The organism is Mesorhizobium sp. YC-39, assembly GCF_025753795.1.
Taxonomy (GTDB): domain Bacteria; phylum Pseudomonadota; class Alphaproteobacteria; order Rhizobiales; family Rhizobiaceae; genus Mesorhizobium.
The window spans coordinates 1-56117 of the sequence record NZ_JAOWPS010000013.1 but is presented as its reverse complement, the minus strand read 5'-3'; the positions used below and the strand labels follow the sequence as shown (position 1 = coordinate 56117).

Below are 56117 nucleotides of genomic sequence, written 5' to 3'. Positions count from 1 at the left end.
CGCGGTATTCACGACCGAATCCGATGAAGCATTGATTGACGGTGTCGCGCATGCTCTCGTTGACGGTAAGGCGGTCGGCTGGATGCAGGGCCGGATGGAGTTCGGCCCGCGAGCGCTAGGGGGGCGCTCCATCATTGCTGACCCCCGCTCACCGATTGTCCAGAAGCAGCTAAATCTCAAGGTCAAGTATCGCGAATCTTTCCGTCCGTTTGCGCCCAGTATTCTGCGAGAGGACGTGTCTCAATGGTTTCACCTAGATTCCGATAGCCCATACATGCTCCTTGTGGCCGACGTGACGAGCACGAAGCAGTTGCCAATGTCAGAAGAGCAAAAGCAGCTCTTCGGCATCGATAAATTGAATGTCATGCGCTCCGAAATTCCAGCCGTCACACACGTGGACTATTCCGCGCGGGTGCAAACTGTGCACAAAACAACCAATCCTCGATTTCATAGATTGATATCGAGGTTCAAGGAGCTAACCGGGTGCCCCGTTGTCGTGAATACCTCGTTTAATGTGCGGGGGGAACCGATCGTTTGCAATCCAGAGGATGCGTTCCGGTGTTTCATGGGAACAGAGATCGAGCTACTTGCCGTCGGCAATTCGCTCTTACGAAAGGAAGACCAGAGCAGAGCCTTAATGAAAGACTATTGCGCTTTTTATGAACTCGATTAAAGGTGGTTGACTAACCATTGCTTGCGGCTGGCGCCGTTATCTCTATCTCGCGAATGCAAAATCCCGACAGGCACGTTGATGAAGATAACCCAAATGACTACAAGAATCAAAAGCGCACTCTTTTTTATCCTTTCTACATCCATTAGCCTGATTGTCGCGGCCAGCCTACTAGAACTCTACGTGCGTTTGATGGAGACAGACGGCACCAATTTTGACATCGAAATGTGGCGTTACGCCAAAGATCTGAAAAGGATTAGCGACATACCTGATGTTGGCCACGAACATATCCCCGGGAAAAGCGGGGTTTACATGGGAGTGCCAGTAACGATCAACTCAGCAGGCTGGCGCGATCGCGAGCATTCTGTGGTGAAAGAGAACGGCACCGTTCGAATCATGATGCTAGGTGACTCGCTGACGTTTGGATGGGGCGCAAAGCCCGAGGACGTCACATCGTACCGCCTGGAAAGGCTTCTGAATACGGGGAAAAGCAAGATCGAGATTATAAACACCGGGATTGGAAACGCCAATACATCCATGGAAGCAAATTACTTCATAAAAAAGGCCCATGTTTACAATCCAGATATAGTCATACTCAACTACTTTATCAATGATGCAGAGCAAACGCCACGAAGAGCAGATAACTTTTTTATGGAACACTTCTACTCAGCTGTATTCATTTCCGGTCGTTTCGACGTCATTATGCGCAGATTTTTTCGGAGATCCGACTGGAAACATTATTACAGAAATCTTTATCAGGAACATCAGTCTGGCTGGCTAGCTACCCAGAACGCCCTGAGGGAACTTGTGAGATATTGTAATGATCGAAATATACGACTTATTGTTGTAAATTATCCGGAATTGCATGCGCTGTCGCCATATCCGTTCGAAGACATAACGAACCTCGTTGCCTCTAAAGTGAAAGTGCTCGGTGTTCCATTTCTAGACCTGCTTCCGTCTCTGGAAAAACAGGCTCCACATTCGCTTTGGGTCACTAAAACGGATGCCCACCCGAATGGTAAGGCGGCCGGGCTCTATGCGGACGCAATTATGAAGTTTTTAGTGAAACAATACCCGGCGACGTTCGAAGAACCCACTCGGGCGGAGAGCATCAATGACATCAAATGATTTACAGCCAAGACGATCTACGGCGATAAAGCGCGTTATTTACGTAATCACCTTAACGGCTAAGATGTGGTTGAACTTCTCTTTCGCTCTTCTCCTTATCGCGCTGATGGAGGTGTCTTTGACGTCCTACTATAAGGTTTCGGATGAAGCAAAAAGCGAACATGCCGTAAAGGCCGCAGCCTATTCTGGCGTATACGAAGATCCGGTACTGGCGGAAGAGTACTTGAAAGAACGCGTGGATGCGGTGGATTGGCCATTGCCGCTGGCTCCTTATACGCAGTCACTCGAGCCAGACTATACTGGAAAATTTCTTAATGTACACGATGGGATAAGAAGGACGTGGAACGGTGGGCCATCAAACGACGACGAGAGTACCCAGATCAATATTTTTTTCTTTGGTGGGTCCACCTTGTGGGGCTGGGGTTCTAGGGACGACTTCACCATTCCTTCTCTCGTTGCCAAGAACCTCGTCAAAAGTGGAATTAGCGCTAAAGTCACAAATTATGCAGTCAATGGGGATGCAACTACCCAAAGCCTAATTCGCTTCATTTTCGAATTAAAAAAGCGAAACGTTCCCGATTTGGTGATCTTTTACGGAGGACTGATTGACGCGGAATCCACGTGCAGTGAGGACAGACCGGGACTTCCTCTTGACGGCCCCGACTTCGAAAGAATGTCTCGTGAAAACGAGGCGCGTGTGAGTATAAAACCGGAGAACATTGCTATAATGAGGTTCCTCGCTGGCAGGAAACGGCACGGAGGGTGCCAGAAGAACCTAGACACGCTGTCCGATGGGGCTGCAGATGTCTATTTCGAAAATATTCGGTTTATAGAGACGATTTCAGGAAGCCTATTATTTAAGACATTGTTCTACCTAGAGCCACAGTTAAATGACAAAGAAAAGATAACTATCTATGAACAGAAGGCGATCGAGAGACATGATGGATGGTTACCAGGAGCGAGCAGTCTTTACTCTCTGATGAGAAACAAGGTGGTCGCGAGGGATCATGATCGTGCGGATCAAAACGTGCTCCACGACTTACGCTCTATATTCTCCGGCGTTTCCAGCCCAATTTACATGGACAGCGAGCATTATGGCGAGGACGGAAATAACCGTATAGCTCACAAAATTTCTGCCGACATATTGGCACTATATGCTTCCGGGAAGTGAATGACACCATCTCGGGAGTGACCTAATAGGAGGAAGTCGATGCATCAAATTACCTGTCTTGACCTGCTGCTCTGAAATGTCCTCGGTTTGAGGTTAGGCTGTTCCTCGGATGAGGAGACAGGGCTTTCGGATCCTGTGCGTCATTGACGACTTCAGCCGGGAGTGCCCGGCAACGGTCGTTGATACTCGATCTCGGGTGAGCGTGTCGGCCAGGAACTCGACATCATCGCCGAGCATCGCGTCTACTCTCTGATCTGGAAGGCTACCAGGTGGCACCTTTCCTCCACTGAACGTCATCCGCAACGACCTAGTAGCACGGCTATCCACTCGACGGCTTCCCGCAAGCCGGGTTGCTGGAGTTGATACGTGACCTGATCAACTATGCCTATCGATCAGATGGCATTCAGACGCGTTAGGTTCTGACCTCGTAGAAAAGTGCTCGGCCATTGCAGAAATTCCGTCGCGCCGAAAGGAAGAGTTGACTAGTTCACCACCAAGCTGGACAGTTCCCGCCTCTGTCGCCGGGCCACGCAGCGGCCCACAGCGTAACCGCGCCCACAGTCGCTTTCCAAGTTCGTGCCAAAGGAGAAATCGTTCTCAAGGCGTGACGATCCTAGGCGACGGAATTGCAATAAACTGGTCGGAGCTGCCAGGATTGATCTTGCCCGCAGGACCAGCAAGGCGAATGGCCTCGCCGAGCTTGTCCCGGCGAATTTCTATCGCCGCATGGTCCGCCAAGCGAGGCGAGGTCGACTGGGCAAGCACATCCTTAACATTCCTTTTGAGACCGTCATCGCCCTGACAACACATTCTGCAATGGTCGGACGGTGGCGCGGTTGGTGCGCAAGGCAGATTGGGAGGGAACGAATGAACCTTGAGGCTTTCAGCAGCCCAGTTTTCGTGAAGCGTGCAGCGTACGTAGTGCAAGAGATTGCCAGCCTTGCTGACGCCATCGATTTCCTCAGCGAATGGCCAGAAGATCGCAGGAACCTGATCCATGAGGCGCCCTCAGGGCGTGCTTTGATGCATACGATGGGCGAAAACCTGTGACGCGCAACCTTTTTCGGCTTTGCGAAACGGGCCGCCATATTGGAAGATGCAACCTCCGCCATACAGTGGCTCGCTGCCTGCAAGTCGGGCACGGGAAAAGTGCAAGCGTAGGCATCGGCGACCCGCTCGATAAGAGCGGGCGAGAGCATGTCTGGACCGGAGGTCCGGTGCGGCAGATTGCTCCAAGCCGTCGCCAATTCCTTGTGAAGCAAGGATGTCTTCAAGGAAGGGGCTGGCGATCCCCCGCCCTTTTCATGTTCCGCCAGACAATGCCGGTGGTGCCGCGCTTCAAAAAGACTCTCGATTGCAGAAATCAAGCTGCGACCTTTTTGCGGGTCCGCTTCGCCGGGACCGGCTCTTTCGGTTTGCGGCCGAGGCCCATCGTCTTGGCCATTGCCGAGCGCGTCGCAGCTGCCCTAGCTGCGGTGGATGCGGTTCACGCTCTGGTGTCCCTAGTTCGCGACATCGAATACGACCATGTCGATATTGTGTGCAGGCCTTCTTTGTTGTCACGCATAGCGACGGCCGTATAGAGTCAATGAGCCGACACTTTGCAGCTGATCCGACTCGCAGGGAAATAACTTCTGAACTGTACAACTCAAAAGAGGATCTGATTGCTGCAATCAATCACTCACGAACTTCAGCGCTCTAAAGCCAACTTGCTTAGGTAAGCACGCAGGCGATGGTCAGGGTTGTCAGTCAGACGGCGGTTCACCCTCTTGTAAACTGGATGGTTGGTATTCATGAGGCTGTTCTCCCCATGAATTCGCTCATGCTCCCCGGCTTTCTCAAGCCAAGCCGTCGCTTCCTCGAACTTTGAAACCGTCTCCGCCGAGCAAATTTCTCGCACCCGCGTTGAATAGTGGTCGAGCAGACGAGCGACTGGTTTCGTCCAGCCGATCTCCATATGCAGTTTCGTGCCGGAACGATCGCCGACTCGATATTTGTTTTTTCATCCACATACATCCCTACGATCTCCCTCGGCTCGCTCACAGAAACGGTCATGCGACCGACAGCAAGCGTCAATGAAGCTGGCTGCCCGTTTGCCTTGATTGCCAAGGCATCGCCTGAAACGCTCTTTCAGGATGAATACCGGCGCTTCACCGTCAAACCGAAAAATTCGACTGGCCCTAAAGTCAGCGAAAGTGGCTCTCGCATCCACGATCAGCCGGAACCTGCGGTCGGATTTCTGAGCAGCCTTCATGCGAGTAAGCGGTGAGAAGCGATGAAGTGTTGCCATAAAAGATATAATAATTTCAGATACGTAAATACTATAGTGAGCGAGATTCAGTGACGCGTCAGGGAAGAAGCTCTGGTCGCCTTTCGGCAGCGCGGGCATGCCCCCTGCGCGGCCGGGGCCCTCGGAGGAGTGCGGCGGCCATTTACCGTTTGTTGAGCATATTAGCTCACTGTCAATGCGGCCATGCTAGGTATCTCGTACATGGCCAAGGCCCCGACAACCGACCCAGTTCCGGGGCCTTTGATTTCTAAAGCCGCTTGAAGTCGGCGAGCCCGAGACGAAGCGCTCACTTTTCGCAAAGGCTCGGGCGAAGGATTTCCAGTTGGAACACTCCGGTTGGTTCCGGCTCCGTCGCAAACTCCAGCTGAGTCGCAAAGGCCGGTTGAACGTCACGCGGCGCTCATGCGGCGAGGATTTTCGGCATCGCCGGCGGCCACGGAACGGTACTCGTCATCGTTGGTGCACGTTTGCTTTCGTGTGGGCAGGGGCTCGGAACAGCCGGGTCGTCGGAAGATATGCCGATGCAGCGCCTGCGCAGGCTGAGACCTCCGTCCGTTCAGGCTCAGATCAAGTTCATCGGTTCGTGCTTTGAATAGACCTGCTTGCTCCACGAACCATGGCCAGCGATCGGCAGCAGAGCGGATGCGTTCGATCACGTTCAACGATTCTTGTTGGGAAATGGAAGCGCCTTTGGCGACGGCGAGCAGATATTGTCGTCGCAGATATTGTCGTCCTGGACTGTCGGGGGTCTTATCGATTGTTCCCTGTGTGGACGCCCTTGTCGCCTGGTGGAAACAGAGGAGTATGCCCGCGGTTAACCTTTCGTTAGTAATGGCGGGGTAGCCAAGAAGCGTCACTGCCCACCAATGGAATGTGACCTTAAAGACCCGGCCCAATCCCTCCAGATTGGGCCGGGTCTTTTTGTTAGCGAGAGCCGGGGCCGAGAGGTAGCTCTGTGCATGACGATCGTATCGCTTTGCCCGGTGTATCGCCTTGATGATCGAGGGCGTGCCCTGCCATTCTACTGACATGAAAATCCAGCGTCAGCATGTCGAGAGCCACGGCCAAAGTGCGGTTAGCTTTGCGTTCTGCCGACCTTCTCGGCTTCGAGCGTGCTCCGCGCCTGAATGCAATTGCCCGTCAAAAACTGGTGTCTCCCCGGCTGGCATGCGCACAAGCGCCATCAGGTGCTTTCGAGTGCGCGATTGCGCGGATGCGATGAATATGAGTGACGGGAGCGGAGGTCTGCGATGTGGGGTGACGAAGGATCGTTGACGAAAAAGCGCTGCAGCTCCTGCCGCATGGCGCGCAGCGGCAAGCCGCTTTCCCTCGCGAATTTTCATCCCGTCCACTGCCAATGGGAATCCTTGAATGATCTGCTCCTGATGCACGACGACCTCCGCGCGGTGCTCTTCGCCGAAAAGTCACTGGGCGAACTACCATTCAGGCCCTTCCTCTTAGGCGACACCAGGCCGGAACCTCTGGCGGAGCTATTTTGAGCCGGAGGGGACGAGCGACTGCCAGCAAAGATGCAGAAAGAGCTCATGTACAGGGACCCGGTGCTTCCGCGCCGATTGCAGAATTTTTTGCTCCTCGGCCGTCCCTATTTCGTCTTGACGAGTACGAACCTACTACCTATCTCACGGTCGCGTTAGCACTCGGCATAGGCGAGTGCTAACCACGCTCCGGCAACGGAGAACCGTTCAACAGCACCAGGGACATCCAAAAATGGCAAAGTCGAATTTCCGACCGCTGCATGACCGCGTGGTCGTTCGCCGCGTCGAGTCCGAAGCGAAGACCGCCGGCGGGATCATCATCCCAGATACCGCCAAGGAAAAGCCGCAGGAAGGCGAGATCATCGCCATCGGCTCGGGCGCTCGTGACGAAGCTGGCAAGCTCGTCCCGCTGGACGTCAAGGCTGGCGACCGCATCCTGTTCGGCAAGTGGTCGGGCACCGAAGTCAAGCTCAATGGCGAAGACCTTCTGATCATGAAGGAATCCGACATTATGGGCATCATCGGCTGATTATCGGCCTCACCGTCAACTGAATTCGGGCTTACCCCAAGCCCCTGCCAGGAGCTTAAAAATGGCTGCTAAAGACGTAAAATTCTCCCGTGATGCCCGCGAGCGCATGCTGCGCGGCGTCAACATCCTCGCCGACGCGGTGAAGGTCACGCTCGGCCCCAAGGGCCGCAACGTCGTCATCGACAAGTCGTTCGGCGCCCCGCGCATCACCAAGGACGGCGTCACCGTCGCCAAGGAAATCGAGCTTGAAGACAAGTTCGAAAACATGGGCGCGCAGATGGTCCGCGAAGTTGCTTCGAAGACCAACGACATCGCCGGCGACGGCACCACGACCGCGACCGTTCTGGCGCAGTCGATCGTCCAGGAAGGCCACAAGGCGGTTGCCGCCGGCATGAACCCGATGGACCTGAAGCGCGGTATCGATCTGGCCGTCACCGAAGTCGTCGCGGCTCTCGGCAAGGCTGCCAAGAAGATCAAGACCTCCGAGGAAGTTGCCCAGGTCGGCACGATCTCGGCCAATGGCGACGAGTCGGTCGGCAAGATGATCGCGGAAGCGATGCAGAAGGTCGGCAACGAAGGCGTCATCACGGTTGAGGAAGCCAAGACCGCCGAGACCGAACTCGAAGTCGTCGAAGGCATGCAGTTCGACCGCGGCTACCTCTCGCCCTACTTCGTCACCAACGCCGACAAGATGGTTGTCGATCTTGAGGATGCCTACATCCTGCTGCACGAGAAGAAGCTCTCCAACCTGCAGGCCATGCTGCCGGTCCTCGAAGCCGTCGTGCAGACCTCGAAGCCGCTGCTCATCATCTCGGAAGACGTCGAAGGCGAGGCCTTGGCCACGCTGGTCGTCAACAAGCTGCGTGGTGGCCTGAAGATCGCCGCCGTCAAGGCGCCGGGCTTCGGTGACCGCCGCAAGGCCATGCTGGAAGACCTCGCCATCCTGACCGGTGGCCAGGTCATCTCCGAAGACCTCGGCATCAAGCTCGAGAATGTCGGCCTCGACATGCTCGGCCGCGCCAAGAAGGTGTCGATCTCCAAGGAGAACACCACCATCGTCGACGGCGCCGGCAAGAAGGCCGAGATCCAGGGCCGCGTTGCCCAGATCAAGCAGCAGATTGAGGAGACCACCTCGGACTACGACAAGGAGAAGCTGCAGGAACGTCTCGCCAAGCTGGCCGGCGGCGTTGCGGTGATCCGCGTCGGCGGTGCGACGGAAGTCGAAGTCAAGGAAAAGAAGGACCGCGTCGATGACGCCCTCAACGCGACCCGCGCGGCCGTGGAAGAAGGCATCGTTGCAGGCGGCGGCGTTGCCCTGCTGCGCGCTTCGCAAGCCATCACCGTCACCGGCGCCAATGCCGACCAGACGGCCGGCATCGCCATCGTTCGTCGTGCGCTGCAGGCTCCGGCCCGCCAGATCGCCTCGAACGCCGGTGCGGAAGCATCGATCGTTGCCGGCAAGATCCTTGAGAACAAGGGCGCGACCTTCGGCTACAATGCCCAGACCGGCGAATATGGCGACATGATCGCCATGGGTATCGTCGATCCGGTCAAGGTTGTCCGTACGGCTCTCCAGGACGCGGCTTCGGTCGCCGGCCTGCTGGTCACCACCGAAGCCATGATCGCGGAAGCTCCGAAGAAGGAGTCGGCTGGCGGCGGCATGCCGGGTGGGATGCCCGGCGGTGGCATGGGCGGCATGGGTGGCATGGATTTTTAAGGCTCACGCCTCTCAACAATCTCGGAAAGGGCGGCAGCAATGCCGCCCTTCCTTTGGCGCGGATCCGGTCGGAATAAGTTCGGCGCTCGCGAAATTTTGGAACGACGCTCGGGCCGCCATCGGCCTTGACGCGATGTCATGATCGAGCCGTCAAGCGGCTTCAGCCACGTGTGTTGATCGTCGAGGCATATGGCGAACCACCAGGTCGACCTTATAGTCGAGCCGATCGAGGCAGCGCACCAGGCGATCTATCGAGAACTTGCCAGTTCGCCCGGTGACGATCGCGGAGACGTCGGGCTGTTTCATCCCGAGCAATTCAGCTGATTTGGCCTGAGTTAGGCGCCGACGCTTAATGATGGCGCGGATCTCACGGGCCAGCTTCGCCTTGAGCAATTCCTCTTCGGGATTGTCAAGGCCGAGGTCCGCAAACACGTTGCCGCCGCTCACTTCGGCGGTGATGTCTTCTGTCATGACTTTGTTCCTTTCCCATAGTTTTCGCGATAGTGCGCCTCAGCGGCCTTCGATCGCACTGTCACGAGCTCGATTTCGTGCTTGGGCGTCTCTCTGCCCTTTTTCGACTTCTTCTGGAAGCAATGAAGGATGTAGATCACGCCAGCGAAGCGGACGGTGTAGACGGCGCGATAAGATCTCACCGTCAAACTCATCGACCATCTCCAGGGTGCTGCGGCCGCCAAATCCCTTAAGGGCTTTGACCGCCGGATGCTCCTCGCCATTCTGGGCGTCGTTGATTGCAACACCCATGACACGGCCAACATCGACGGGAAACTCACGCAGGTCGTCCTTCGACGATCCCATCCATACTGCGGGCTTTTGGTTTTTCATTCGCACTTACTTTATAGCATACAGACTATAATTTTTCAACGAGTATCCTGACACTTCTTAGCCGTTGAAAAATTAGAGACTCGGGGTCAAACAGGCATTTTTGCCAAGGGATCGTATTTTCGTATGAACGCATTTTGGAGCACACCGGCCGTTTCCAGACCGGCACAATACCGCGTCAGATAGCCGTTGATCGCGCCTTGCAAGTCCGACCAGCCTGGGCGGCCCGATATCGGTGATAGCGCCGGTTTTGCTCTTCTTTTTGATGAGCCATCGCCCTTGCTTTACCCTTCGTGAAGACCCAACTCGCGCAAATTCATGTCAGCTTCATAAATCCGTTGCGACTATTCCGTACATAGACGATGGCGGCTTTGTTTAGCTGTCGCCCGTGGAAAAGGATCGAAAAAATGTCCAAGATCACTGGAAATACCGAAACGATCGAAAACGCCGGCTCCCCTGCCTTCGACCCATCCAAGCCTGTCGAGCAAGTCCGCGCTGTCGCCGAGCAGGGCCTTGAGCGGTCGACGGAGGCATTTTCCAAATCGAGTTCGGGCGCCGAAACGACTCAAAAGGCTTTTGAGTCGACCTTTGAAACGGCCAAGACCACCAGCAACGAGGTGTCCCAGCAGATGATTGCCACTCTGCGGGCCAATGCCGAAGCTGGCTTCACGCACCTCGAAGCACTGGTTGCCGTGAAGTCGCCCTTCGAGTTCATCGAGGTGCAGATCGCTTTCCTGCACAAACAGATCGAAAAATCCGCCGAGCAGGCCAAGGTCGTACAAGCCTTGATGCTGAGAGCTACCGAGGATGTATCCAAGCCGATCAAGAATGCTTTTGAGATGGCTTTGAAGGAACTCAAGGCCGCCTGATTGGCTCAGGCAATCGGGACCGAAAGTCAGCACCTCGCCCACTGGGCACCCCGTCCGCGGGTGTCGATGAGGCTGCCTGTTTTAGGGAAACCAGTGGGTCAGCAATTGGGAGAAACGAATGAACCCGGAGGCTTTCAGCAGTCCACTTTTCGTGAAACGTGCAGCGTATGTCGTGCAAGAGATTGCCGGCCTTGCGGACGCTATCGATTTTCTCAACGACTGGCCAGAAGATCGCAGAGACATGATCCACGAAGCCGCCCTCAGGGCGTGCTATGATGCATACGACGGGCGAAAACCTGTAAGCGTAGCGCGTAACGCCTTTTTCGGCTTTGCGAAACGTGTCGCCATATTGGAGGATGCAACCTCCGCAATGCAGTGGCTCGCTGCCTGCAAGTCGGGCAGTGGAAAAGTCCAACTGTAGGCGTCGGCGAAGGGGGCCTCGGGAAGAAGGGCCGGCGCCGCACGGGAGGCAGCACTAGGAAACCCTGGACTTGACGATGCGTCAGTCGATGAGCGGCAGCGCCCGAGCGCAGTGACGGCGCCGTCAAGCGCCTGGCAGCGCGCCCTTCGTCGACATCTCGAAAACATCGAGCAGAATGGCCAGCCCCACGCCGCACGCGGTGAAGATGAGGCCCGCCATGAAGATGCGGTTGGCGCGTTCGTAGATGGGTCGGCGCAGCGAACTCATGTCGAGCAGCATGGACAGCGCCCGCATCTGCAACGCGATGCCGAACAGGATCGGCACAACGGCGAACAGATCGTAGAATCGCCATGGCATGGGGTTAGCAGCCCAATGCGTGACGAAGCCGAGCGAAAAGGCAAGCAAGATCCCCACGACGGTGATTGTGCCGTTGCGGAAAATCGTCTCGATCAGCTCTTCCTTCGGATCGTTCTCGTCCAAGCGCCCTCCTCTCCATCAGCCGTAGCAGGTCTTTGCGCGGTTAAGATTAAGCTCTCGGGGAATCCCTGTACATCGCCGCCAATTAGTCAAGGGCCGAGGCCTGAGGCCGCAAGGCAACCGCTTCAGGTTTGCGCTGCCCGTTGTATCGCTTAGCGGGGAGCCATAGGGCTTTGCCGTGAAGTGAACGAGGAGGTATTGCCTGCCACTGATGCTGCGCTCAGAGCAGGGTGAGCGCAGGGTCAAGCGCGTCAGGATTGAAGCTTCTATTGTCGAACTGCCCATAACAGCCGGACGTGCGTACAATGAAATAACGAAGGGCACGGTGGTGTCGGGTCGCCCATCAGACGCCCTCGAATCCAGGGGCGAGAATGAAATCGAAAACCGGGTCGGGCTGGCCACGCATCGGCTCTCGCAAAACAGCTGGGGAAGTTACGGCCGCTTCGGCGTGTACCGCGAGCGCGGCAGGTGTCATTCCGAGTGCGGCCTCAAAGGGCCGGCTAGGCAGAGACGTCACTTGGCGGAAAAGGGCTGCAGCTCTCGCCGCATGGCGCTCGGCGGCGCCCCGCTTTCCCTCGCGGATCTTCACCCCGGCCGCCGCCAACAGGATCAATCCCTTGAAGAAAAGGCGATGCTGAGTGCTTCGTTTCGCAGCGTGCCAAAGAGGCTCCCAAGCCTCATGAGCTTCCCAGTAATAGCCGTGATTGAAAGGTCCACACCCCATCGAAACCCCTTCGAGTTGAGGGATTCCTCGACGGCAACAACGGCCACCGGGTCGCTTTGGTAACTGTGGCCTAACGGATCGCGAACCGGATGAGGATGCTTGCCAGGCAGGTAAGCATAGCCCGGAAAGTTCTTTTCGGGCAGCAAGCGAGGACGTGTCATAGGCCCTAGCAATCATGAAAGCACGTCAAAGACAATTCATGTCACATGGAATCTGATGGGACACGGCCCTGCATTGGTTTCTGGGTCCCTCCATCACTGAGATTTCAGCTTACGCCTTACACGCACGAAGCCGGATGTTTCCGGCGGCAAAACGCCATTCGGTAGCAACCGCCACCACCTAACCCGAACTGCCGTTCATGTGTCATGGCGGCGTTGTCGTGCCGTCACGATTCTGTCGATCATTTTTCCGAGCGTCAGTTCGCGATAGCGCTCGTCAAGGCGGCTGTCGGAAGCGAACGTCTCCAAGATTTTTAGGGGATCGGCACCCAATTCATCTACGACTCTTCGGCCGTAACGATCGCTCCTTAGGTAGTTAAAAATCTCTCGGAAGCAGCGATTAACTTCCTTGATATCGCCGTCGTCCAATGCATCTCTTATGTAGACTTCCAGGATGGCAATCGTTGCATACAGCTGTTTCCACGCGAATTTATCTCGCCGCATGGTGGCCGGCGACAGCATATTCGCGACTCGACTCTTGAGGCAGAGGACTGGATGCATGACAGCAACATCTGCCCGCAGCAGCTTTCCGTCCGAATCTGCCTCAAGCCGGATGACCGAAACGCCGTTTTCCAACTCGCGTTTTGTGAGACCCAGAACGCCGTGCATGAAGTCGATCTGCAACTTCTTTCCGTTGACCTCGGCCACGACAACTGCCGTGTTCGGCGTGTTCATATCATCTGCATTCGGAAGATAGACTTTCCCACCAAGCGCCTGCGCCAGGCTCTCTGCCGCCTTCTTCGTGCCGAAATAGTCGATGTCCTTACTCGTCAGTTCGGAGCTGGACGACAACTCAGGAGTTCGGTCTTGGTAGAACCATGCCCACAGGTTGGTAGCCTGGCCGCCGATGACAAATGTGGCATCATCGATCGTAAGTTTTGATGCTATCTGGAGAACGTCTACCGGGCCGAAACGCGCAGGCTCGTCACTCATCTCAACGCGACTGAGGCCCTGCGAACAAGAAGCCGGGCCTTCGACCGATCCAGGGACGAGAAAAAGCCATTCTCATCGCGAAGTTCCTTGGCGGAAATCTGCTTGGACGCAAGGCGCGCAAGGTCGACATCACGGGAACGCTGCTTCTCCGCGCGACGATCCTTCACGTTGAAATGGCCAACCTTAACGCTCACGACTACCTTCCTCGATCGAGCAATATATCTGCCCGACCTGCCTGAAAGTCAATGCGGCGGGCGGCTGCATGGCAACCAGTGTTAACCGTCACTGAAATGCGGGTGAAGCAGTTAGCGAGTTTGGCCCATGCTCGTTTACGGCTCGTTGCCTCGAAGATAAAGAACCGATCGACTCCTGCGGCCAGATCCACTAATGGCCCGCCTCATGTCAGGCAGATCCGCATACGGCGCTGATTTCGACGGCCTCCCGAAGCCGCCGCATCGCCATGTGTATCGGCGACCATCGCCTCAGGAGCCTGAACATGAGCACCCACGCCTCTAGTTCCCGCACGCCCCGCCTAGGTTCTAGAACGTCCGGACCGGTGGCGTTTCATCCACGTCAATCACGACGCTGAGGCGCGGAGGTGCGAAATACCAGGACGGCCAGCACTTCCTGATGTCCCCGGGATGCCGGGACATGCCCATCCAGCACCTCGTCAAGATTGACGAAGAGAAAGCCTACGCGATCTTCCGTCAGTTCCGCTGGCCTAAGACCCAGGGCGAGCCTGTCTGCCCCCCCTTGCGGCGTTCTCGACTGCTACGTACTCCGCAGGCGTCGCCGCGAGTACTCAGTCACCTCCAGCACCGTGTTCGCCTTCCACAAGCTCAGCTTCTGCAAGATGCACCAATCGCTGGCGTTCAACGCGAGCAGTTTGAGGACGGGCCGAAGGCCGGGCACTGGTGTTGAACCAGATTTGGGCTTGGCGGGGCAGCCGCGTGCCATCGTCTTTCATTGAAAAGCACGGCCGGCGTCAGCTATTGCGACAAGGTCCGCGACATCTGCAATGATCGGCGCGCCCATGAACACTGACCCAAGCGCCTTCAGATAGCTCGGCTCGGCCAGCGTTTTGACAAACTTTGCCAAAATATGCCATGCTGGTATAGGGTACGGAGGGCACTATGGCAACGATGAACGTATCACTACCCGACCCGATGAAGGATTGGGTCGAGGGGCAAGCCAAAACGGGCCGCTACGCCAACGCGAGCGATTATGTGCGCGATTTGATCCGCCGGGATCAGGAGCGAAATGACAAAATCGCGGCCATGAAGCGCTTTGTCGATGATGGCCTGAAAAGGGGCGCCGGCAAACGTTCCAGGGACACGCTTTTTGCGGAAGCGGCCAAACGCGCTGAGACGCCGCGCGGCAATGGCTAATGGGAATTCGCCTCTCGTTAACAGCGGAAGAGGACATTATCGGTATTGCCGAGCAGGCAGTGCACCTGTTCGGTGCTGTGCAGGTCAGAGAAGATCATGACGAGATGTTCGCGATCTTCGATCTGATCGCTGCCAATCCGCGCATGGCCCGGGAGCGGCTTGAACTATCGCCGCCAATACGTATTCAACCATTCGAGGCCCATCTCATCGTCTACCTGATCGAAGCCAACGACGGCATACTCATGTCCGTGTGCGCCACGGACATGGGTCCTCATGACGACTCAGGATCGATGATCCCCCATCAGCCTCTGGGATTGCACACCCAAGGCTTGGGAATAGTCTGGCACAGGATAAACTTTCTGGCAGCACGACATCGGCGCAAGCCGTGCCTTTGCCATTGAGTTGACTGGAGCGTTGGTACTCAATTTCCTCCCTATCTGACTTCGACCTGGGTCATTGTCCGGCAATCAGCGTTTGTCGATCTGGCCGCCTGTCTTTACTTCCTGCTCGCAGTCGTCGATTTCGAACAGATCGATCGCCGGGATACAAAACGGCAAGCGCGATCCGCTTTTGATCCGATCCCCCCCTGGTCAAGCTGTTCGCCAGTCTCGCTGCCTGACCGGCACTTCGCCAATTCGCGTGCAGACATTGCAACAGATCCTTCAAAGAAATTCATACACTCTTAGCAACACCAAATTCGTTGGAATGGTAAGCTCATCGTCGAATCCGAGGTAAGTAGGTCAAAAGCCTGGCGACACTTACTCTCAATGGTCAAACTGCAATTCTTTGCGGCAACAGCAGAAGAGCGCACATCATGGGTTGTTGAAAACCTCTACTGTCGCCTCAAAACAAGTGCGCGCTCAAAAATAGGAATGGTTCCTCGCGAACATGGCCAGTGTCTAGCGCCGGATTAAGCAACAACATGATTTGGTTCGAAAGCTGCAGCATCTGCGGAGATTGCCAAATGACAAATTCATTAGGACGAGTGCCATGTCTTTCTATGTGGCTTGATGCTGACCAATGATGACGCTGGTCAGCCGGCTACGCACGGCAGCGCATTTGGACCGCCTTCGAATCCTGGGCCTTTGCGCGCATGCGGACCTAACTGTCTGCGAACTAGCGGAGATTCTGGGCGTGCGTCGCGAGCGGATTGTGCGACACGTCCGGCTGCTCGCCAGAGCCGACTTTCTTTACTGCAACGAACAACCTCCGTGGCGCTCGTACCATCTCAAAGCAGGAGGCAATGACGGCGGGCTGGTTCAACTATTGGTCGATCTCCTGCCCCATGGCGACGGCTATCATAAACGGGACCTGCAGCGGCTCGAAGCGATCCGAGACGCGCGGCCGAAGGGACCGCCTGCCTGATCGTGAAATAAATCAATCCAAGCGGAGCGAGAAGCTACCATGGACAACACCACCGACGGCGCCATCGCGCAGCCCGAAACCTCCGCATGGTCTCCCTTGGCCGCGGTTGATCGCCGCGTTCACGAACTGCTTCTAAGACAGGAGCGGCAGGAGCGGACAACGCTCAAACTCATCGCCTCTGAGAACTTTGCCTCCTCGGCCGTTCTGGAAGCGACCGGTTCGATTTTCACGAACAAGTACGCCGAGGGGTACCCCGGTGCACGATACTACGCGGGAAACGAGATCGTCGATGAGCTTGAGAACCTTGCGATTGAGCGGTTGAAAACACTATTTGGCAGCGAGCATGCCAACGTCCAGCCTTATTCCGGCTCGCCGGCCAACCAGGCTGTCTATCGCGCGCTTTTGAGCCCCGGTGACAAAGTCATGGGCTTGCCCCTTCCGGAAGGCGGCCATCTCACTCATGGTTGGGCCATCAATTTTTCCGGAACAGACTATAAGCGGGTGCCCTATGGGCTGCACGAAAAGACGCAGCAAATTGACTATGACCGTTTGCGCGAAACAGCAAAGCGCGAACAGCCTCGGCTCATTTGGGTTGGCGGTACTGCTTATCCCCGTATCTTTGACTACGCGCTGATGGCAGAAATCGCTCTGGAGACGAACTCCTATCTCGTGGCCGACATCGCGCACGTCAGTGGCCTGATTGTCGCAGGAGCGCACCCGAATCCGGTTTGCCATTGCGACGTCGTCACCAGCACCTCTCACAAATCGATCCGCGGTCCCCGCGGTGGCTTCATTTTGTCGAGGAACGAAGATCGCTATCAGGCTCTGTACCATCCCAAGAGCAAATACAATCTCGCCAGGCGGATAGATCGCGCTGTCTTCCCTCAACTGCAAGGAGGGCCTCATATGAATGTTGTCGCTGCGCTAGCTGTCGCTTTGCAGGAAGCCGAGCGCCGGGCCTTCCGCAGCTACGGTCACCAGATCGTCAAGAATGCCAAGGCTCTGGCCCAGGCGCTTCTGGAGCGAGGTTATGACCTGGTCACCGGGGGGACTGACAATCACATGCTGATCCTTGATCTGCGTGATCGACCACTGTCAGGAAAAGCTTATGCCGAGCGGTTGGCAAACGCTGGCATCATTACGAACTTCAATATGGTGCCGGGCGACCCGCGCGACCCGGCGGTCGCAAGCGGAATTCGCTTGGGGTCGCCAGCAGTGACCTCAATGGGCATGCGCGAGGGGGAAATGCTGCAGATCGCCGATTTCATTGACTTGGTCTGCCGCCAGCCCAACGATCCGGATGTTCACACCAGCGTGCGAAGAGACGTCGCCGACTTCTGCGCTGCGTTCGGGGTGCCCGGCATCACCGACATCTAAGGCGAGCTCATCAAAATGCTCCATACAACTCCACACCCGAAGCGAGGCATTTCATGGCTAGGCAGTTCGTGTTCTCTTCTGAATCCGTCGGCGCGGGACATCCGGATAAATTGGCCGACAACATCTCGGATGCCATCCTCGATGCGGTACTGCGCTCCGATCCGAAGGCGCGCGTCGCCTGTGAAGCTTTGGTGAAAACCTGTGAGGCGTTGGTGAAGACAGGGATGGTCGTTCTGGCTGGCGAGATCACCAGCGATGCGCAGGTCGATTACAGCCAAGTTGCCCGCGACACGATTCTCGATATTGGATACGATGATGATGCCGTTGGCTTTGATGGTCGGCGTTGCGCCGTCGTCCTGGCCCTCACCGAGCAGTCGCCCGACATTAGCCAAGGCGTTGACGAGGGTCGGGGGCAGGATCTCGAGCAGGGCGCGGGGGATCAAGGCCTCATGTTCGGGTTCGCATGCAGCGAAACCGATACACTGATGCCCTTGCCGATCCAGCTCGCTCATCGCTTGACGAAAAGGCAGGAAGAGGTTCGGAAAGCGGGACAGCTTGGCTGGCTGCGTCCGGACGTGAAGTCTCAGGTGACTGTCCGCTATGAAGGTTTGCGCCCAGTGGCGCTGGATACCATAATCCTGTCGACGCAACATGCGGAAGAGGTCTCACAAGATACAGTCCGGGAAGGCGTCGTCGAGGAGATTATAAGGCCGGTCTTGCCGACCGATTTGGATACGGCGGGGATCAGGATCTTGGTCAATCCAACGGGGCGGTTCGTGGTGGGTGGGCCGCGCGGCGACTGCGGCCTTACAGGGCGCAAAATCATCGTCGATTCCTATGGTGGGATGGGGCGTCACGGCGGCGGCGCCTTTTCGGGCAAGGACCCGTCCAAGGTAGACCGCTCGGCTGCCTATGCGGCCCGCTATGTCGCGAAGAACATCGTTGCTAGCGGACTTGCGGAGGTCTGCGAGGTTCAGCTTGCTTACGCGATCGGCGTGGCCAGTCCGGTTTCTGTCATGGTCAACACTTTCGGAACGGCGAGGATTGAGGAAAAAAGGATCGAGGGCCTCGTTCTTGAGCTGTTCGATCTCAGACCGAAGGGCATTATCAAAATGCTTGATCTCTTACGTCCGATATACCGCAAGACCGCGACATATGGACATTTCGGCCGTGAAGAGCCTGAGTTCACCTGGGAGAGGACAGACAGAGCCGAAGACTTGCGGCGCGCGGCAGGGCTCGCAGCCGCATGAACGCCGACGTCGACTGGATTGTCATTTGGAAAACCCATTCCAACTCGCCAGATCCGCACGTGGCCGCAGAAAGCCGGCAGGTTCATCGCGGAGACATTGATGCCGGATTATGACGTGCTTTGCATCGGCAATGCCATTGTCGACATCATCGCCCAGTGCGACGAGGACTTCCTCGAGACAAACGGCATCATCAAGGGCGCGATGAACCTCATCGACACCCAGCGCGCCGAACTGCTTTACAGCCGCATGGGCCCGGCCATCGAAGCGTCCGGCGGCAGCGCCGGCAACACGGCGGCCGGTGTCGCCAGCTTCGGCGGCCGCGCCGCCTTCTTCGGCAAGGTTTCGAACGATGCGCTGGGCCAAATCTACGCGCACGACATCCATGCGCAGGGCGTCGCCTTCGACACCAAACCGCTCACGGGCGAGCCGCCGACGGCGCGATCGATGATCTTCGTCACGCCCGACGGCGAACGCTCGATGAACACCTATCTCGGCGCCTGCGTCGAGCTCGGACCGGAGGATGTCGAGGCCGACAAGGCATCGGGCGCCAAGGTCACCTATTTCGAGGGCTATCTGTGGGACCCGCCACGCGCCAAGGAAGCGATCCGGCAGACGGCCAGGCTGGCCCACGCGGCAGGCCGTGAAGTGTCTATGACATTGTCGGATTCGTTCTGCGTCGACCGCTACCGCGACGAGTTCCTCGACCTGATGCGCTCGGGCACGGTCGATATCGTCTTCGCCAACAGCCACGAGATCAAGTCGCTCTACCAGACATCGTCCTTCGACGAGGCGCTGGCGCAGATCCGCAAGGATTGCCGGATTGCCGCCGTCACCCGCTCGGAAAAAGGCTCGGTGATCGTGCGCGGCGACGAGACCGTGATCATCCAGGCGACCACGACCAGGGATCTGGTCGACACGACGGGCGCCGGCGACCTCTATGCCGCCGGTTTCCTGCATGGCTACACGCAAGGCCGCGACCTCAAGGCCTGCGGCGACCTTGGCTCCCTGGCGGCCGGATTGGTGATCCAGCATATCGGCCCGCGCCCGCGCCAGAACCTGCGCCATGAGGCTGAGCAGGCAGGGTTGCTTTAGGTGGCGTGCGAACTACGTCCCCACCCCGGTGCAAGCTGTCCAAGGAAAGTGCGGGCAAATCGATATCAAGATCGACGTATTGGGATCAAGAGCGACGTCGACACCCTGTCGAGCCTGCCAAGACAGGCCAGCATCCTTAAGATCGTGTCCGTCGACGCACGCCGGTTCGGGCGGCTGGTGCACCCCGCCGCTGGCTCTCATCTGCTACCCGCTTCGCCCTGCAGACACCAGAGAGCGAAGCCTCCACGGCCGCGAAAATCTCGGCACGGCGGCTCGATACCAGGACCGGATCGCCATTTTGGGGAGGTGATCGGTGCAGGTGCCCGGCGTGGATCACGCCGTCCATCTCCTGGCTGCATCATAGCCATCGTCCTTTTTCAACCGGCCGAGCCTCCCGACCGCCGGATCGATGATGAAGATACCCTCTGGCGATAGTCTCTTTTTGAAGAGTGTGACGGTCTGCGCCGTCCTACTTGTTCCGGCCTGTTGCCATGCCTCCTGCTCCGCGCACGCGGCAAGGCGTTGTCACTCTACCGTGCAACGCCCTGTGGAAATACGACAGGTGCACCAGAATAACCTGGTCTGGGCTAAAGATTTTTCAGGCAAACCCTGAAAAACGAAACGGCAGCCCTTGGTGTTCACGCCGCCGCTTGGGCTAGTACTACAGGTTGCGCATGTCCACGCCGTTTGTAATGACAGATGGTGGCTGCGGCCTGATGTCGTCGTCGCCATAGCGACCATGCGATGATGAAGGGCTTTTGTGTCGGTGGGAAGATGAGGATCCGGGCGAGGAGATAGCGGATCTCGGGCACGCTCGGGACGAGCCCAGCCATCCGGATCGGGCGGCGATTGGCTCCTTCAGACTTTCATTCGGTTTGCTCCATGCGCTGCGGCGAAGATCAGCCGATAGCTTGGAGAGGAACGCCAGGGCGGCCATGCACAGGCTCATGTGGCGATGCCATCCGTGCCAGGACCGAGCCTCGCAATGATCAAGTCCGAGATCATCCTTGGCGCGCTAACAGCACTCCTCCAGTTCCTCGGGCGAGGTTTCCTCAAACCGACGATCCCCTCCACGGCGCATGGAGGACGTTCTCGGACTGCAATGCCTCGGAGCCAACACACAGCTTTTTCTCGATACGCTGCGAGCGTGGCTTCAACTGGCGGATGATTTGCCAAGGCGGCGTTTGTCCGGGGTAGGTCAGACGGATTCCGCCGACGTCCACTCCGTCCCGGTCGAGCAGCACGCGGATCAAATCTCTCGACTCAATTTATCGTAATCAGTCATTTATTACCTCGACAGAGCCGCTAGGTGCCTGCTCCTGAATGAATTTGAAGCTAGGCTGGGCCTGCCGAGGCGTGAGACCATAGGCTTTTTGATCTGTTGCTGTGAGTCGACCTCGATAGGAACATAACATGAACAAACGGAAGTGACTACGCCCATCTCTCGACTTCCCGCAGGGGGTTAACGATATCGACTCCCTCGAAATCTTTCTCGTTGTCCGTGACGACAAGGCACCCATTTCTCTCGGCAACAGCGGCGATGATCGTGTCGAGAGCGCTTCGTGGGCGGCCTTTGGCCTTGCCATCTGCCATTAGCCGCGCCCAGATCAGACCTGCTTTCTCGTCGAATGCGAGGATGCGATCCGCGAACAGAGCCTGCGGCCCTTCAGACCCAGTGAACCACTTGTCGAGTGCATCGCGCTTTCTGCCGCGTGGTTTCTCCAAAATCCCGCGTCGGATTTCCGCAACGGTCAGCGAGGCGATAAACAGGTCCTCATCGCGCTGTGACGACATCCATGCCACGAGTGATTCTGATGGCTGCGATTTGACGACATTGCTGATGATGTTGGTATCGAGCAGGTAACGCGTCACAGGTCGACCTTGCGCCCCTCTTCGCGGGGCCGGCTGAGGTCGAGGTCCGCGCCAACCAGAGGCGAGCGACGCAACGCAGCGAGAATGCCGCCCGCTTTCGGAGACTCACCCGCCACTGCCTGCTGTACGGCCCGACGAAGCTGTCCGGCTTCCGGCCCGCCCTCCGTCAATTTCCGGGCAAGGGTTCGCAGTAGATCGCGGTCGGCGTCGAACGCCTGGATCTCGAACCGCGCGATGCCGCGCTCAGTCAGGCGAGACCGATAATTCTCGATGGCTCTCTTCTGCGCACTGTTGCTCATCGCGTGTCTCCGCTCTATATCCGGATATATAGCCGTCTTTTCCTTGGAGGGCAAGGCTAGGAGGCTCGTCAGCGTCATCGAAAGATCGCCAGCAAGTCCGGCCGACAGGCCCTTGACGTGTTCGAACAGCGCGTCGGTAGCCAACGCCGGATCGTCATTGTGCATATAGGTCACCAGCGCGGCCGTAAGTTGGCCCGGCTTTTGGCGCGTCGGGGGGCATTTCGGAAAACAACGCCTTGAGGTCGCTGTGGAGCCAGGACATCGCCCCGCGCACGACCGCGCTCTCGTCGCTGAACCTGTCGTGGGCAGTTTCATGGCCGAGAAAGTCTGGCAGGCCGGACATACCCCATGTTACCAACGGGTCGGGGTGCGCCCGTCCAAACTGCGCCAACAAAGCGACCGTCTTGTCGTAATAGGCGTCGATCTCGTCCATGCTGTTCAAGGACATCAGCTCGTGCGGGAAAGTTACGTCGGCGCCCGCTTCATCATAGGTCCTGACCGGCCAACGCAAATAAGAGGTCGCAACGCCTCCCGTTAAGGTGGAACGATGTATGGCCTGAATCTGCAGCCGCAGCGGCATCATCCGCAATGTTTGCAGATAAGGCGCGAGCGCTGGGAAGCTGGTGTCCACGACTTCCGCATAAGCGAGCTGCAGTCTGCGGTAGTAGGCGTCAAGGGCAGCTGCCAGTCGAGCTTGGCCGTCCGGGGTCCGGACGTCGAAATCCGAATGGTCGTCCCACCATGGCGTCACCTGCGCAACACCTCGCCCGGTCAACCAATCGATATCATCAAGCAATTCGTTCATTGGGAAGGTCGGTTGCCCTGAAAGGACGCCGCGGCTTACTATTGTATTTGCATGCGGCTGAAGCAGGCGGCGCGCGTCGGCAAGCGGGCCGGGGCGAGCTGGCGAACCATATTCCCGGTTCAGATGCCTCAGACGCCCAAAGACGCGCTCCTCGCTCCAGACGACGCCGCCACGCAAGCGCCTGCGCGTCATGAGCTCTTGAAGGGCCTGCTGAACCCGTTTCAGACCTAGGACCCGACCGGCTTCACGACCATAGCCTGACTCCCGCAATCTGTTGCCATAGGCCTTGGCGGCTGCATACCATTCAGAGGTGAGCTCGACTTTCGGTCCTTCAGCGACATCAAAAAATGAGAAGCCGACATCGTCCTTTCCGACGCTCCCGCGAATCCCGAGATTCCGGATTGAAACGCCGGCTATCTCTTCGAGAACAAGATCCCTGACTGGGCCAAGATGCGAGCTGGCAAGCGTATCCACCGACAGGCGGATATCCTCCAGAAGGCGAAGCGCGGGTTTGCGTGGCGTGCTGTCGCCGATCGAGACCTCACCGACCAGCAAGTGCAGAGTGCGAATGGCGAGCTGGAGGTTGGTTGCGGCGATCGCCTGCCAAGCCTCGCCGCGATCGTCGGCACTTGGCGCCGTGGCGACGAGCAGCGTCGCAAATTGCGAAGAGGGGTCAAATGTCAGCTTTGCCAAGCTGGCACCACTCGAGTCGGCAGGTCCGCGCCAGAAGCGCAGCGCTCGCAGGTAGTCGGCCAGGCCCTCATGCCCGAGCTCGACAGTTGCGCCGCGAAGGCTGATCGCGTCCGCGGTGGCGAGCCGGTTGAGTGTAGAGCGTGTATCGACTTTTGCTCCACCGAGCTCCAAGGCGCGATCGATGCCTATTGGCCCAGCGACTGTCTCGGCCGCGATGGACTGCAACAGTGAGCGGTCGAGCGCCCGGTCGACCGGTCCTGACGCGTTCAGCATGCGGGCCAGCCAATGTTCATAAAGCGAGGCGACGTCAGTGATGTAATGACCGGTAAGGGCGTAGTGATCGAGCACCAGTTCGGCGAACAAGGGCACCTCGGCGACTCGGAACATGTAATCCGGCGCTGCTTCGAAGACCCTGGAGAGGTTTGGGCGGGTCGCGGCGGCTCGCTTCGCCAGGTCGGCAAGCTCTTCGCGGGAGTATCCCGTCAGGCGAAGCACAGGCAAGTCAAGCCCGGTCGGGGAAGCCAGCTCGCGCGACATCAAGTAAACGAGCGTTTTTGGAAAATCTTTGAGCAGCGTTCGAAGGGCAGCCTCGACATGGCTGCGTTGGTTCTCCGCGACGCGCTCGAACCCGTCGGCGGCGATGAGCAGGCCGTGTTCACGAGCGATCGTCGCGAGCATCGCCTCTGTAAAGCCGGGTTTGTGAGCGGCCACGCGCCTGGTCAGAAACATTTCGACGGTTTGCCCGCTAGCGGCAAAGTCGGGCAGGAAGACGTCGATAGGAAGCGCCTCCAGTTTGCCCTCCCATCGTCTTTCGAACCCTTCAAGAAGCAAGGACGCGGCAAGCGTGGTCTTGCCATAGCCTGACATACCGTTGACCACCGCGCCCTTTGGAGAATGATCGAGAAGCCGTGTCGAGGTCAGCGGCTGGCTCGCCGCGCCGCGCAGCGTCCTTGGGATCGCAGCACCGGCTACGGCTCCAAGACGGGTGTGCTCGGCCACTTCATAGGCACTGAGATCGCGTGCGAGGAGGTTGAACCGCTTAAATTGCAGAGCGGCGCAATGCGCCTTTACGGCCTCTCTTCCAAGAAGGCCCTCGACCTCCCCTCGCCTGGCGGCAAGATCGGCAACGTCACAGGCGAGCACGAGTTCACTCTCGGAGGAGACCTGAAGCTGCCACACCTCAAAGCGCACACCGTTGGTGAGGAGCAACAAGGGTGCACGAAGGTTTTGAGCGTAAGATTCGCCTTGTTCGCGACCGGGATCGAGCTTTTCACTCGGCCGCTTCGCTTCGACGACGATAAGCGAGGTAGCACGACCAAATGGCTGCTCGGCATAGACAACGAGATCGGCCTCAGGATTGCGACCGCGGCGCTTCTTGCCGCCTTCCTGGAACAGGACTGGTAGCTTGGCGCTGATGCAGGAGCGGTCGTGCCCCAGGGCCTCCAGTAGCGGCAGGATCAGCCAGGTTTCCACGTCGGCTTCACGCGCCCCGGCCAAGGACCTGATGCTATCCCAGAAACTGTCGGTCATGCCATCCCAGCCCACCCCCTGGCCACCACATACAGCAGCCAATCCCGGTTGGAAACCTGCTGGCGCCGACGCCGGCTTGACCAGAGTTCGTCGGCATAAGGAGGCTGGCCCCCTGTGGCAGTCTCGACCCAGAACGACCAAGAAGGCCTCTGATTGCATCGCGTACCGCCCGAGATTGGAACCAAGTCGGATGCCCCTATGCTTGCGTCAGCGGCGCTTGCTCGTTCGTAACGCGCCTCCTCTTTAACTTTGGCCAGACTGGCTCGAAGCGCCCTCTCGTGCCCGCTCGGATTGCCTTGGACGCTCTCAGTACTCGCAGCCTTGGCGAAGGAGCGCGTTGCTCTAAAAGCGCAACGCGTGGTTCGCTTCGTCCACGAGCCTTGAATGGTCCCTGAAGCTGCCTAGATTGTCTTGTAGGTCCAGTGAGGCTGTTGCGCCCAGCATGACCTGTGGGTCTTGTGCGTCCAGTATTGCCAGTGGGGCCCGGAGGGTGCTAGGGCCTGTGAAGACAAAGGCGTGGCCCATGAGTCGCCCGCAGGATCAATCGCATGCCTCTCGAATTCGATGGTCGGTCCTATCGGACCATCCAAGATGTCAAGGACCGTTACCGGGTGTCGGAGAAGTCCCTGCGGCGCTGGGCCAAGGCCGGGTTGATCCCGGAGCCGGACTTCGCCGCCCATGGCGGCAGGGTTTTCCGGCATTACAGTGATGATTGGTGCACAAGACTTGAGCAATTCCTTAACTCCAAGCGTGCTCCGGTAGCGTAGGTGTGTTTGGATGATTGGGTCAATACAAGGAGCGTTTTGCTATGAAACCGCGCAGTCAAAGCTACGAAGAAGGCCGCCGGCTCTTCAAGGAGCTGTCGGCGGACGGTAGCGCAATCCGGGCCTTCTCGGAGGCCCGTCGCGAGAATGGCGCGGGTGACTACGACCCGGTATCGGCCGCAGATGCCTTTGACCGCGGTCTTCCGCATGCCATCAAGCGCGTTGGCGCCATTGCCGAACGGCTCACACACATGAAGCCCAAGCGCTAGCGTGAACCAATAGGGAGGATGGGGCCGATCGCGGCCCCATTTTTTATGCCAAGGTTGATTTCGCTTGAAATCCTGGAAGAACGCTTCGCCGAGTACTATGCGAATGCGGATCAGTTCGTCACTGGCCTGAACGAGGCTTTTGGCACGGCGGTCTTTGTGAACGCGCCGGCGCTCTACATTGCCGTCAAATCCGCCTATGACGACATTGAGCGTTACAAGCTCTATCATCTTGAAGAACCGCAGAAGCAAAAGTCGAACGCAGTGAAACGGGTCGCTTACCTGACCAAATGGATCACCAAGTGCCGGCCGATCCAGTATCCGGCCGACACCTCCATCCAGGACGTCATCCCGTTTATCGCCAACGCCGCCTTCGCTGTCTCGCTTGGACGCTCGCTGATGGCATCCGAACTCGACCGCGAGTTTTTCCTGACGGAGGAAAAGGAAGCCGAACTCGTCTATGACCTGACCTATCGGGAGGTGACCGGCGACGGCTTGCTGGCGATTTTCCAGCTGGTCTACGACACGGCGGCAGGGCAGCCGCTGTTCGAGAGCCTAGCCGACCACCAGTTCAAAAAGTCGCCCAAATGACCACAAGATGGTGGTCAGGCTCGGCACGGTCGCAATCGCGGCGCCCGTGACCAGCGAGATCAGGCACAACCAAGCCAAAAGCTGCAGCGTCTCACGGTCCTTGCGTCGATAAAAACCATCGAGCACGGTGATGACGTTGCCACTGTTGCGGCTAAGCCAAAGCTCGCGCGAGCTCTGGTCCCCAGCTGGCGATTTGCGCTCCTCGTCAAGTCTCACAGCCCCGGCCTGTTGCAGAAATGCCGCGTAGCGGCTGCGTGTCATCAGCGCGGTCTCTCGCTCGACGAAATCGTTGATCGACTCATAGAGCGTGATTTCCCGCGGACATGTGAGCTGAAAGATCAGGACGCCAAGCCCAAATAAGGATAGCCCGACATGGAAGGCGTAAATCTGCCATCCAGGCGAGCCAAGGGCCTCAACACCGGTGAAATTCTGCAGGATCTTCGCGAAGTGATCGTTCAAGACCAGAAGCCAACCGACCACCGGCACGATGGCGAGCAGCCTCGAGAAACGTGAACTCGCCAGGCGTTTCACTGTGGTCCACGGCACGGCCGGCAAAACTTGCCCTCCACCTAATATCGGATCCGACGACCCGGCTTTGCACTTCGCGTCCTAGAGATTGGCTTTCAACCACTTATGCCCGCTTTCATCGAAACCGTGCCAAGCCCCTTCCCCGGTGAGCTTTGCCACAAGCAGCTCGTCATTGTCGTCCACGAAGGCTAGCAGGTCATCGCGGACCTGCTCAGCCGTGAGGTTGGTCACCACGATGAACGTGGAATCCAGATGCGCCCAATAGGTCGGATATTTTTCCTTGATGTGTTGGCGAAGGGCAGCGTCCTTCTTGGAATAGTTCGCGCCCTCGCGGTTCAAATCGTATCCGATGAAACAGCTCATTCAAAAAATCCTCTTCCTGACAGCAATCCAATTAATATCAGAAACCAACAATAGCATGCCGTGGCAAGAGGCGGGCAGCGAGGCGCAGCAAAGGCCCATTGAACCCCGAGGTAAAGCGATTGGATTGATGCCCGCAGCTCGCCGTGGCGACTGCGCATCGTTCGAAGCCGGTTGCAATTGTCTTCGCAAGTAAGGGCTAGTATTCTCCCAATACGAGGGGCCAGAATGTCGTTATCCAGGCGCTTATTCGGCGGAACATTGGACAATAAGCCTTGGTGGGTCATTGTCCTTGCAGCGGCTCTGGGCGCGTTTGGCGCGGAAGCCGTCAAGGCGATGCCGTCGGCCTATTCGTGGCTCCGCTCGTTCTACCCAATCGACCCCAATGTCATCATCTTTGTTCGCGCTGCGGACACGCATGAGCCGGTCGACGGCGTGGTGGTGTCGATCATCGATTCAAATCTGACGCCGATCGCCTTGGTCGGGACTGACAAGACCGAAACCGTCACGAACAAAAAAGGCCTTGCGACGCTTCATGTCAGCCTGATGCCAAGCGTAAACTATGCCATATCCTTGACCGAGCAATATCAGGGCACGGAATTCCAGTATACTTTCCCGGTGATTATCAAGGACGACATCCAACAATCCTTCGACTTCGACACTCAAACATGGGCAAAGAAAGCCGAGAACCCTGTGATGGTGGCCAACGATCCCAAGCAGGATATCAGTCCTTCGGATAATCTGCCTGGCTGGATGAAGTTCGCCTATGCGGAACTTGGGCAAAAAGAGGTTACGGGGGCCGGCATAAATCCGCGTATTGCCGAATATTGGAAGGTCTCCGACACACAACAGAAGTTCGACAATGACGACATCGACTGGAGCTCAGTGTTCGTCGGATGGGCCTTGAAGCAAGTCGGCATCGAGGGCACCCATAGCGCCATCAATCGCACATGGCTCTCATGGGGTAAGGAGGTCGATCTCCAACCCGGATGCATAGCCGTGTTCTGGCGAGAGAGCCCCAGCAGCCCTTATGGACATGCGGGCTTCGTCCTCGGTCAGAATGGGAACGCCATCACGGTCCTTGGCGGCAACCAGTCCAATGCGGTGTCGATAACTCAGATCCAGAAATCGAGACTGTTGGGTTGCCGCATGCCCGGCTAGGGCTGCCGCTGCAGGCGAGCCTGGAGTTGCCGGGCTTCTACGAGACTGCTGTCGCTTTGGTACTTGCTTATCAGAAGGCCGCGGCGCCCGTCGCGATGCCGGACGTTGCAGAAGCGGAAGCGGCCGCCCAACTGCTTCTCCGCGCGTGCGTCAACCCGTACGCCTCAACACCAGGCGCTGTTGACGCCGATCAAGACATCCAATGCCTTGAAACGCAAAAACCGCCCCGGTTAGACCGGGACGGTTATTGATTTATGATAGAATTGGTTGCGGGGACAGGATTTGAACCTGTGTACTTCAGCTTATGAGCCGGGAACGCCGTTCACCCTTCGAACAACACGACTGTCGTTTGGCTGGCAAGCCATCGGTCACCTACAGCGGTGGGGTAATATGCTCATGTAGCCGATGTGCCGATAATGCAACAGGATGCCGAACCTGATAAGGCATTTTCGCATAGAAACGCGCTGCTGCTCGCATCGCACGCGACCCTAAGGGGAACAACGCCGATGTTTCACATAACGACATAAACATTTATCTATATGGTGTTTGACAAAGGCGCGTGGTGCTGTGATTGTCTGCGTGTCGTGGTTCTCCGTACGGCGCTGCCGCAGCGGAGCTAAGAGGGAAGCCGGTGCGATGCCGGCCCCCGCAACTGATAGCGGCGAGCCAATCCCACTCATGTCACTGAGGCGAACAGCCTCGGGAAGACGGGTAGAGGCTACGACCCGCGAGCCAGGAGACCTGCCACGGCGAACAATGTCCACGGGCGGGGTGTCTCGGTGGTCGCGGCAGCCCGACGTTCCTGTCGGCCTACCGGCGCCTTCCTGGTCCCCACGCCCCAACCATCGGGGTATGGCATGACTGTCTCTCAGCAAGTTCCTGTAGCAACGCTCGGCGTGCCGCGTATAGGTCGCCGGCGCGAACTGAAGTTCGCGCTTGAAAGGTACTGGGCCGGAAAATCTTGTGCTGCCGACCTTCTTACAACGGCGAAGGCGCTCCGCATCGCCAGCTGGGAAGAGCAGCACGATCGCGGCGTGTCGAAAATCCCGTCGAACGACTTCTCGCTCTACGACCATGTGCTCGACACCGCAGCCATGGTCGGCGCCGTGCCATCCCGTTACGCCTGGAATAGCGGCGAGGTCCCACTCGACATCTACTTCGCCATGGCGCGAGGCAACCAAGGTCGAACGGAGGATTGTGGACACGCTGGTCACGAGCATGCGGCTCATGAACCTAGCCTAACCGCGATGGAAATGACCAAATGGTTTGACACCAACTATCACTACATTGTGCCCGAACTCGACGATGATCAGACGTTCGCCCTCTCATCGACGAAACCGGTTGATTATTTCCTCGAGGCTAAAGCCCTCGGCATTTACACACGCCCAGTCATCCTTGGACCGGTAACCTTCCTCAAGCTGGCGAAGTCACCTGCCGAAGGTTTCAATCCCATCGCGCTCCTACCACGGCTTCTGCCCATCTACGAGCAACTCCTGCGGAGGCTAAGTCTGTCAGGAGCCGACTGGGTGCAGATTGATGAGCCAGCGCTTGTGCTCGATCTGAACCCGAACGAACGAGCTGCGTTCCAATTCGCCTACGGCCAACTGTCGAAAGCCGTGCCCGAGTTGAAGATCATGTTGGCGACCTATTTCGGGTCGCTGGGAGACAATCTCGAGACCGCAATTTCCCTGCCGGTGGCGGGCCTGCATCTCGATCTCGTGCGCGCTCCCGAGCAGTTGGAAACGGTTGGTCGTCTCGCGCCGAAGGATCTGGTGCTCTCACTTGGATTGATCGACGGTCGCAACGTCTGGCGTGCGAACCTGCCTGCCATTCTCGACCGCATCAAGCCGGTCGTCGCCGGCTGGCCCTTGGACCGCGTCGAGATCGCGCCTTCCTGCTCGATGCTGCATGTGCCGATCGACCTGCGTATGGAGACGGCACTCGATGAGGACATCAGATCGTGGCTCGCCTTCGCGGCCGAGAAGACCGACGAACTGGTTGTGCTGGCCCAGGCCTTGTCCAAAGGCAGGGATGCGGTGGCAGACGCGTTGAATGCTTCGGCCGAGGCGGCCGCCGCGCGCGCAACGTCCATAAAGGTCCATGATCCGCTCGTCGAGGGGCGGATCGCCAGCATCAACGGCGGCATGAAGCATCGAAAGAGCGCCTTTGCCGAGCGTTCCAGAGTCCAAGCTGGCACGCTCGGCCTGCCGCCATTCCCAACGACGACCATCGGGTCCTTCCCGCAGACGCCGGAGGTGCGCAAGGCACGCGCCGCTCATGCGAAAGGCAGGCTCAGCTATGTCGACTACGAGACCTTCCTGAAGAAGGAGACCAAGGCTGCTATTCGCTGGCAGGAGGAGATCGGGCTAGACGTGCTGGTGCACGGGGAGTTCGAACGAAACGACATGGTACAGCATTTCGGCGAGCAGCTATTCGGCTTCGCCTTCACCCAGCATGCCTGGGTGCAGAGCTATGGTTCCCGCTACGTGCGCCCGCCCATCATCTTCGGCGACGTATCGCGGCCCAATGCGATGACGGTGCGCTGGTGGCAATTCGCCCAGTCGCTTACCGAAAAGCCGGTGAAGGGAATGCTGACAGGCCCAGTGACCATTCTCAACTGGTCTTTTGTTCGCGACGACATACCCCGCTCGGAGGCCTGCCGCCAGATCGCGCTCGCCATCCGCGATGAAGTGACGGACCTCGAAAGATCCGGCGCGAGGATGATCCAGATCGACGAGGCCGCGTTTCGCGAAGGCTTGCCACTGCGCAAGTCCGACTGGAAAGTCTATCTCGACTGGGCGGTCGAATGCTTCCGGCTCGCTTCAACGGGTGTAAAGGACGCAACCCAAATCCATACTCACATGTGCTATTCGGAGTTCAACGAGATCATCGACGCGATCGCTGAAATGGATGCGGATGTAATTTCGATCGAGACGTCGCGCTCGAAAATGGAACTTCTGGACGCCTTCACGAACTCGAAATATCCGAACGAAATCGGTCCCGGAGTCTATGACATTCACTCACCACGCGTCCCGGAAGTCGCCGAGATTTCTGCCCTCCTTATGCTTGCCCGGGAGCGACTGTCCGACGCCCAACTATGGGTAAACCCGGACTGCGGCCTCAAGACACGCAAATGGGAGGAGGTCCGCCCTGCCCTCACGAACATGGTCGCTGCAGCACGCGCGCTCCGGGAGAAAGTGTAGGCCGGAGGCTTTCTGAATTTCGCACCATGTCCCAGGGAAAAGTCGCCATCATTGTTGATTGCGACTTTCCCTGGCTCCGGCCATTATTTTCCTAAGATCTGCGAGACAGGTCGAGGCGTCGTCGCCGTTTCGGCGGGCAAGATGGGATAGGCGACCTCGGGCACCTTTCCGGTCAGCGAGTTAAGGAAGGCAACGAGCCGGTCGACCTCTTCTTGCGTCAATTCTTCACCGAGCTGGCTGGTCCCCATGATGGCGACGGCCTGCTTCAAATCCCAAACCTTGCCCGAATGAAAGTATGGTGCGGTCAGTGCCACGTTGCGCAGCGGCGCCACACGGAAAACATAGGCATCGTCGGGTGTATTGGTGACCGCAAATCGGCCCTTGTCTTTTTCCGGCAGGATGTCGGCGCCAGGCTTTTCAACAAGGCCAAATGGGTAATAGCCGTCCCCACCAACGTTGATGCCGGCATGGCAGGACGAGCAGCCTTTGTCCATGAAAAGAGCCAGGCCCTGTTTCTGTTCGGAAGTCATGGCGGCGTCATCGCCATTGAGGAAGTCATCGAAGGGGGCCGGCGTGATCAGTGTCGCCTCGAAGGCTTCGATTGCCTTGGCGAAGTTGTCGAAGGTGACACGATCAGCTTCACCCGGGAAAGCTGCATTGAACCACTCAACATACTGCGGCATCGACTTGAGCGTGGCGATGAGTTGACCCGGTGTGTTGGCCATTTCGCCACTGGCTTGGACCGGTCCTTTGGCCTGGGCCTTCAGGTCTTCGGCGCGCCCATCCCAGAACTGCGCGATGTTGAAGACAGAGTTCAATACCGTCGGCGCGTTGCGCGGCCCCTTCTGCCACCCATGACCGATCGAGGTTTCCCGATTGTCGTCGCCTCCGGTGGCCAGGTTGTGGCACGAATTGCACGAGAAGACGCCTGACGCCGAGACGCGTGGATCGAAGAACATGGCCTTGCCAAGGGCGGTCTTCTCCGGTGTGATCGGGTTGTTGGCGACTGCCGGTGTGGTGGATGGCAAAGCCTTGAAGGTGGCCCGTGCCGTCTCCCTGAGGTCTTCGGGGATCGCTTGCGCAGCAAGAGCGGCAGCTACCGGCAAGGCGACAGCCACCGTAGTCACTAGGATTTTCATGAATGGTCTCCCTGCGTGGTGCACCGCACCATTGTGGGACAAGCGGTTGGTGGGCGCCTTGCGCTAGATCAGGACCGGTCCCCTGTGGTCGCGGCAGAGCCGCGGCCGGCCCGGAAGTGAACGCTCTTCTCGAGTGGATTTCAGGGAAGCAAAGGGGCGGTGCTCGGCAAGCCCCGAAGCGCCGGCGCCGAAGCCGGAGCAAGAGCGGTTGACGGATGATGAACCTGCACCGTTTCGACCATTGAGAATGAACACGTTTGATACATCTTCCTTGACACGGCGCCAGGACACGGCCGCGGCCATCGATTTCACAGTCCAAACAGAGGATGGCAAAACAGAAATAGACCGCTTCGTTTCGAGAACACCGGCAATTTTTGAGCGCAAGCTCACGGTCGAGACGCGCCTGGAAATGCGCGAAGCTCCGCGGCGGCACGTTCGCCAATAACGGGCGGACCAACGTTCACGACGGCGCGATACCGCGCTAAAGACCTCGCCGCTCGACGAGCATCGCAATAATGCCGTCGAGACGTTTGTTGCTTTCAGTGGCAACCGGCACTATGAAGCGACGCTTCGCTGACTATGTTTCACGCCGCCTGGAGAGTTTCATGACAGAAGAAGCCGAAAAAAACATCGACACCCTTATCGAGCTGACCGCCGATGTCGTGTCAGCCTACGTCTCCAACAATCCGGTCCCGGTGGGGGATCTCCCTGCCCTGATCGGCCAGGTGCACGCGGCTCTGAAAGGCACGGCCGGAAGTGTCTCCACACAAGAGCCAGAGCCTCTCAAGCCTGCGGTACCGATCAGGAAGTCGGTGACACCGGACTACATCATCTCGCTCGAGGACGGGAAGAAATTCAAATCGCTGAAGCGCCATCTGTCGACCCACTATGGGCTGACGCCGGATGAATATCGCGCCAAATGGGGCCTGCCGGCGGATTATCCCATGGTCGCGCCGAACTACGCCTCGGCGCGCTCGGCATTGGCCAAGACGATGGGGCTCGGCCGCAAACCGAAAGAGCCGGAAACGCCGGAGCCGACGCCGGAGCCGGCGAAGCGGACCCGCAAGAAGGTCGCAGCTTGATTTCGGCAATCGAGATGCGTCCTCGATCGCTGCAGCCATCGGCTTAAAATGCGCCGGATATAAAAAGGCGGGAACCAATCCCGCCTTTCCTTTGCAGACAGCTTGCTTTTACTTGAGTTCGCGACGCCTTGCAGCAATCTGCTGCCCGGCCTTACCGTTGAACCACTTTCTTGCTCGCTCTTATCGAGCGGCCGTGAGTATCTGCTGACATACTGCGCCCACTCTGGCCGGGACGCAGGAGAAAATTCAGCCAGCTTTGCTGAGGCTGCCAGCAGAGGATTTGCCAGTGCGGCGGTCCTGTTCGACCTCATAGTTGATCTTCTGGCCATCAGCGAGAGTCGAAAGGCCCGCGCGTTCGACAGCGGAAATATGGACGAAAACATCCTGACCGCCATTGTCGGGTTGGATAAATCCAAATCCCTTGGTGCTGTTGAACCACTTCACCGTTCCAGTCGCCATTATACGCATTCCTTTGTAACAATTGTAACGTAGGCAGGCCATTGGGCCAGCCCGATTCATAGCCGAGAGTGAGGCGTAGCAAAACGAAAAATTTCAAGGCGCTGTTTGATCGCCCGGCGGGCAGCTGGCGCACGCCATCGCAACCGCCTATCACCAGCAAGCTTTGTCCAGCGCTGCCACTCAGGCATGGCCGAAGCACCCGATCTTCCAATGATCCGCAGCGCCCGTCCATGGCTTGGTTCTTGCAGGCCTATCACGGGACCATCCGACCTACCGACCCTGGCAGGATACGCTGACGACGATCCAACAACTGCATCGCGCACGAGACGCACTTAGCGTGACGCCTCATTCGTCGGGCCACCAGGATAAAGGCTGGGTGGTTCAGGGTGCCGTCTTCGTGCATAACCCGCCTGGCAAGCGCTTGAAGGAGTTTCGCGAAATTGGATTGTTTCAAGAAAATCGAGGGTCTGATCGATGCGGCCGGCGCTGATGCGGATACGGCCGGCGCGGATGCGATCGATGACGCGCGCGATTTGCTGGGTCAGTTCAAGGATAAGTCGGAAACAATCGCCCATGCGATCGACGACTTCCTGCTTGATTTGATGACCTTGCTGTTTGTTGTGGAAGCCACCCGCGAGCGGTTCCACAATCCCGCGCGCCGGTTGGCGCGCACAAGATTGAGCAGGATCAGGCTGTTGTTGACCAGATAGGCTTGGCTTATAGGCCGCCTCATTAACTGTCGCAGATCCTTGATAAGATCTGTCTGCGCGTGCGAGCCGACTCCGGGCGCTTGAGCCCGCCACGCTCCTGACGCCTCTCGCGTTCAGCATCGACCCTGACCTGCTTATCAAGGACAGCGTTCCGCGGGCGACCACCGACCTCTCCATTCTAAACCCTCTGAGTGCCGGCCGGTTCGAGGCGCATCCCATCCCCCAAAGGCAGCGCACTTAGTCGTCTCGCGAACGAGGACGATTTCGTCCCAAGCCACAAGCGCGTCATCGGCGGTGTCCAACGTGCGACAATGTCGGCTACGCGACATGGCGGTGCCCAACTATCACCTGCGCCGAACGGTTTTCTGATCTGGCACGGTACCTGCGTGTTCATGCGCACATGCGTCACGGATCAAGGAGAAGCCGTCCAATGATCGCCCCACCAAGAAACACCGCCACAGGTCTCCCGGGTCCATCCGAAGATGGGGCTCGAGTAAGGCCTCGTACCATGAAGGCGGTTGCTCATGCTCTGGCTCGGCGCTGCCCGCCGATCCGCCCACGGGGGGAGAGGTGGACGTGGCGCCATCAAAATGAGCAACAAATCACTTTGCCTCGAACCTTGCCTTTCAACCAGCCACCACAACTTGCGACACCGGTCAAACTTCGGTCGCACCGGCTGCGCAGAGCATTCGCTGCAACCGCGTTGGTCCTCGCGACGACCGCTACGGCTGCTGCCGCTAAAGATGACGGCAAGGTGGCGGATTTCCTGCTCGACAACGGCATGGAGGTGGTCGTCATCCCCGATCACCGTGCGCCGGTCGTCACCCATATGGTATGGTACAAGATCGGCAGCGCCGACGAGCCGCCCGGCAAATCCGGCATCGCGCATTTCGTCGAACATCTGATGTTCAAGGCCACAAGCAACCACGCCGCCGATGAGTTCGACCGCGCCGTGGCCGACATCGGAGGCAACCAAAACGCCTTCACCTCATACGACTACACCGCTTTCTACGAGACGGTAGCGCCCGTGGCCCTCGAACAGATGATGGGCTTCGAGGCTGACCGGGTGCGCAACCTCATCCTTAACGACGACGTCGTCAAGACGGAGCGGGACGTAATCCTGGAAGAGCGCCGTCGGAGCATCGAGACCAACCCGTACGCAGTGCTGGACGAGGAGGTCGTCGCGACGCTGTGGCAGAACCAGCCCTACCGCATACCGGTGCTTGGCTGGATGCAGGAGATGGAGAAGTTGAACCGCGACGACGCCGAGGCCTTCTATGACAATTATTACCGGCCGAACAACGCGGTGCTGATCGTGGCGGGCGATGTCGAGCCGGAGACGGTCAGGGCGCTGGCGGAGAAGACCTATGGCAAGGTGGCGCGCGGACCGGACCTGCCGCCGCGCATTCGCCCAGTCGAGCCGGAGCAGAACACCAAGCGCGTGGTGACGCTGAGCGATGCCCGCGTTGCGGTGCCCAGCTTTTCGACGTATTGGGTGGTGCCTTCCTATCGCACGGCCGAGCCCGGCGAGGCCGAGGCGCTAGACCTTCTGGCTGAGATCCTCGGGGGCGGCAACCGCAGCCGGCTCTATCAGGAACTGGTGGTGAAACAGGGTATTGCCACCGAGGCCAACGCCTGGTTCCGGGGCACCATGCTGGATGCTACCTACTTCACCATCCGTGGCTCGCCGCGCGGCGATGCAAAGCTCGTCGATCTCGAAGCGGCTGCCGATGCCGAAGTCGCCCGGATCGCCAGGGACGGCGTCACCAGCGACGAGCTGGAAAAGGCCAAAGACCGCTTTGTCCGCGCCATAATTTTCGCCCGTGACAGGCAGGACCACATCGCCAACATGTTTGGCTCCACGCTTGCTACCGGCGGCAACGTGCAAGACGTCATGGAGTGGCCGGACCGCATTCGCAAGGTCACTGCCGATCAGGTCAAGGCGGTTGCCGCCCGCTATCTGGTGTTCGACCATTCGACCACCGGCTATCTCTTTCCCAAGACGGAGAATTGATATGATGACGAACCAACACCGCGGCGCCTTCGCACACGTCTTGTCCTCTCCACTTATGGCGGAAGGCAAGGCCGCGCGCCTCGCCATGCCGGTGGCCATCCTTCTCCTCGCCATTTTCTTCCTCATCCAGCAGGCGCTCACCGCCCATGCGGCGATGGACATCCAGGAGGTGAAATCTGGAAAGGGCATAAAGGCCTGGCTGGTGGAAGACCATACGGTACCGATCGTCACCATCCACTTTGTCTTCGAGGGCGGCACCACCCAGGACCCGATCGGCAAGGAGGGGCTCGCTTATCTGATGACCGGGCTGTTCGCAGAGGGGGCTGGCGATCTCGACAGCGATTCCTTCCAGGTGGAGCTTGACGAGGCGGGCGCATACATGAGCTTCATCGCGCAGCGCGACCGCATCAATGGGTCCATGCGCATGCTTTCCCAACGACAGGATGCCGCTTTCGATCTGCTCAGGCTCGCGGTCAACAGGCCGCGCTTCGACCAGGAGGCGTTCGAGCGCATCCGCGCCCAGGTCTTCTCCGACATCATCGCCAAGGAACGCGATCCCAAGACGATCGCACAGGGCAAATGGCGGCGCGCACTCTACGGCACGCATCCGTATTCAAGGCCGGACAAAGGTACCAAAGTGAGCCTCGCCGGCATCACGCCGGCCGATCTCAGCGCCTTCCACAAGGCCATTTTCGCTCGCGACGGGCTCCGTGTTGCCGTGGTCGGGGACATCGACGCGAAGACGCTCAGTAACAAGCTCGACCAGCTGTTCGGCGATTTGCGCGAGAAGCAGACGCTTTTTCCCATCGCCGATGTCGCTGCAGAACTCGGACAGCATGTGGAGGTGAACTGCGACCTTCCACAGACCTCGCTGCGATTGGTTTTTCCGGGCGTCGCGCGCAGCGAGCCACAATTCTTCGACGCGGTGCTGATGAACGAAATCCTCGGCGGATTGCCCTTCACCTCACGCCTGTATGACGAGGTGCGGGAAAAGCGCGGCCTTGCCTATGGCGTCGGCTCTTATCTGGTCGATAACGAGCATTCTGAGGAACTTGTGGTTGAGACGGCGACACGTTCGAACCGCGCGGCCGAGACGCTGAGCATCGTGCGTCGGGTGGTGAACGATATGGCGCAGAAGGGCCCGACCGAAGCCGAGCTCGAGGCGAGCAAGAAATATCTGATCGGCGCCTATGCCATCTCCCGTCTGGATTCCTCCAGCTCGATTGCAGCCACGCTGGTCGATATGCAGATCGACAATCTCGGCATCGACTACATCCAGCGCCGCCCAGCCCTCATCGATCAGGTGACGCTCGACCAAGTCAAGGCAGCGGCGAAGAAGCTGCTTTCGGCCGAGCCTTCTATTATGGTCGTCGGCCCGCCGCTGAGCGGCAAAGGATAAGCTCAGGTCCCGTTTTGCTTTCCTTCTCCCCTTGCGAGGCTGTTTCGCGTGGAGCGAAGTCCGTTTCGCTTAGCAGTTCTCGGGGGCATGGCGAGGCATTTGCCGGTTCAGCCGGTCGACTCTCGCCTGATTGTAGAGCGCTCCTCCTCGGCAAGCCTCTTTTCGAGCGGATGGTGGACGCCGGAGGATTGTCTGCAATTGTAGGCACAGGCCACCAGCGTGCACCGCGTGCGGGTGGCGAAGCGGATGACCGATTGTCCAGTTTTCGCCTCAGTGAGAACCGCGAGCCATCGACCAGAGAATTCGAAGTCCTTTCCCTTTTCAGTTGAGTACCGTGGGCTACCAGCCGTCTGGCCGAGGCCCTATAAGAAAGCCGCACCTGCAGAATACACCCCACATTCTGCCGACATGGATATTCGCTGCGTTGAGGAGGAATCCGGTATTGCCCCTGTGCCTGCCGATGATCCGCCACCTGAAATCCCCCGATCTGTTTGGCGCCATCGACCGCATGCCGGCACTTGGCACACCTGTTGGCGAGCGGACCTTCAAGGTCTTTAACCCGTCGACCGGCGAATTGCTGGCAGAACTTCCCGACATGGGTGTCGAGGCGACGCGCGCTGCAATCGACATGGCCTATGTCGCGCAGGCTGAATGGGCGGCATTGACCGCACGCGAGCGCAGCGACATGCTCTGGCGCTGGCATCAGCTGATTATCGACCACGCCGATGACCTTGCTGCGATTCTCACCGCGGAGATGGGCAAGCCGCTTGCCGAAGCCAAATCGGAGGTGTCGCATGCGGCCGCGTATCTGCAATGGTACGCCGAAGAGGCCAATCGCATCTATGGAGAGACGATCTCCGCACCATCGACGGACCGCCGGATGCTGGTGATCAAGCAGCCGGTCGGCGTCGTTGGCACGATAACACCGTGGAATTTCCCGGCCTCCATGGTGGCGCGCAAGATTTCGCCGGCCTTGGCGGCGGGCTGCACAATCGTCCTCAAGCCCGCTGAACAGACGCCGCTCGTAGCTGGCGCAATATTCGCCCTAGCCCATCAGGCTGGCTTTCCCGTAGGCGTCGTCAACCTGATCTATGCGTCCGAAGGCGACGCTGTCGGCCGTGAACTGTGCACCAATCCCAAGGTGCGTAAGATCAGCTTCACCGGCTCGACCGAGGTTGGCCGGCTGCTGATGCGCCAGTGCTCGGACCAGGTCAAGAAGGTCAGCCTTGAGCTCGGCGGCAATGCACCTTTCATCGTCTTCGACGATGCCGATATCGACGCCGCGGTTGACGGGGCGATCCAGGCGAAGTTCCGCAATGCCGGTCAGACCTGCGTTTCGGCGAACCGTCTATACGTCCAGTCAAGCGTTCACGACGAGTTCGTCGAGAAATTCGTGGAGAAAGTCCGCCACTTATCGGTTGGGGATGGCTTCGCTCCCGCGGTCGACATCGGCCCGCTCATCGACAAGCATGCTTTGGTCAAGATCGAATCCCATATTGCCGATTCCGTCGCAAAAGGCGGTGTAATTCGATGCGGGGGCAAACACATCGGCAAGGAAGGCACGTTTTTCCAACCGACGGTCCTCACCGACATCTCCAGCGAAATGATAGTGGCGCAAGAAGAGACATTCGGGCCCTTGGCTCCAATCATTCGCTTCGAGGATGCGGATCAGGTCGTGCGTGAGGCCAACGACACGATCTACGGCCTCGCCGCTTATTTTTATGCATCAAACCTGAAGCGAGTCTGGCGCGTGGCCGAGGCCTTGGAATACGGCATGGTGGGCATCAACACGGGACGGATGTCGTCGGAAGCCGCGCCTTTTGGCGGAATCAAGCAGTCCGGCATCGGGCGGGAGGGTTCGCGCCACGGCCTCGAGGACTACCTCGAAATGAAATACCTTTGCTTGGGCGGCATCTGACGCATCTGTTTGCGGAGATTCGGAGATCCGCTTATCGACCCACCTCCGAATGTGTGAGTGGAGGATCGCTCCTCGATGTGAGTGGACGAACGGCTCGGAAGCCGGAGCAACGACGCAATCCTGAAAGACTACCCTAGCCGAATGTATCTCTCGACGAGACGATCGTCTGCATTGTCGGCGAAACGGCGCGCATGTAACGGAGGAAACGCTTGCGAGCGATTTGGCGGCACTCGCGATTATCTTAAGGCGCCGGGCTGTCGTTTGCGCGGGTCGGTTGGAAGCCTGCGCGATCATGAACGCTGGTTGTGCTTTGTCCGGTCTCTGGGGCAGAATTTGAACCAGAGCCTTCCGATTGACTCACTTGCACTTCGGCCGACTGCCGCCGATCCCGGAAAGGTCAATGCGAATGCCTGGGATCTTCCGGTTTTGTCCGAGCCTGTACCGGCGGCGCAGCCGTAGCCGTAGCCGTAGCGTGCCTACACTCGTTCCCTCTGCTGCCGGCAGGGCAACGTCCAAATCGTCCGGATCCGGCTCACTGAACACTGCCTTCCCAAATCTGATATGGTCCATGTGGCCCGTCACCTATGCATGAGGCTCGGCGTCGGCCGGCTTAACCGTTCCGTTGCATATCGGGTGACGGGCCGCTCTCAGGCCCAGCAATCATGGGGACTAGTTGCATGGGAAACGCACGCTCCCAGAATAATAGGATGCCGGCGGATCCAAAGGGCTTGATCGGTCACGATGATTTCGCAGAAGGCTCCCGCCTTCCCTGCAGTGAAGGTGGACATCATTCCTTGGATGCTACCGCCGATGATCAGTAGTCGCCGAGTCATATCCCGCTGCCCATTTCTTCGGCCAACGGGTCGGACCAATTCTCAGTGGAAGTAGGGCTGATGAAGCCGGGATGCTCGGGGTTGGCGCGCGGCGCGCGCCCCAGAAGGCTGTCGAGGATGCGACGCGCGCGCCAGGCGAGCAGGCTTAGATTCGGATCAGCCAGTCCGCGCTGCCCGAGGCTCGCGTTTTGTATGAAGATGCGACAGTCTGGCGGTCCGTCCCAGCACACCGAAAAATCTTCGCCAATGGCCAATTCATTGTCGACCTGCTCCAGCCGGTCCGCGATCGGTTCCAAGAAGTCTGGCACCGCGTTCTGGTAACCGGTGGCCAGGATCACGATATCGGCCATGACGTCTCCGACAGCGTCCCTGCCCCTCTGCAGGGTCAGCCTGTGACCTGCTCCGGCGTTGATGCAGCGCGAAACGTTGCAACCTGGCCGCAGTGTGATGTCGCATGGGTTTGGCTCGAGAAATGCGTGGCGGTACAGCGCCTGATAGATAGCGCGCAACGTGCTTTCCGAAATCCCGTCCGAGGCGAGTACGAAACGCTCCAGGAACAGCTTGCGCTGCAATTGGCTCATCTTGGCGAAACGATCCGAAAAGCAGGGCATGAACAACTCGTTTGTGAACGGGCTGTTGTCGAGGGGCAGGTAGTTTTCACGCTGCGAGACCCAAGTGATCGATCGAGGTCGCCGTTCTTTTGGCAGGCCGACAAGGTGCAACAGCACCTCAGCCCCCGACTGGCCTCCGCCAACCAGGCAGACATGCTTTCTCCGCACGTCAGGATCGATGTGCAGGACCGCAGATGAGTGGAACAGGTTGCGTCCAATCCAGCCCTCAAACTGAGGCGGAATTCGCGCCTGCTTGCCAATGCCGACCACGAGGTTTCTGGCGCCAAGAACCGCGTTTTCCGTCCGCACCCGGAACTCGCCGTCAAAGCGGATTTCGTGCACGGTCTCCCCGCCACGAACAAGTGGGTTCCTGTGGAAAGCCCAGTTCAGGTATTGCTCAAACTCAGCTCTGAACACGGCCCCGAACTGTGCGTTCAGGAAGTGGTAGAGACGCCCGTTCTCATACAGGTAGTTCACGAAAGTGTAGGCTGATCGCGGATTCACCAGCGTGACCAGATCCTTAAAGTGGCTGACCTGGAGCTCTGAGCAATCGAAAGCGATGCCTGGATGCCAAAGGAAGTCGACTTGCCGATCCAGGAACAGCGCGCCTTGCCCGATTTGCTCGTGTATCTGACATGCAAGACTCAAATTAGACGGCCCAGCACCGACTCCAATGCAAGAGAATTCCACTTAGCTTTGCTCCTATAGTTTTTCCCACTGGCGGCTTGTTCGCAGCGAATATCGGCCATAGCCATTGGGCTCTCCCCCTCGCGGGTGTTTTCGAGCCACGGTCCCGACCGAATTTGCGGAAATTGTCCTGCGGGTTCGGGTTGTCGAATGTAGACCCCGAGCATTCCGGCCGGTGACAATCGACGGGTCGTGCCGGCGATTGGTTAGGGGGTGTCGACGTCCATCCTTTCCGCCCGCCTCGATGACCGCGTCGCCGTCACCCGAGACGCTTTCCAGGCCCATTAGTTGTTTGAAGCCGGCGCCGTCGCCCGCTCGACCATGACGCGCCGGCCTTTTGGCGGCTTGGTGGCGGGCGAGAGCGCGGTTTTCATTGCGGCGACGGCATTTTCGGTGCCCATGATCATGGACGACATCTCGCTGATACGTTCGGAGAATCCCATGCATGGGTCGTGCCAGAGAAGAAAATCTTATTAAAGCAATTGGTTGGCGGATTTGCGATCCTGTCGGAAATCCGACATTGAGGGGGGACGCCTCACGGCGACGCCCGATTTGCACGTCGATGTCGCCTTTTCCGAATAGCTAATCGGGGCACCTTCCGCACAAAAAGACTTCTCATGGAGACCAGCACAATGTGTTCATGAGCGGACGGTGCAGAACCTTGTGTCTCTTGCCGGACAGATCGCGATATGCCTTGTCCAACAAGGTGGGCAGTTGCAACATCTGCCAGATCCTTCGCCCTAAGGCACTCTTGAAAAAGCTCGACCAGCGGTTTGGCGATTTGCCTCAAAGGCAGGCGATCGCCCCGTCGCCGATGTCGTCCGAAGCTCGGCCAGTTCGCGGTGAGCTTCACTGCTTGAGTTTTCCGCGGTGCCCACCGAGCTCGCACAGGAGACCGATCAGGCGTTTACGACTTCACTCGTTGTCGGGTCTCCGACAATGTCGGACATGAGACATAGCGCTATCAGAGCCATCTCATTGTTCTAAAACGATTTTCTCATTTGGCACGACACATGCTTGGCTGTCCGCAAACGCGCTGCGGCACGGACGAAGGAGAAATCATCTCATGATCACGCTCGCCGAACATGCGGTCGCAGCCGCGAAAACTGAGCTTTCCCAAACCGAAGGAGAACCTCGCGCTTGTTTCCCAGTCGACATCATTCTTCACGTTATCCGGACATGACCGCATTCGGTGTCCGCACAACGTCGAATGCCCCGGACGATGATCCCTATTTTTGGCTTGGAGATGTCGAAGGAGAACGCACGCCTGCCTGGGCCACCAGCCAGTCGGCCAGGACCCTGGAGCACTTCGGTGGAACGCAATTCAAGCGCGACGACGACGCCCTGACGACGATTTTCGGCCGTCCTGACAAGATTCTATTGATCACACGCCGCGGCCAGTACCTCTACAATTCTGGCAAGAAGCCAGAAATCCGCGCGGACTGCGGCGGCGGACCACCCTTACCGCGTGTCCGCCGATCCTGCTTGTCGCCACAAAGCGGGACGACTGCGTTCATCCGGGGCTACGCGCCTAAGATGCCCGCAAAGCTGCAGACTCTTGGCTATCGCCCTTACTTCTGCGAGCCCGGCGCGGGCGCCCACGGCTACGGCAAGACAATCAGGAGCGGGCCGCATTCACTGCTCTGAGCAACAATGTCCTTCGCAGCGCGACCCACTGGCAAGCTGATTGCGTTCGATAGGTGGCGCAACCCAGACAACGGGCAACATTTCAATAAGCGAGCACAGGTCAATGATTGCGAGCAAAGCGCAAATAATGTGAGCACAATATCAGGCAAAACGAGCGCCGACGTTCCCTCAATCTCAGTTAATTCCGGCAGGATTCGTAATAATGAATTGCATCATTTCTGAAGAGCAAGGAGAGAGTAACATGGCAAGAAAGCGAATGGGCGTGGCGCGGGGAGTAACGGTAGCCGCCGTCCTCATCGTGGGGGGACAGCAGGCTGTCGCGGCGGACTTTGACCAACCCGCGAGCGCCCCGCAGGCAGGCGACTGGGTCGCTGAAGCGCCAAGCCCTTGGCAGGTCCGCCTGCGTGCGTTGGGGGTCATCACTGAGGATTCGGGCTACGTCAATGCGGTGCCCGGTTCCGATCTTTCCTATTCGGACACCCTGACACCGGAACTCGACATCTCCTATTTCTTCACGGACAACATCGCCACGGAGCTTATACTCGGCACCACCTATGCCAACATCGACGGCCAAGGATCGATCGGCGGACTGGGCAAGGTCGGCAAGGTTTGGCTGCTGCCGCCCACGCTCACATTGCAGTATCATTTTACCAATCTCGGCGCCTTCAAGCCCTATGTCGGTGCCGGCGTGAACTACACGATCTTCTATAACCAGGATGCCGGCAGCGCCGATGCTCTCAAGGTCAAGAACACGTTCGGCACCGCGCTGCAGGTCGGATTTGACTACATGGTGGATCAGCACTGGGGCGTCAACTTCGACGTGAAGAAGCTTTTCCTGAAGCCTAACTTCGACGTCACGGTGGGCGGCGCGAAACTAACGGGCAAGGCGGCGCTCGATCCCTGGTTGATAGGCGCAGGTGTCACCTATCGCTTCTGATGACGAAGACCGAAGGCGACTTGCTGGCAGCCGATCTGATTTGAAGGGCGCGCCTCGTGCGCCCTTTTATCGTCGGGCCTACAGAGCAATTGACCCGGATCGGAGGAGATGGTCTTGTTGCCCGTGGGCGGGAAGGTATCCGAAATCATCGCTCACTCAGTTCTCGCGCTGCTCGAAGCCGGACAAGAATATCGGAAACCCAACCAAACGGTCGGGCATGCTGTGTCGGCGGGGACGAGAGGTGCAACTCACAACGGTGCGCCAGCCGGCACGCAACTTGCATGGGTCACGGCTGACGGCCGCAATTCCATCACGGGCCTAGTGACCGATCAGTGTTGCTTTGACGCGTGTAGACTGGCGGCACTTTATAGGCAAGCGACGTGATAGGCGGTCGTTTGGTTCGTGATTGCCGATCTGACTGGAGTATTCGATGGTCCATCGCTATTATGACATCCTATCCCTCACGGTCCTCACCGCCGTCGAGGTATTTGAGGCATCGGCACGACACCTTTCGATTGAGCTCGCAGCTTCCGAGTTGAGCGTAACATTGGGAGAGATCAGTCGGCAGATCAAAGTCATTGAGGACGAGCTTGGTGTTCCGCTGTTCGTGAGGCAAGGAACCGACATGGTGCTTACCAGTGCAGGCAAAGAGCTCTACACCGAGCTGGCAAGCATTTTTTCCAGGGTGTCCGATGCTGTCACGACCATTAAACACGGCGGTCGCTCCAGGCTGTCTCGATTGCCTCCACCCCTGCGTTCGCGTCGATCTGGCTGACATCGCGCATGCCGCGCTTTGAGGCACGTGCAAGTTCTACGAGATCGATCAGAAGATCGTTGCGAAATGGGGGAATTGGGCTTCGACTGCCGATCTTCCGACTTGCCCAGAACCTGCGATCGACGGTGCCCTCGGTCGAGGAAAGAGCTTGTGGTGTCGGCCGAGTGGTGCGCGAGGCCAACCAAATAGGGCGCCTACACCAACTAGCCGCCTTGATGCACGGCAAAGAGCTTTTGGCGGCCTGAAGCGGCGATCAGGCGGCTGTTGCGATTCTTTTTGACAAGCACGTTAGGCGCCGGTCGGTTATCCGTCGTGATGGAAGGCGGGGTTTGCAGGTTGCGGCCGGCGGGTTCGTTTGGGGCGTCTACGCCCCATCGTTTATGTCGCGAGCCTCGGGATGCGACTGAGGACGATGCGTAGGATTCCCTGGTCGAGGCAGGATGTCGGCAGGTGCAGGAGAATCTGGGTTTTCATCTCGACTACCCGTGCGGCGATCTTTATGAGGCGCAGTCGCAGGGTGTCGAATTGCGCGACGGCAAAACTCGAGCGCTTCGGCATCGTGGCGCGCAGGCCCCACATCAGCCAGTAGGCGCCGGCACGCAGGAACAGCCGGAATTAGTTGGCCGTGGCGCGTGAGCAGGATGTGCGGTCGGCGGCGAGATGCTCTTCCACGACTTGATGTGGTTCTCGGCCGTGCCGCGCCGGCAGTAGACATCCTCGTAAAGCGCCTTGGCCTTTCCACCGGCGAGGTTGGTGACGACGAAGTGGCTATCACCTTGGCCGCCGACCTCGACCCGGGCGATGATGCGCTCGACGCGGCTCCAACTGGCGGCCCCGTCAACAAACTCCTTGAACCTGCTGACCTTGCCCGTCTTCGCCGACGCTTCGAAGCGAGCCGTCGTGCTGGTTTCCAGGTCCGCGACATGCTTGCGCAGGGTCGTGGTGGGTCCCAGGCCGAAGATGAAGTCGGCGTGGTTTGCGCGGCACCAGTCAATGACCAGCGGACTGCAGTAATGTCCGTCGGCTCGTATCGGGATCCAGGTGTTCGGCCAGTTGCTCCGGATCGCCCGCACGAGGCGGCGCAGGTGAGCGGCCGCACGCCGGGCAGATTCTCCAGCCGGTAGACGATTGAGACGCCAGGTTCCGACCCGAAGGCAGCGCATCCTGGGCCATCTTGAAGACCGGATCGGAGCGCAGCCGGTTGGCGTCGTTGCCATCCTCGTAGCCGGCGGCGATCATCTTCATGCGAAAGCCGATTTTTATGTCTGCCAGGCTGTGGACGACCTGGTCCGGGCAGCGCGGATCGTCGATGCACCGCGCCACACGCTCGGCGACACGCAGCCGCTTTTCCACCTCGGCCAGAGCCACAACGCCACCGTTCGAGGACAGCATCCTCCCGTCGAAACGGGCGACGACATACTTGCCGCGAATCGATGACAAACCGTTCAGCGGCAGCGTAGGATCATTCATGGCGGGTGTGGTCTCCGGGATATGGCGCGGATCGGCTTAAGCAACCAATCCTACGTCATTTCAACGGTTTGCTCCACATCCGCCGACCTGCCATGAATTTTCCGGGCTGGGAGACCTGTGTGCGGGACGCACATTGCATTGATTTGTTTGATTTTGTCGGCAGATCAGGAATATTGTAGGCGATGGCAGTGAGGCGAATTTGAACGCCTGCCTTGGTAAGCTCTCGCCATCGCATCCGGCGAAGACCCTTCCATGAGCCGAAGATTTTCTCGATGCGACCACGAATGCGGTGGATCGGTTGGTTCCAAGCCTCAAGATGTGCCCATATTTCGGCTTCGTCCCGACCCCACATGCCGGTGGCGACAACACGAGGGGTTCCGCCCTTTTTGTGTCGCCGAAATGATTGCCTCGATAGGCGCTGTCGGCAAACACCTCGCCGGGATCGTCGAGCAGCGCATCAGCACCGGCTTTGCCGTCGTTAATGTTGGCGGGCGTGATCGCAATCTCCTCGACCAAAGCAGTATCGGCGTCGGCACCCACATGGGCTTTGAAGCCGTGGACTGCTGGTCGGCCTTTATGCTTGACCCAATGGCCTTCGTCATCATCCTCATTGGCCGAGGCGATGATTGTCGCATCGACAAGCGTGCTAGTCTTAACCCGGATCGCTTTGGCCTTGAGCTGGCGGGTGATCTCGTCGAACAGAGTCCTGTCCAGACCATGTGCCACAAGGGCGCCTTGAACAAGGCCGTTGGCGGCCAAGCGGGCTCGCCCTTGGCCGCGCAGGAAATCACGGCCAGGTGGCGCTCGATCTACGCCCAGTCAATCTGTCTGGCAAGCTCGTCCAAAGACGAATGTCGGCCGCCATCAACGGCGAAACCGAACTTTTCCTGACCAATGCGCCGACGTGACATCGCATCCCTCAATCCCTTGATCAGATCGAGGGAATCACAGATCAATGCGCCGGTCCAGCCACCCGCGCACAGGTATCCTAGACCGGCATTGACCGCTTCGGCGCATTCCGCACCGGGCGATCGAAGTCGTGTACGGCGTTCGTGGCGACGCTGCGCGCCGGACACGGACGTTAGATGATAGTGACGACGCCCTAGCCGTATGCGCTGCCGCAATCTAACTGGTCTGGTGATCGAGCGGCTGGCGGGTTCTGTGCAAAAGATGGTCATGACAGAACTCGCAGTTAGAACCTTTAGGGTCGCCGCCCTTGCATCGGACATCTCTCTTCCAGTTTGCCCCAGAGATCGAAAAGAGCAGCTGAGATTTTTACGCGCAAGGATACTGACCTACACTCCCATTGCCATTCAATGCAATATCGTCAAGCAGAAGCATTTGTGGCAATTGTGTTGCCAAAAAGTCAATTAGTTTTCGTTATTTTAAATAGCATGCAACATATCTCTCAAAATTGCAGCATAATATAACGTGAAGTTCACAACGCTTCACTTTCTGATTATGCATATCGCGGGTACAGTCGATGGTGAAAAAACACATCGTCCCTTTTGTCCTACCTCATATTGGGGGTGCAATGACTTATCGCGGAGCACGTCGATGCAGGACCGGCAGCAGCCTGGTCAGGAATTGCAATACAATCCCGCTGCGGGGATCGAGCCGGGACGGTGGACACATATTTCCGCTAGAGGACGTCGACGTTATCTTGCGTCTAGACGCCTTCGCAAAAAGCCATGCTCCGCATCGTTGCGAGTGTTTTCAGCCGCGTCATTGCGCGCCCATGGATACAATGCTGCCCCCCCCCAACACACACCCGCACACGGAGGAACTGTTATGAACGCCCTAAATCAGCAGGCAGCACCGGAGCAAGCCGCGCGAGAGCGCATGAAGGTATCCCACGCCCTCGACGGCGACGCCGGTCGTTTGGCCCACTTATATCGCGGATGGGCGAATGGCTTCGATCTGGACCAGGTCCGCGTCGGGTACTGCGGGCCGATGATCGTGGCGGAACTGGCAGGCGCCGTGCAGACGGCCTATTTGGCCACGCAGCGAAATGCAATCTCAATCCTCGACGCTGGCTGCGGAACAGGGCTCGTCGGCGTGGAACTGGAACGGCTCGGCTTCCGGTTGATTGACGGGTTCGATCTCTGCGAAGAGATGGCCGAAAAGGCCCGGCAAACCGGCGTCTACCGCCATGCCCGAGGCAACGTCGACCTTAACGGGCGGCTCTCGGACTACTCCAGCGCGAGCTATGACCTAACCGTCTGCTGCGGCGTCCTCACGCTCGGACACGTCCGACCGGATGGGTTGTGCGAGCTGGCTCGCGTCACCCGCCCGAATGGCTTCGTCATTGCAAGCACCCGCAAGAGCTATGCGGAGACGACATCCTTTGAAGGCGAGGTACGGCGCCTGCAAGATGAGGGCGTCCTTATACCGGCACAGTGTCTGAGGAACGGCAGATACGTCGCCGAGGAGGACGCGCACTATTGGGTCTTCCAGGTGCCCGAGAAGACCAACGCCCCAGAGGAACCCAAGCCGTGACGCGTTACTGCGACGGACTTTCCTGCGAAGGCCCTGCACAATTGCATGATGCGGCCGAGAATGCGGACGAAGCCATACTGCTGTACACGACGCAGAAGACCTCCCTTGGCGTATTCGAATGGCTCGACAGTTTCGTGAAACTCGCGCGGCGAGCGCTGGTAGCGCGGCACGCCGCCCTGTGCGTTGTAAGGGCCGGCGTTGTACATGACCAATTCTCCTCGATCCAAAACTTTAAGTTGCTTCCCCAACGCTGTGTTCAGAACCGGAACCTATCGGCATGCATGCGACACAAATGTAGTGAATCCAACTTAAGAGCAATACCGACATTTTGTCAGCAGGGCACCCATGTTGTTTTAAGCGGATTTTTCGTATGACATGCCACATGCTTGCTGCCTGCAACGGAGCCAAAAAGGATTGTGACTTTGATTGGGGTGACAAATGAATTTGGGACTTGACGGCAAGGTGGCAATGGTCGCGGCCGCCTCCAGCGGCTTAGGTTTGGCCACAGCTGAGGAGCTAGCCAACGAAGGTTGCCGCGTGTCCATCTGTGGGCGGGATCCGGGGCGGCTAGAAAAAGCAGTGGATCAGTTGCGCAGCACAGGCGCTGACGTGCTGGCGCGCGCGACCGATGTGACTGACTGCGCGGATGCAGCAGCTTGGGTTGCCGAAACGGCAGAGCATTTTCGACGTATCGACATCTTGGTGACGAATTGCGGGGGCGTTACTGCCGGGCCACCCTCAGTCATGACGCCTAAGGATTTCGACGACGCGTTTGACCGAGTGCTCTTACCTTCGATAAATCTGGTTACCGCTGCTTTGCCGCATCTGCGGCGCTCGCGGGCGGGGCGAATATTGATGCTCGCTTCCGAGGCTATTGTACGGACCCCAGTACATTTCGCATTGTCGGGTGTCGCACGAGCAGGGTTAGTGCCCTACTGCCACACGCTCGTACAACAATTGTCGGGAGAGAGCATCACCGTAAACGTGCTCGCTCCTGGAGCCCACAGTACCGCGATTCACGAAGCCAATCGCCTCGGCGACCATGCCAAAGCCATCCGTGCGCTCGAGGATAGGACCCCGGCCGGACGCCTTGGCGATCCCTCGGAATTCGCAGCAGTCGCTGCATTCTTGGCCAGCGCCCGCGCGGCCTATGTCAGCGGCGCCCTAATCGTCATCGATGGTGGGCTGAGTGCAACCGTCTGAACGACTCGTCGCACTAGGAGCCGTTCGCATGAACGAAGCCAACGCGAACAGAACCGTCATCGATCCCGGCTGTTCAATCGCTCATGCGTGTAATCATAGCTGGAGTGGGGAAAATCTCTATGTCAGATACAGCTCATAATGCTGCGACTGATGCAGAAGGATACCAGGAGCTCTTCGGAGTCGATGGCAAGGTAGTCTGCATTTCGGGCTCGAGCCGGGGTCTCGGGAAGTCGCTCGCCACCTGCTTTGGACGATTGGGTGCGAAGATAGTTCTTTCCTCGCACAATGTTGAAGAGCTAGCCGAAGCAGAGGTCGAACTTGCGGGCCAAGGAATCAACGTCACGGCTATCCGCGCTGATGTGCGGTCGCACGACGATTGCAAGGCACTGATCGGTGGCACGGTCGACAGGTTCGGGCGGATCGATGTGATGGTCTGCAACGCAGGTACCGATATCATTAAGCCAGCGCAGTCATATGAAGAGCCGGAATGGGACGAGGTCGTCGATACCAATCTGCGGGGCTACTATTTTTGTGCGAAGTTTGCCGCCCAAGCAATGCTGGATCAAGGCGGCGGCAGCATCATCATGACTTCTTCGGTCGCCAGTTCGCTGGGCATACCGGGCCTGGCTGTCTATGCTGCGAGCAAGGGGGGCGTCAATCAATTGACGCGTACCATGGCGGTAGAATGGGCTGATAAGGGTATTCGTGTAAACGCCGTCGCACCTGGGTTCATCAACAACTTCATGGATGGAGTGCACCCTAATCTCGATACCCCTTATCAGCACCGCGCAATGGAACTCACTCCGATGCGCCGCCGCGGCAATTTGTCAGAGTATTTCGGGCCTTACATTTTCCTCGCGAGCCCAGCTGCATCGTTTGTGACAGGCGAGATTCTCTATGTCGACGGGGGCTACGCCGCGAACTGATGCAGGATGGTTCCATGTTGTGGCGGTATTTGGAGGTGGCTAGGCGATGTTAAGAGCAATACCAGATGAAGTGAACTTCCTAGACTGCACCTTGCGCGACGGTGGCTACTACACAGGTTGGGATTTCGCGCCGGAACTGGTGTCGGACTATGTCGCTACCATCAACATTCTCCCAGTGCGCATGGTCGAGCTGGGGCTCGCCGGAAAGCCTGAGAGCCAGGGATATTTCGCCAGCGTGACGAGCTCTAAGGCCGAACAGGTGGCTCCTGGTCTCTTGGTCAAGGCATGCGTAATGATCGATGCCAAGGATGTGCTTGCGAGCGAACTGCCTATACCCCTTGCCGTGATCCGCCTGACAGAAGGCCTAGTGCCAGGACATATCACGACCGTCCGCGTGGCGGCGCATTACAGCAACATGGCTGCCAGCCGGAACATTTGCGCTGAGTTGTCTCACAGGGGCTTCCGCGTATTTTTGAATCTCATGCAGATCGATGCAGCAGATGCCGCAGAAGTTGAGATGTGCCTGAAGGAGGTAAAGCAGATCGACACCATCGACGTGCTATATATTGCCGATTCCTTTGGCTCTATGACGCCGACTCGCGTTCAGGAAATTATCGGCCGGTTTGCCGATCGAATCGAGCCTGACATTGGATTCCACGGCCATGACAACCGCGGATATGCAGTGGTCAATTCAGTTGCCGCCGCTGTGGCGGGTGCGACCTGGATAGACTGCACCATGGCCGGCATGGGCCGCGGGGCAGGAAATACGGCTAGTGAGCAGCTCCTACCGCTTCTCGCTGGTCTCGAAACGTCCAAGGAACGGGCACTCCTCGAGCACGTCTTGCGTCACTTCGATCCGCTTCGCAAACGGTATGGCTGGGGCAGCAGCGCGGCATATCAATTCGCGGGCTCAAACTTCATCCATCCGTCCTATGTTCAAAAGCTTTGTGAAGGCGGGGCCTTGTCTGACGCCGCCATTATCAGGCGCCTTTCGGAGCTTCGCGCCGATGAACGGATGAGTTTTGCCGATGAAAAGCTGTCGGCGCTGATGGCGCAGGACATCGCCTGATCGCAGATATCCCTATCGAGGTGCCTCTTTTTCCCAATTTGGAGGAAGCCATGACCCTGCCAAACGCGGTGGTGAAACCATCGGCCCTCCCGTCCGATCCACGGTTTTCATCAGGCCCTTGCCGCAAACATCCCGGCTGGAGCGTGCACCCAACTATGGTGCGCTATGTTGGACGGAGTCATCGGAGCTCCGAGGGAGCAGAAAGGCTAGGAGAAGTAATCAGGCGCATGGCCTCTTTGCTAGAGCTGCCTAATAGCTGGCTTTGCGGAATCGTGCCCGGTTCAGGTACTGGGGCCTGCAGCATGGCCTTACAAAATCTACTCGGCCCGTCTCCAGTCGAGACATTCGTGTCGGACAGCTTCTCGCAGTATTGGGCAAATGAGATCGATACGTTAGCACTTGCGGCCCAACGCCGGCATATATGTGCTTTCGGAGATTTTCCGAGCACGAGCGGGATCGACCCCACTCACGACGTCGTTCTAGTGCTAAACGGCACCAACAGCGGCGTCTGTCCGCCGGATCTTGACTGGATTCTTCCTGACCGTGCCGGGCTTGTGATCGCAGATGCCGTCTCCGCAGCTTTTACGAGGCCCATCGACTTCAATCGGATCGATGTTCTGTGCTGGTCATGGCAGAAGGCGCTTGGCGGCGAAGGCGGCCATGGCATGATCGCACTCTCGCCTCGAGCCCAGGCACGGCTGAGAGCCGGCGGACGTAAGCCTGTAGCCAGGCTCATGAGACTGCACAACGCCGACGGATCTGTGAACAAAGCGTTCTTTGGCGGACGGACGATCTCGACCCCCAGCATGTTTGCTGTCGAGGATATCCACTCTGCGCTGGACTGGGCCGAAGCGTGCGGCGGACTACCCGCGCTTCTGAACAGGGTTGCCGATAACTATGCTGTGATGGCCGACTGGGTGAACTCTACTCCTTGGATTGATTGGACTTGCACCAATCCGGCAGCACGCTCCACCTGTTCAATTACCCTCCGGCTTGTACGCGAGCAACTCGCTGTCGACGAGAAAGAGGACGACGGCAAAATCGTTGCGGGGATGATCCGTCTACTCGAAGCCGAAGGCGCGGCCTTTGACATCTGGAGCTACGGTGACGCGCCACCGGGATTTCGGATATGGGCGGGACCTACGGTCGAGGCAGATGACTTGGCGATCTTATGCGAGTGGCTGGCCTGGGCTTATAGCCAGACGTGCGAGGCCAGCACGCCGCTCGAAGCAATGATCGTGCGTGGCAGAGAGCCTTTTAAGGAGGGTCTTCATGACCGATGATACTCAAGAAAGTTCCGGCTGTAGGTGTGGCACTCCAAATTGCTCGTGCAAGATCGCACGCGAGGACTGGCGAATCAGTGCATTGCAAGAGGCTCATCACGGCTACTTTCCGCCGCTTACGCCGCTTGCGGTTCAGCTAGAGACGGAGTCGGCCGGTGCTCTGACCGCGCCCCTCGACAGCCTACCAATGTTCGAGCGTCCTCCCCAGACGCTGGTAGCTTGCTATGACGCGATACTTTTCGACGCAACGGGGGTCCTGATCAGCGAAAATGACGCCCTGCCTGGCGCCGCCGATATCCTGGCACGACTTAATATGTCTGGTCAGCCATACTACATCGTGACCAACATCAGCAGTGGATCGGACGAAACGATATTTGCACGTCTTCGGGGCGCCGGACTTCCGATTCCGGCGGTCGACCATATCGTATCAGCAGGCGGGGTCGCGCGACATTGCGTCCTCGGAGAGCTGGCCGCCGGGCGGCTAGTCTCTTACATCGGCAGTCCACGCGCTGCGCATGACATCTTCGGCAAGCATGCAAACCTTCATTGCGCGGACGCGACCGAGACATTCGACACACTCGTGGTGCTCGATGACGAAGGTTTCGATTTTAAACGGTCTGCTGATCAAATTCTGTCCACCTTTCAACGCAAACTGATCGAGACGGGTCAAATGCCCCGTATATTAGCTGCAAACGCGGACATCATTTATCCTGGCAAGAACGGCTCACTCATCTTTGGACCAAGCATAATAGGGCCAATGCTTCAAGCAGGACTAGCGCCGTTCGGAGCTCCTACAATCTCAGTTGAAATATTAGGCAAGCCGGGAAGAGCGATTTTCGAAGAGTGCATCGCTCGGGCCGGTACCGACCGTCTTTTGATGGTCGGCGATCAGGTTGATACTGACATCAAGGGCGCAAAGGCTGCCGGGCTCGACGCGCTTCTCGTAACAACGGGCCTCAACAACGGCGGCAAGTTGCGTCAAGGTGGGAACGGCGCTCCCGATTATGTAGCAAAGGGCCTCGATCAGATCTTCGACGACAGTTGTTTTGCAGCGTTTTACCCAAAAAGAAAAATGTAGGTCGATTTGCGCCGCAGGATACGTTTCGACTTGTTGATAGATGAAAAACAGCAGTCAAGAAATGAAAAATATGTCTCTTTTCAGTTTGCAATTTCGAAAATTTTTCGAAGATAGAATTAATAAATATTTTCAATATTTATATTCTAATTACCTAAAAAGATGCGTAAGGAGGTCATGCAGATCACGAGGGGGTAATGCTTTTCAGGCCTTGGTCGAGAGCTACAAAAGCTGCCACCAAGCCGTCACCGCTGTCCGATGCGCCATGACTTCAGCTTGTTTGGCACATGACTTTTTGGACGCTTGCGAACAGCCCGCATGCGGTCATAAATCACTAATCAGGGTGCGGGAAAT

The 56117-nt window shown here is 58.1% G+C and carries 55 protein-coding genes, 6 pseudogenes and 1 riboswitch (1 of these 62 running past the window's edge); of the genes and pseudogenes, 37 read left to right on the top strand and 24 right to left on the bottom strand.

The annotated features are described in order from the left end of the window. The 3 genes from OHD62_RS33480 to OHD62_RS33470 all read left to right on the top strand — a co-directional run. Nucleotides 1-673 carry the 3' end of a carbamoyltransferase gene (locus OHD62_RS33480; RefSeq protein ID WP_263791762.1) on the top strand. It extends 1163 nt beyond the left edge of the window, so the window shows 673 of its 1836 coding nt (coding positions 1164-1836); its start codon lies off the left edge, out of view; it ends in the stop codon at nucleotides 671-673. A gap of 93 nt (nucleotides 674-766) precedes the next feature. Next, nucleotides 767-1798, top strand: a complete 1032-nt coding sequence (locus tag OHD62_RS33475; RefSeq protein ID WP_263791761.1) for an SGNH/GDSL hydrolase family protein — start codon at nucleotides 767-769, stop codon at nucleotides 1796-1798. Then, nucleotides 1785-2969 carry an SGNH/GDSL hydrolase family protein gene (locus OHD62_RS33470; protein WP_263791760.1) on the top strand — a complete coding sequence of 395 codons (1185 nt, stop codon included), beginning with the start codon at nucleotides 1785-1787 and terminating at the stop codon, nucleotides 2967-2969. Before OHD62_RS33475 ends, OHD62_RS33470 begins: the two co-directional genes overlap by 14 nt. Before the next feature lie 597 nt (nucleotides 2970-3566). Here OHD62_RS33470 and OHD62_RS33460 read toward each other — a convergent pair. Then, entirely contained in the window at nucleotides 3567-3968 is a 402-nt protein-coding gene (locus tag OHD62_RS33460) for a hypothetical protein (RefSeq protein ID WP_263791818.1), read from the bottom strand. Between OHD62_RS33460 and OHD62_RS33455 the strand changes: the two are divergent. Continuing rightward, a pseudogene (locus tag OHD62_RS33455) lies at nucleotides 3870-4130 on the top strand (DUF982 domain-containing protein). The gene OHD62_RS33460 and the pseudogene OHD62_RS33455 overlap by 99 nt on opposite strands. Nucleotides 4131-4332: 202 nt before the next feature. On the opposite strand, the pseudogene OHD62_RS33450 reads toward OHD62_RS33455, so the two are convergent. Together OHD62_RS33450 and OHD62_RS33445 are read right to left on the bottom strand one after the other, a co-directional pair. After that, nucleotides 4333-4443: pseudogene (locus tag OHD62_RS33450) on the bottom strand (MucR family transcriptional regulator); the annotation flags it as partial. Nucleotides 4444-4659: 216 nt separating this feature from the next. Further along, nucleotides 4660-4926 carry a hypothetical protein gene (locus tag OHD62_RS33445; RefSeq protein WP_263791758.1) on the bottom strand — a complete coding sequence of 89 codons (267 nt, stop codon included), beginning with the start codon at nucleotides 4924-4926 and terminating at the stop codon, nucleotides 4660-4662. Between OHD62_RS33445 and OHD62_RS33440 the strand changes: the two genes are divergently transcribed. Further along, on the top strand, nucleotides 4927-5238 hold the full coding sequence (locus OHD62_RS33440) for a hypothetical protein (protein WP_263791756.1): 312 nt from the start codon (nucleotides 4927-4929) through the stop codon (nucleotides 5236-5238). Between the two features lie 410 nt (nucleotides 5239-5648). On the opposite strand, the gene OHD62_RS33435 is transcribed toward OHD62_RS33440, so the two are convergent. Next, nucleotides 5649-6290 carry a hypothetical protein gene (locus OHD62_RS33435; RefSeq protein WP_263791754.1) on the bottom strand — a complete coding sequence of 214 codons (642 nt, stop codon included), beginning with the start codon at nucleotides 6288-6290 and terminating at the stop codon, nucleotides 5649-5651. A gap of 219 nt (nucleotides 6291-6509) precedes the next feature. Between OHD62_RS33435 and OHD62_RS33425 the strand changes: the two genes are divergently transcribed. The 3 genes from OHD62_RS33425 (at nucleotide 6510) to groL (ending at nucleotide 9001) form a co-directional block, all read left to right on the top strand. Then, on the top strand, nucleotides 6510-6758 hold the full coding sequence (locus tag OHD62_RS33425) for a hypothetical protein (RefSeq protein WP_263791753.1): 249 nt from the start codon (nucleotides 6510-6512) through the stop codon (nucleotides 6756-6758). A 229-nt stretch (nucleotides 6759-6987) separates the two neighbouring features. Beyond that, on the top strand, nucleotides 6988-7284 hold the full coding sequence (gene groES, locus OHD62_RS33420) for a co-chaperone GroES (protein ID WP_006199659.1): 297 nt from the start codon (nucleotides 6988-6990) through the stop codon (nucleotides 7282-7284). Between the two features lie 61 nt (nucleotides 7285-7345). Continuing rightward, nucleotides 7346-9001 (top strand): chaperonin GroEL, encoded by a 1656-nt coding sequence (gene groL, locus OHD62_RS33415; protein ID WP_263791750.1) that lies wholly within the window; start codon nucleotides 7346-7348, stop codon nucleotides 8999-9001. 150 nt (nucleotides 9002-9151) lie between these two features. On the opposite strand, the gene OHD62_RS33410 is transcribed toward groL, so the two are convergent. Together OHD62_RS33410 and OHD62_RS33405 are read right to left on the bottom strand one after the other, a co-directional pair. Further along, the gene (locus tag OHD62_RS33410; protein ID WP_263791747.1) at nucleotides 9152-9472 is read right to left on the bottom strand and encodes a helix-turn-helix domain-containing protein; all 321 of its coding nucleotides are present in this window, start codon (nucleotides 9470-9472) and stop codon (nucleotides 9152-9154) included. Beyond that, entirely contained in the window at nucleotides 9469-9666 is a 198-nt protein-coding gene (locus tag OHD62_RS33405) for a type II toxin-antitoxin system RelE/ParE family toxin (RefSeq protein ID WP_263791745.1), read from the bottom strand. Before OHD62_RS33405 ends, OHD62_RS33410 begins: the two co-directional genes overlap by 4 nt. A 582-nt stretch (nucleotides 9667-10248) precedes the next feature. On the opposite strand from OHD62_RS33405, the gene OHD62_RS33400 reads away from it, so the two are divergent. Beyond that, on the top strand, nucleotides 10249-10710 hold the full coding sequence (locus OHD62_RS33400) for a phasin family protein (protein ID WP_263791814.1): 462 nt from the start codon (nucleotides 10249-10251) through the stop codon (nucleotides 10708-10710). Nucleotides 10711-10828: 118 nt separating this feature from the next. Then, entirely contained in the window at nucleotides 10829-11131 is a 303-nt protein-coding gene (locus tag OHD62_RS33395; RefSeq protein WP_006199654.1) for a DUF982 domain-containing protein, read from the top strand. A gap of 123 nt (nucleotides 11132-11254) precedes the next feature. Here OHD62_RS33395 and OHD62_RS33390 read toward each other — a convergent pair whose 3' ends face one another. The 3 genes from OHD62_RS33390 to OHD62_RS33380 all read right to left on the bottom strand — a co-directional run bounded on the left by OHD62_RS33390 (nucleotide 11255) and on the right by OHD62_RS33380 (nucleotide 13483). After that, a complete protein-coding gene (locus OHD62_RS33390; RefSeq protein ID WP_263791743.1) occupies nucleotides 11255-11611 on the bottom strand; it encodes a hypothetical protein in 357 nt (118 codons plus the stop codon). A 340-nt stretch (nucleotides 11612-11951) separates the two neighbouring features. Beyond that, complete coding sequence (locus OHD62_RS33385; protein WP_263791741.1) at nucleotides 11952-12332, bottom strand: DUF309 domain-containing protein; 381 nt, start codon at nucleotides 12330-12332, stop codon at nucleotides 11952-11954. A gap of 356 nt (nucleotides 12333-12688) precedes the next feature. After that, nucleotides 12689-13483, bottom strand: a complete 795-nt coding sequence (locus tag OHD62_RS33380; RefSeq protein WP_263791739.1) for a hypothetical protein — start codon at nucleotides 13481-13483, stop codon at nucleotides 12689-12691. A gap of 1133 nt (nucleotides 13484-14616) precedes the next feature. On the opposite strand from OHD62_RS33380, the gene OHD62_RS33375 reads away from it, so the two are divergent. From OHD62_RS33375 to OHD62_RS33350, 6 genes and pseudogenes are all read left to right on the top strand, one after another. After that, nucleotides 14617-14871 (top strand): type II toxin-antitoxin system ParD family antitoxin, encoded by a 255-nt coding sequence (locus tag OHD62_RS33375; protein ID WP_263791738.1) that lies wholly within the window; start codon nucleotides 14617-14619, stop codon nucleotides 14869-14871. Beyond that, nucleotides 14871-15148 (top strand): annotated as a pseudogene (locus tag OHD62_RS33370) (type II toxin-antitoxin system RelE/ParE family toxin). Before OHD62_RS33375 ends, OHD62_RS33370 begins: the two are co-directional and overlap by 1 nt. A 743-nt stretch (nucleotides 15149-15891) precedes the next feature. Then, nucleotides 15892-16236, top strand: coding sequence for an ArsR/SmtB family transcription factor (locus OHD62_RS33365; RefSeq protein ID WP_263791736.1), 345 nt, complete (start codon nucleotides 15892-15894; stop codon nucleotides 16234-16236). Nucleotides 16237-16275: 39 nt separating this feature from the next. Continuing rightward, on the top strand, nucleotides 16276-17613 hold the full coding sequence (gene glyA / locus OHD62_RS33360; RefSeq protein ID WP_263791735.1) for a serine hydroxymethyltransferase: 1338 nt from the start codon (nucleotides 16276-16278) through the stop codon (nucleotides 17611-17613). A gap of 53 nt (nucleotides 17614-17666) precedes the next feature. Continuing rightward, complete coding sequence (gene metK, locus OHD62_RS33355; RefSeq protein ID WP_263791734.1) at nucleotides 17667-18863, top strand: methionine adenosyltransferase; 1197 nt, start codon at nucleotides 17667-17669, stop codon at nucleotides 18861-18863. A 99-nt stretch (nucleotides 18864-18962) separates the two neighbouring features. Continuing rightward, nucleotides 18963-19955, top strand: a complete 993-nt coding sequence (locus OHD62_RS33350; protein ID WP_263791733.1) for an adenosine kinase — start codon at nucleotides 18963-18965, stop codon at nucleotides 19953-19955. A 661-nt stretch (nucleotides 19956-20616) separates the two neighbouring features. On the opposite strand, the pseudogene OHD62_RS33345 reads toward OHD62_RS33350, so the two are convergent. From OHD62_RS33345 to OHD62_RS33325, 5 genes and pseudogenes are all read right to left on the bottom strand, one after another. After that, nucleotides 20617-20967: pseudogene (locus OHD62_RS33345) on the bottom strand (hypothetical protein); the annotation flags it as partial. 40 nt (nucleotides 20968-21007) lie between these two features. Then, nucleotides 21008-21208, bottom strand: coding sequence for a hypothetical protein (locus OHD62_RS33340; RefSeq protein ID WP_263791731.1), 201 nt, complete (start codon nucleotides 21206-21208; stop codon nucleotides 21008-21010). 178 nt (nucleotides 21209-21386) lie between these two features. Continuing rightward, on the bottom strand, nucleotides 21387-21827 hold the full coding sequence (locus tag OHD62_RS33335; RefSeq protein WP_263791729.1) for a type II toxin-antitoxin system VapC family toxin: 441 nt from the start codon (nucleotides 21825-21827) through the stop codon (nucleotides 21387-21389). Beyond that, nucleotides 21824-22126 carry a hypothetical protein gene (locus OHD62_RS33330; protein ID WP_263791813.1) on the bottom strand — a complete coding sequence of 101 codons (303 nt, stop codon included), beginning with the start codon at nucleotides 22124-22126 and terminating at the stop codon, nucleotides 21824-21826. Before OHD62_RS33330 ends, OHD62_RS33335 begins: the two co-directional genes overlap by 4 nt. Before the next feature lie 154 nt (nucleotides 22127-22280). Then, the gene (locus tag OHD62_RS33325) at nucleotides 22281-25154 is read right to left on the bottom strand and encodes a type I restriction enzyme HsdR N-terminal domain-containing protein (RefSeq protein WP_263791728.1); all 2874 of its coding nucleotides are present in this window, start codon (nucleotides 25152-25154) and stop codon (nucleotides 22281-22283) included. A 548-nt stretch (nucleotides 25155-25702) separates the two neighbouring features. Here OHD62_RS33325 and OHD62_RS33320 point away from each other — a divergent pair. From OHD62_RS33320 to OHD62_RS33310, 3 genes are read left to right on the top strand one after another with little or no spacing between them, the layout of a single operon-like run. Beyond that, nucleotides 25703-25921: a MerR family transcriptional regulator gene (locus OHD62_RS33320; RefSeq protein ID WP_263791725.1), complete on the top strand. Its 219-nt coding sequence runs from the start codon at nucleotides 25703-25705 to the stop codon at nucleotides 25919-25921. A 41-nt stretch (nucleotides 25922-25962) separates the two neighbouring features. Continuing rightward, nucleotides 25963-26187, top strand: a complete 225-nt coding sequence (locus OHD62_RS33315) for a hypothetical protein (protein ID WP_263791723.1) — start codon at nucleotides 25963-25965, stop codon at nucleotides 26185-26187. 45 nt (nucleotides 26188-26232) lie between these two features. Then, nucleotides 26233-26775, top strand: coding sequence for a hypothetical protein (locus OHD62_RS33310; RefSeq protein WP_263791722.1), 543 nt, complete (start codon nucleotides 26233-26235; stop codon nucleotides 26773-26775). On the opposite strand, the gene OHD62_RS33305 is transcribed toward OHD62_RS33310, so the two are convergent. Together OHD62_RS33305 and OHD62_RS33300 are read right to left on the bottom strand one after the other, a co-directional pair. After that, nucleotides 26740-27330 carry a hypothetical protein gene (locus OHD62_RS33305; protein WP_263791720.1) on the bottom strand — a complete coding sequence of 197 codons (591 nt, stop codon included), beginning with the start codon at nucleotides 27328-27330 and terminating at the stop codon, nucleotides 26740-26742. The two genes, OHD62_RS33310 and OHD62_RS33305, sit on opposite strands and share 36 nt — an antisense overlap. Before the next feature lie 54 nt (nucleotides 27331-27384). After that, entirely contained in the window at nucleotides 27385-27666 is a 282-nt protein-coding gene (locus OHD62_RS33300) for a hypothetical protein (RefSeq protein WP_263791719.1), read from the bottom strand. 258 nt (nucleotides 27667-27924) lie between these two features. Here OHD62_RS33300 and OHD62_RS33295 point away from each other — a divergent pair, with 258 nt between their 5' ends. From OHD62_RS33295 to metE, 3 genes are all read left to right on the top strand, one after another. After that, the gene (locus OHD62_RS33295; RefSeq protein WP_263791717.1) at nucleotides 27925-28824 is read left to right on the top strand and encodes a TIGR02594 family protein; all 900 of its coding nucleotides are present in this window, start codon (nucleotides 27925-27927) and stop codon (nucleotides 28822-28824) included. A 26-nt stretch (nucleotides 28825-28850) separates the two neighbouring features. Then, nucleotides 28851-29075 (top strand): hypothetical protein, encoded by a 225-nt coding sequence (locus tag OHD62_RS33290; protein WP_263791715.1) that lies wholly within the window; start codon nucleotides 28851-28853, stop codon nucleotides 29073-29075. A 317-nt stretch (nucleotides 29076-29392) separates the two neighbouring features. Further along, nucleotides 29393-29588: riboswitch (cobalamin riboswitch) on the top strand. Nucleotides 29589-29681: 93 nt separating this feature from the next. Continuing rightward, nucleotides 29682-32027, top strand: a complete 2346-nt coding sequence (gene metE / locus OHD62_RS33285; RefSeq protein ID WP_263791714.1) for a 5-methyltetrahydropteroyltriglutamate--homocysteine S-methyltransferase — start codon at nucleotides 29682-29684, stop codon at nucleotides 32025-32027. Nucleotides 32028-32110: 83 nt separating this feature from the next. On the opposite strand, the gene OHD62_RS33280 is transcribed toward metE, so the two are convergent. Next, nucleotides 32111-33166 (bottom strand): cytochrome-c peroxidase, encoded by a 1056-nt coding sequence (locus OHD62_RS33280; protein ID WP_263791712.1) that lies wholly within the window; start codon nucleotides 33164-33166, stop codon nucleotides 32111-32113. A 208-nt stretch (nucleotides 33167-33374) separates the two neighbouring features. Between OHD62_RS33280 and OHD62_RS33275 the strand changes: the two genes are divergently transcribed. Both OHD62_RS33275 and OHD62_RS33270 read left to right on the top strand, forming a co-directional pair. After that, nucleotides 33375-33611, top strand: coding sequence for a hypothetical protein (locus OHD62_RS33275; protein ID WP_263791711.1), 237 nt, complete (start codon nucleotides 33375-33377; stop codon nucleotides 33609-33611). 160 nt (nucleotides 33612-33771) lie between these two features. Beyond that, nucleotides 33772-34248 (top strand): MucR family transcriptional regulator, encoded by a 477-nt coding sequence (locus OHD62_RS33270; protein WP_263791709.1) that lies wholly within the window; start codon nucleotides 33772-33774, stop codon nucleotides 34246-34248. A 246-nt stretch (nucleotides 34249-34494) separates the two neighbouring features. On the opposite strand, the gene OHD62_RS33265 is transcribed toward OHD62_RS33270, so the two are convergent. After that, a complete protein-coding gene (locus OHD62_RS33265) occupies nucleotides 34495-34707 on the bottom strand; it encodes a cold-shock protein (RefSeq protein ID WP_263791708.1) in 213 nt (70 codons plus the stop codon). A 440-nt stretch (nucleotides 34708-35147) separates the two neighbouring features. Here OHD62_RS33265 and OHD62_RS33260 point away from each other — a divergent pair, with 440 nt between their 5' ends. From OHD62_RS33260 to OHD62_RS33245, 4 genes are all read left to right on the top strand, one after another. After that, nucleotides 35148-35417 carry a hypothetical protein gene (locus OHD62_RS33260; protein ID WP_006199620.1) on the top strand — a complete coding sequence of 90 codons (270 nt, stop codon included), beginning with the start codon at nucleotides 35148-35150 and terminating at the stop codon, nucleotides 35415-35417. 703 nt (nucleotides 35418-36120) lie between these two features. Next, nucleotides 36121-37431, top strand: a complete 1311-nt coding sequence (locus tag OHD62_RS33255; RefSeq protein WP_263791707.1) for a M16 family metallopeptidase — start codon at nucleotides 36121-36123, stop codon at nucleotides 37429-37431. A 1-nt stretch (nucleotide 37432) separates the two neighbouring features. Beyond that, a complete protein-coding gene (locus tag OHD62_RS33250; protein WP_263791706.1) occupies nucleotides 37433-38830 on the top strand; it encodes a M16 family metallopeptidase in 1398 nt (465 codons plus the stop codon). A 508-nt stretch (nucleotides 38831-39338) separates the two neighbouring features. After that, the gene (locus OHD62_RS33245; protein WP_263791810.1) at nucleotides 39339-40748 is read left to right on the top strand and encodes an NAD-dependent succinate-semialdehyde dehydrogenase; all 1410 of its coding nucleotides are present in this window, start codon (nucleotides 39339-39341) and stop codon (nucleotides 40746-40748) included. 829 nt (nucleotides 40749-41577) lie between these two features. On the opposite strand, the gene OHD62_RS33240 is transcribed toward OHD62_RS33245, so the two are convergent. Further along, nucleotides 41578-42882, bottom strand: coding sequence for a lysine N(6)-hydroxylase/L-ornithine N(5)-oxygenase family protein (locus tag OHD62_RS33240; protein WP_263791705.1), 1305 nt, complete (start codon nucleotides 42880-42882; stop codon nucleotides 41578-41580). A 281-nt stretch (nucleotides 42883-43163) separates the two neighbouring features. Further along, entirely contained in the window at nucleotides 43164-43322 is a 159-nt protein-coding gene (locus OHD62_RS33235) for a hypothetical protein (protein WP_263791703.1), read from the bottom strand. 736 nt (nucleotides 43323-44058) lie between these two features. Between OHD62_RS33235 and OHD62_RS33230 the strand changes: the two genes are divergently transcribed. From OHD62_RS33230 to OHD62_RS33220, 3 genes are all read left to right on the top strand, one after another. Continuing rightward, on the top strand, nucleotides 44059-44526 hold the full coding sequence (locus OHD62_RS33230) for a hypothetical protein (RefSeq protein ID WP_263791701.1): 468 nt from the start codon (nucleotides 44059-44061) through the stop codon (nucleotides 44524-44526). A gap of 256 nt (nucleotides 44527-44782) precedes the next feature. Continuing rightward, entirely contained in the window at nucleotides 44783-45463 is a 681-nt protein-coding gene (locus OHD62_RS33225) for an OmpW/AlkL family protein (RefSeq protein WP_412177455.1), read from the top strand. 430 nt (nucleotides 45464-45893) lie between these two features. Then, nucleotides 45894-46238: a LysR family transcriptional regulator gene (locus tag OHD62_RS33220; protein WP_263791698.1), complete on the top strand. Its 345-nt coding sequence runs from the start codon at nucleotides 45894-45896 to the stop codon at nucleotides 46236-46238. A 378-nt stretch (nucleotides 46239-46616) separates the two neighbouring features. Here the strand turns inward: OHD62_RS33220 and OHD62_RS33215 are convergent. The 3 genes and pseudogenes from OHD62_RS33215 to OHD62_RS35860 form a co-directional block, all read right to left on the bottom strand. After that, nucleotides 46617-47708, bottom strand: a pseudogene (locus OHD62_RS33215) (IS1380 family transposase). 55 nt (nucleotides 47709-47763) lie between these two features. After that, a complete protein-coding gene (locus tag OHD62_RS35865; RefSeq protein WP_412177454.1) occupies nucleotides 47764-48060 on the bottom strand; it encodes a transposase in 297 nt (98 codons plus the stop codon). Between the two features lie 113 nt (nucleotides 48061-48173). Next, nucleotides 48174-48434: pseudogene (locus OHD62_RS35860) on the bottom strand (transposase); the annotation flags it as partial. A 1065-nt stretch (nucleotides 48435-49499) separates the two neighbouring features. Between OHD62_RS35860 and OHD62_RS33205 the strand changes: the two are divergent. Next, entirely contained in the window at nucleotides 49500-50207 is a 708-nt protein-coding gene (locus tag OHD62_RS33205) for a class I SAM-dependent DNA methyltransferase (protein WP_263791695.1), read from the top strand. Here the strand turns inward: OHD62_RS33205 and OHD62_RS33200 are convergent. Then, on the bottom strand, nucleotides 50150-50413 hold the full coding sequence (locus tag OHD62_RS33200) for a hypothetical protein (protein WP_263791693.1): 264 nt from the start codon (nucleotides 50411-50413) through the stop codon (nucleotides 50150-50152). The genes OHD62_RS33205 and OHD62_RS33200 overlap by 58 nt on opposite strands. A gap of 232 nt (nucleotides 50414-50645) precedes the next feature. On the opposite strand from OHD62_RS33200, the gene OHD62_RS33195 reads away from it, so the two are divergent. The 5 genes from OHD62_RS33195 to OHD62_RS33175 all read left to right on the top strand — a co-directional run bounded on the left by OHD62_RS33195 (nucleotide 50646) and on the right by OHD62_RS33175 (nucleotide 55766). Then, entirely contained in the window at nucleotides 50646-51410 is a 765-nt protein-coding gene (locus OHD62_RS33195) for an SDR family NAD(P)-dependent oxidoreductase (RefSeq protein WP_263791691.1), read from the top strand. Nucleotides 51411-51529: 119 nt separating this feature from the next. Continuing rightward, nucleotides 51530-52336, top strand: a complete 807-nt coding sequence (locus OHD62_RS33190; protein WP_263791690.1) for an SDR family NAD(P)-dependent oxidoreductase — start codon at nucleotides 51530-51532, stop codon at nucleotides 52334-52336. Between the two features lie 46 nt (nucleotides 52337-52382). Next, nucleotides 52383-53405: a hypothetical protein gene (locus OHD62_RS33185; protein ID WP_263791688.1), complete on the top strand. Its 1023-nt coding sequence runs from the start codon at nucleotides 52383-52385 to the stop codon at nucleotides 53403-53405. Between the two features lie 347 nt (nucleotides 53406-53752). Beyond that, nucleotides 53753-54688, top strand: a complete 936-nt coding sequence (locus OHD62_RS33180) for a phosphoserine aminotransferase (protein ID WP_263791687.1) — start codon at nucleotides 53753-53755, stop codon at nucleotides 54686-54688. Next, a complete protein-coding gene (locus OHD62_RS33175) occupies nucleotides 54678-55766 on the top strand; it encodes an HAD-IIA family hydrolase (RefSeq protein WP_263791686.1) in 1089 nt (362 codons plus the stop codon). The genes OHD62_RS33180 and OHD62_RS33175 overlap by 11 nt, the downstream gene beginning before the upstream one ends. Nucleotides 55767-56117: the final 351 nt, after the last annotated feature.

Coding starts and splice junctions, on each gene's coding strand:
- OHD62_RS33445 (WP_263791758.1), bottom strand. CDS start 4,926: ATGGAGATCGGCTGGACGAAACCAGTCGCTCGTCTGCTCGACCACTAT.
- OHD62_RS33310 (WP_263791722.1), top strand. CDS start 26,233: ATGCCAAGGTTGATTTCGCTTGAAATCCTGGAAGAACGCTTCGCCGAG.
- OHD62_RS33225 (WP_412177455.1), top strand. CDS start 44,783: ATGGGCGTGGCGCGGGGAGTAACGGTAGCCGCCGTCCTCATCGTGGGG.
- OHD62_RS33435 (WP_263791754.1), bottom strand. CDS start 6,290: ATGTCAGTAGAATGGCAGGGCACGCCCTCGATCATCAAGGCGATACAC.
- OHD62_RS33440 (WP_263791756.1), top strand. CDS start 4,927: ATGCAGTTTCGTGCCGGAACGATCGCCGACTCGATATTTGTTTTTTCA.
- OHD62_RS33270 (WP_263791709.1), top strand. CDS start 33,772: ATGACAGAAGAAGCCGAAAAAAACATCGACACCCTTATCGAGCTGACC.
- OHD62_RS33205 (WP_263791695.1), top strand. CDS start 49,500: ATGAACGCCCTAAATCAGCAGGCAGCACCGGAGCAAGCCGCGCGAGAG.
- OHD62_RS33395 (WP_006199654.1), top strand. CDS start 10,829: ATGAACCCGGAGGCTTTCAGCAGTCCACTTTTCGTGAAACGTGCAGCG.
- OHD62_RS33475 (WP_263791761.1), top strand. CDS start 767: ATGACTACAAGAATCAAAAGCGCACTCTTTTTTATCCTTTCTACATCC.
- OHD62_RS33470 (WP_263791760.1), top strand. CDS start 1,785: ATGACATCAAATGATTTACAGCCAAGACGATCTACGGCGATAAAGCGC.
- OHD62_RS33350 (WP_263791733.1), top strand. CDS start 18,963: ATGCCGGATTATGACGTGCTTTGCATCGGCAATGCCATTGTCGACATC.
- OHD62_RS33230 (WP_263791701.1), top strand. CDS start 44,059: ATGACCGCATTCGGTGTCCGCACAACGTCGAATGCCCCGGACGATGAT.
- groL (WP_263791750.1), top strand. CDS start 7,346: ATGGCTGCTAAAGACGTAAAATTCTCCCGTGATGCCCGCGAGCGCATG.
- OHD62_RS33325 (WP_263791728.1), bottom strand. CDS start 25,154: ATGACCGACAGTTTCTGGGATAGCATCAGGTCCTTGGCCGGGGCGCGT.
- OHD62_RS33190 (WP_263791690.1), top strand. CDS start 51,530: ATGTCAGATACAGCTCATAATGCTGCGACTGATGCAGAAGGATACCAG.
- OHD62_RS33185 (WP_263791688.1), top strand. CDS start 52,383: ATGTTAAGAGCAATACCAGATGAAGTGAACTTCCTAGACTGCACCTTG.
- OHD62_RS33405 (WP_263791745.1), bottom strand. CDS start 9,666: ATGAGTTTGACGGTGAGATCTTATCGCGCCGTCTACACCGTCCGCTTC.
- OHD62_RS33385 (WP_263791741.1), bottom strand. CDS start 12,332: ATGGGGTGTGGACCTTTCAATCACGGCTATTACTGGGAAGCTCATGAG.
- glyA (WP_263791735.1), top strand. CDS start 16,276: ATGGACAACACCACCGACGGCGCCATCGCGCAGCCCGAAACCTCCGCA.
- OHD62_RS33320 (WP_263791725.1), top strand. CDS start 25,703: ATGCCTCTCGAATTCGATGGTCGGTCCTATCGGACCATCCAAGATGTC.
- OHD62_RS33425 (WP_263791753.1), top strand. CDS start 6,510: ATGTGGGGTGACGAAGGATCGTTGACGAAAAAGCGCTGCAGCTCCTGC.
- OHD62_RS33380 (WP_263791739.1), bottom strand. CDS start 13,483: ATGAGTGACGAGCCTGCGCGTTTCGGCCCGGTAGACGTTCTCCAGATA.
- OHD62_RS33300 (WP_263791719.1), bottom strand. CDS start 27,666: ATGAGCTGTTTCATCGGATACGATTTGAACCGCGAGGGCGCGAACTAT.
- metE (WP_263791714.1), top strand. CDS start 29,682: ATGACTGTCTCTCAGCAAGTTCCTGTAGCAACGCTCGGCGTGCCGCGT.
- OHD62_RS33220 (WP_263791698.1), top strand. CDS start 45,894: ATGGTCCATCGCTATTATGACATCCTATCCCTCACGGTCCTCACCGCC.
- OHD62_RS33280 (WP_263791712.1), bottom strand. CDS start 33,166: ATGAAAATCCTAGTGACTACGGTGGCTGTCGCCTTGCCGGTAGCTGCC.
- OHD62_RS33235 (WP_263791703.1), bottom strand. CDS start 43,322: ATGGGATTCTCCGAACGTATCAGCGAGATGTCGTCCATGATCATGGGC.
- OHD62_RS33200 (WP_263791693.1), bottom strand. CDS start 50,413: ATGTACAACGCCGGCCCTTACAACGCACAGGGCGGCGTGCCGCGCTAC.
- OHD62_RS33265 (WP_263791708.1), bottom strand. CDS start 34,707: ATGGCGACTGGAACGGTGAAGTGGTTCAACAGCACCAAGGGATTTGGA.
- OHD62_RS33245 (WP_263791810.1), top strand. CDS start 39,339: ATGCCGGCACTTGGCACACCTGTTGGCGAGCGGACCTTCAAGGTCTTT.
- metK (WP_263791734.1), top strand. CDS start 17,667: ATGGCTAGGCAGTTCGTGTTCTCTTCTGAATCCGTCGGCGCGGGACAT.
- OHD62_RS33195 (WP_263791691.1), top strand. CDS start 50,646: ATGAATTTGGGACTTGACGGCAAGGTGGCAATGGTCGCGGCCGCCTCC.
- OHD62_RS33250 (WP_263791706.1), top strand. CDS start 37,433: ATGATGACGAACCAACACCGCGGCGCCTTCGCACACGTCTTGTCCTCT.
- OHD62_RS33400 (WP_263791814.1), top strand. CDS start 10,249: ATGTCCAAGATCACTGGAAATACCGAAACGATCGAAAACGCCGGCTCC.
- OHD62_RS33315 (WP_263791723.1), top strand. CDS start 25,963: ATGAAACCGCGCAGTCAAAGCTACGAAGAAGGCCGCCGGCTCTTCAAG.
- OHD62_RS33460 (WP_263791818.1), bottom strand. CDS start 3,968: ATGGATCAGGTTCCTGCGATCTTCTGGCCATTCGCTGAGGAAATCGAT.
- OHD62_RS33365 (WP_263791736.1), top strand. CDS start 15,892: ATGATGACGCTGGTCAGCCGGCTACGCACGGCAGCGCATTTGGACCGC.
- groES (WP_006199659.1), top strand. CDS start 6,988: ATGGCAAAGTCGAATTTCCGACCGCTGCATGACCGCGTGGTCGTTCGC.
- OHD62_RS33375 (WP_263791738.1), top strand. CDS start 14,617: ATGGCAACGATGAACGTATCACTACCCGACCCGATGAAGGATTGGGTC.
- OHD62_RS33175 (WP_263791686.1), top strand. CDS start 54,678: ATGACCGATGATACTCAAGAAAGTTCCGGCTGTAGGTGTGGCACTCCA.
- OHD62_RS35865 (WP_412177454.1), bottom strand. CDS start 48,060: ATGTGGGGTCGGGACGAAGCCGAAATATGGGCACATCTTGAGGCTTGG.
- OHD62_RS33410 (WP_263791747.1), bottom strand. CDS start 9,472: ATGACAGAAGACATCACCGCCGAAGTGAGCGGCGGCAACGTGTTTGCG.
- OHD62_RS33330 (WP_263791813.1), bottom strand. CDS start 22,126: ATGAGCAACAGTGCGCAGAAGAGAGCCATCGAGAATTATCGGTCTCGC.